57 protein-coding genes (2 of these 57 cut by a window edge) are annotated in these 57,023 nt (G+C 67.1%); 12 read left to right on the plus strand and 45 right to left on the minus strand.

The window, feature by feature from the left end; genetic code table 11:
• The 15 genes from secG to AAY78_RS16055 form a co-directional block, all read right to left on the minus strand.
• A protein-coding gene (gene secG, locus AAY78_RS15985) for a preprotein translocase subunit SecG (protein WP_017202783.1) crosses the window boundary here: on the minus strand, positions 1–44 show its 5' portion. It extends 205 nt beyond the left edge of the window; only the first 44 of its 249 coding nucleotides appear in the window; it begins with the start codon at positions 42–44; its stop codon lies beyond the left edge, outside the window.
• 81 nt (positions 45–125) lie between these two features.
• Complete coding sequence (tpiA, locus tag AAY78_RS15990) at positions 126–917, minus strand: triose-phosphate isomerase (protein WP_046749268.1); 792 nt, start codon at positions 915–917, stop codon at positions 126–128.
• On the minus strand, positions 908–2,122 hold the full coding sequence (locus AAY78_RS15995) for a phosphoglycerate kinase (RefSeq protein ID WP_046749269.1): 1,215 nt from the start codon (positions 2,120–2,122) through the stop codon (positions 908–910). The genes tpiA and AAY78_RS15995 overlap by 10 nt, the downstream gene beginning before the upstream one ends.
• A 10-nt stretch (positions 2,123–2,132) precedes the next feature.
• Complete coding sequence (gene gap / locus AAY78_RS16000; RefSeq protein WP_046749270.1) at positions 2,133–3,143, minus strand: type I glyceraldehyde-3-phosphate dehydrogenase; 1,011 nt, start codon at positions 3,141–3,143, stop codon at positions 2,133–2,135.
• A gap of 115 nt (positions 3,144–3,258) precedes the next feature.
• Complete coding sequence (locus tag AAY78_RS16005) at positions 3,259–3,885, minus strand: superoxide dismutase (protein WP_025105027.1); 627 nt, start codon at positions 3,883–3,885, stop codon at positions 3,259–3,261.
• Between the two features lie 185 nt (positions 3,886–4,070).
• Positions 4,071–5,048: a DNA-binding protein WhiA gene (gene whiA, locus AAY78_RS16010; protein ID WP_017830285.1), complete on the minus strand. Its 978-nt coding sequence runs from the start codon at positions 5,046–5,048 to the stop codon at positions 4,071–4,073.
• Positions 5,049–5,115: 67 nt separating this feature from the next.
• Positions 5,116–5,988, minus strand: a complete 873-nt coding sequence (gene rapZ / locus AAY78_RS16015) for an RNase adapter RapZ (protein ID WP_046749271.1) — start codon at positions 5,986–5,988, stop codon at positions 5,116–5,118.
• A 34-nt stretch (positions 5,989–6,022) separates the two neighbouring features.
• Entirely contained in the window at positions 6,023–7,927 is a 1,905-nt protein-coding gene (gene uvrC / locus AAY78_RS16020; RefSeq protein ID WP_046749272.1) for an excinuclease ABC subunit UvrC, read from the minus strand.
• A complete protein-coding gene (gene uvrA / locus AAY78_RS16025) occupies positions 7,927–10,815 on the minus strand; it encodes an excinuclease ABC subunit UvrA (protein ID WP_046749273.1) in 2,889 nt (962 codons plus the stop codon). The genes uvrC and uvrA overlap by 1 nt, the downstream gene beginning before the upstream one ends.
• Positions 10,816–10,824: 9 nt before the next feature.
• Positions 10,825–11,421: a hypothetical protein gene (locus AAY78_RS16030; protein WP_127012089.1), complete on the minus strand. Its 597-nt coding sequence runs from the start codon at positions 11,419–11,421 to the stop codon at positions 10,825–10,827.
• On the minus strand, positions 11,418–12,731 hold the full coding sequence (locus AAY78_RS16035; RefSeq protein WP_231589732.1) for a DUF58 domain-containing protein: 1,314 nt from the start codon (positions 12,729–12,731) through the stop codon (positions 11,418–11,420). The genes AAY78_RS16030 and AAY78_RS16035 overlap by 4 nt, the downstream gene beginning before the upstream one ends.
• Entirely contained in the window at positions 12,728–13,699 is a 972-nt protein-coding gene (locus tag AAY78_RS16040; RefSeq protein ID WP_046749276.1) for an AAA family ATPase, read from the minus strand. The genes AAY78_RS16035 and AAY78_RS16040 overlap by 4 nt, the downstream gene beginning before the upstream one ends.
• A complete protein-coding gene (locus tag AAY78_RS16045) occupies positions 13,696–14,169 on the minus strand; it encodes a hypothetical protein (RefSeq protein ID WP_231589733.1) in 474 nt (157 codons plus the stop codon). Before AAY78_RS16045 ends, AAY78_RS16040 begins: the two co-directional genes overlap by 4 nt.
• A complete protein-coding gene (locus AAY78_RS16050; protein WP_046749278.1) occupies positions 14,166–14,921 on the minus strand; it encodes a DUF4129 domain-containing protein in 756 nt (251 codons plus the stop codon). The genes AAY78_RS16045 and AAY78_RS16050 overlap by 4 nt, the downstream gene beginning before the upstream one ends.
• 71 nt (positions 14,922–14,992) lie before the next feature.
• Positions 14,993–15,436, minus strand: coding sequence for a MarR family winged helix-turn-helix transcriptional regulator (locus AAY78_RS16055; RefSeq protein ID WP_046749279.1), 444 nt, complete (start codon positions 15,434–15,436; stop codon positions 14,993–14,995).
• Between the two features lie 45 nt (positions 15,437–15,481).
• On the opposite strand from AAY78_RS16055, the gene AAY78_RS19590 reads away from it, so the two are divergent.
• Complete coding sequence (locus AAY78_RS19590) at positions 15,482–15,724, plus strand: hypothetical protein (protein ID WP_105724504.1); 243 nt, start codon at positions 15,482–15,484, stop codon at positions 15,722–15,724.
• A 55-nt stretch (positions 15,725–15,779) separates the two neighbouring features.
• Here the strand turns inward: AAY78_RS19590 and AAY78_RS16060 are convergent, their stop codons facing one another.
• The 12 genes from AAY78_RS16060 to rpsA form a co-directional block, all read right to left on the minus strand.
• Positions 15,780–16,130 carry a TfoX/Sxy family protein gene (locus tag AAY78_RS16060; protein ID WP_046749280.1) on the minus strand — a complete coding sequence of 117 codons (351 nt, stop codon included), beginning with the start codon at positions 16,128–16,130 and terminating at the stop codon, positions 15,780–15,782.
• 13 nt (positions 16,131–16,143) lie between these two features.
• On the minus strand, positions 16,144–18,216 hold the full coding sequence (gene uvrB / locus AAY78_RS16065; protein WP_046749425.1) for an excinuclease ABC subunit UvrB: 2,073 nt from the start codon (positions 18,214–18,216) through the stop codon (positions 16,144–16,146).
• 47 nt (positions 18,217–18,263) lie between these two features.
• Entirely contained in the window at positions 18,264–19,055 is a 792-nt protein-coding gene (locus AAY78_RS16070; protein ID WP_046749281.1) for a GNAT family N-acetyltransferase, read from the minus strand.
• Between the two features lie 12 nt (positions 19,056–19,067).
• Entirely contained in the window at positions 19,068–20,285 is a 1,218-nt protein-coding gene (locus AAY78_RS16075) for an MFS transporter (RefSeq protein ID WP_052748814.1), read from the minus strand.
• Positions 20,282–20,881 (minus strand): dephospho-CoA kinase, encoded by a 600-nt coding sequence (gene coaE / locus AAY78_RS16080; protein WP_046749283.1) that lies wholly within the window; start codon positions 20,879–20,881, stop codon positions 20,282–20,284. Before coaE ends, AAY78_RS16075 begins: the two co-directional genes overlap by 4 nt.
• A 31-nt stretch (positions 20,882–20,912) precedes the next feature.
• On the minus strand, positions 20,913–21,500 hold the full coding sequence (locus tag AAY78_RS16085) for a CoA-binding protein (RefSeq protein ID WP_082108725.1): 588 nt from the start codon (positions 21,498–21,500) through the stop codon (positions 20,913–20,915).
• On the minus strand, positions 21,497–22,801 hold the full coding sequence (locus AAY78_RS16090; RefSeq protein ID WP_046749284.1) for an O-acetylhomoserine aminocarboxypropyltransferase/cysteine synthase family protein: 1,305 nt from the start codon (positions 22,799–22,801) through the stop codon (positions 21,497–21,499). Before AAY78_RS16090 ends, AAY78_RS16085 begins: the two co-directional genes overlap by 4 nt.
• A 25-nt stretch (positions 22,802–22,826) precedes the next feature.
• Positions 22,827–24,833, minus strand: coding sequence for an acetate--CoA ligase (gene acs / locus AAY78_RS16095; protein WP_046749285.1), 2,007 nt, complete (start codon positions 24,831–24,833; stop codon positions 22,827–22,829).
• Positions 24,824–25,684 (minus strand): ABC transporter permease, encoded by an 861-nt coding sequence (locus AAY78_RS16100; protein WP_046749286.1) that lies wholly within the window; start codon positions 25,682–25,684, stop codon positions 24,824–24,826. The genes acs and AAY78_RS16100 overlap by 10 nt, the downstream gene beginning before the upstream one ends.
• Entirely contained in the window at positions 25,681–26,721 is a 1,041-nt protein-coding gene (locus AAY78_RS16105) for an aliphatic sulfonate ABC transporter substrate-binding protein (protein WP_046749287.1), read from the minus strand. The genes AAY78_RS16100 and AAY78_RS16105 overlap by 4 nt, the downstream gene beginning before the upstream one ends.
• The gene (locus AAY78_RS16110; RefSeq protein WP_046749288.1) at positions 26,718–27,566 is read right to left on the minus strand and encodes an ABC transporter ATP-binding protein; all 849 of its coding nucleotides are present in this window, start codon (positions 27,564–27,566) and stop codon (positions 26,718–26,720) included. Before AAY78_RS16110 ends, AAY78_RS16105 begins: the two co-directional genes overlap by 4 nt.
• Before the next feature lie 142 nt (positions 27,567–27,708).
• Entirely contained in the window at positions 27,709–29,163 is a 1,455-nt protein-coding gene (rpsA, locus tag AAY78_RS16115) for a 30S ribosomal protein S1 (protein ID WP_046749289.1), read from the minus strand.
• Between the two features lie 239 nt (positions 29,164–29,402).
• On the opposite strand from rpsA, the gene AAY78_RS19770 reads away from it, so the two are divergent.
• A complete protein-coding gene (locus AAY78_RS19770; RefSeq protein ID WP_156172667.1) occupies positions 29,403–29,954 on the plus strand; it encodes a hypothetical protein in 552 nt (183 codons plus the stop codon).
• Positions 29,951–30,757, plus strand: a complete 807-nt coding sequence (locus AAY78_RS16120; RefSeq protein WP_231589735.1) for a hypothetical protein — start codon at positions 29,951–29,953, stop codon at positions 30,755–30,757. Before AAY78_RS19770 ends, AAY78_RS16120 begins: the two co-directional genes overlap by 4 nt.
• A gap of 18 nt (positions 30,758–30,775) precedes the next feature.
• On the opposite strand, the gene AAY78_RS16125 is transcribed toward AAY78_RS16120, so the two are convergent.
• A complete protein-coding gene (locus tag AAY78_RS16125) occupies positions 30,776–31,501 on the minus strand; it encodes a hypothetical protein (protein ID WP_046749291.1) in 726 nt (241 codons plus the stop codon).
• Positions 31,502–31,608: 107 nt separating this feature from the next.
• On the opposite strand from AAY78_RS16125, the gene AAY78_RS16130 reads away from it, so the two are divergent.
• A complete protein-coding gene (locus AAY78_RS16130; protein ID WP_046749427.1) occupies positions 31,609–32,544 on the plus strand; it encodes a 5'-3' exonuclease in 936 nt (311 codons plus the stop codon).
• A gap of 21 nt (positions 32,545–32,565) precedes the next feature.
• Here the strand turns inward: AAY78_RS16130 and AAY78_RS16135 are convergent, their stop codons facing one another.
• Both AAY78_RS16135 and trpD read right to left on the minus strand, forming a co-directional pair.
• On the minus strand, positions 32,566–33,552 hold the full coding sequence (locus tag AAY78_RS16135) for a PHP domain-containing protein (RefSeq protein ID WP_197077713.1): 987 nt from the start codon (positions 33,550–33,552) through the stop codon (positions 32,566–32,568).
• A gap of 2 nt (positions 33,553–33,554) precedes the next feature.
• Positions 33,555–34,625: an anthranilate phosphoribosyltransferase gene (gene trpD / locus AAY78_RS16140; protein ID WP_046749293.1), complete on the minus strand. Its 1,071-nt coding sequence runs from the start codon at positions 34,623–34,625 to the stop codon at positions 33,555–33,557.
• A gap of 192 nt (positions 34,626–34,817) precedes the next feature.
• Between trpD and ctaE the strand changes: the two genes are divergently transcribed.
• From ctaE to AAY78_RS16175, 7 genes are all read left to right on the plus strand, one after another.
• On the plus strand, positions 34,818–35,471 hold the full coding sequence (ctaE, locus tag AAY78_RS16145; protein ID WP_031206006.1) for an aa3-type cytochrome oxidase subunit III: 654 nt from the start codon (positions 34,818–34,820) through the stop codon (positions 35,469–35,471).
• A 20-nt stretch (positions 35,472–35,491) separates the two neighbouring features.
• Positions 35,492–36,295, plus strand: a complete 804-nt coding sequence (gene qcrC / locus AAY78_RS16150) for a cytochrome bc1 complex diheme cytochrome c subunit (protein WP_046749294.1) — start codon at positions 35,492–35,494, stop codon at positions 36,293–36,295.
• A gap of 36 nt (positions 36,296–36,331) precedes the next feature.
• A complete protein-coding gene (qcrA, locus tag AAY78_RS16155) occupies positions 36,332–37,408 on the plus strand; it encodes a cytochrome bc1 complex Rieske iron-sulfur subunit (protein WP_046749295.1) in 1,077 nt (358 codons plus the stop codon).
• Positions 37,405–39,216 (plus strand): cytochrome bc1 complex cytochrome b subunit, encoded by a 1,812-nt coding sequence (gene qcrB / locus AAY78_RS16160; protein ID WP_046749296.1) that lies wholly within the window; start codon positions 37,405–37,407, stop codon positions 39,214–39,216. The genes qcrA and qcrB overlap by 4 nt, the downstream gene beginning before the upstream one ends.
• 79 nt (positions 39,217–39,295) lie before the next feature.
• Positions 39,296–39,700 (plus strand): RidA family protein, encoded by a 405-nt coding sequence (locus AAY78_RS16165; protein WP_046749297.1) that lies wholly within the window; start codon positions 39,296–39,298, stop codon positions 39,698–39,700.
• Positions 39,701–39,730: 30 nt separating this feature from the next.
• The gene (locus tag AAY78_RS16170) at positions 39,731–40,246 is read left to right on the plus strand and encodes a GNAT family N-acetyltransferase (protein ID WP_046749298.1); all 516 of its coding nucleotides are present in this window, start codon (positions 39,731–39,733) and stop codon (positions 40,244–40,246) included.
• Positions 40,247–40,361: 115 nt separating this feature from the next.
• The gene (locus tag AAY78_RS16175) at positions 40,362–40,781 is read left to right on the plus strand and encodes a rhodanese-like domain-containing protein (RefSeq protein ID WP_046749299.1); all 420 of its coding nucleotides are present in this window, start codon (positions 40,362–40,364) and stop codon (positions 40,779–40,781) included.
• 68 nt (positions 40,782–40,849) lie between these two features.
• Here the strand turns inward: AAY78_RS16175 and ctaF are convergent, their stop codons facing one another.
• The 5 genes from ctaF to AAY78_RS16200 form a co-directional block, all read right to left on the minus strand.
• Entirely contained in the window at positions 40,850–41,284 is a 435-nt protein-coding gene (ctaF, locus tag AAY78_RS16180) for an aa3-type cytochrome oxidase subunit IV (RefSeq protein WP_046749300.1), read from the minus strand.
• A 3-nt stretch (positions 41,285–41,287) separates the two neighbouring features.
• Positions 41,288–43,021, minus strand: a complete 1,734-nt coding sequence (gene ctaD / locus AAY78_RS16185; protein WP_171011008.1) for an aa3-type cytochrome oxidase subunit I — start codon at positions 43,019–43,021, stop codon at positions 41,288–41,290.
• 3 nt (positions 43,022–43,024) lie between these two features.
• Positions 43,025–43,927 carry an aa3-type cytochrome oxidase subunit II gene (gene ctaC, locus AAY78_RS16190; RefSeq protein ID WP_046749301.1) on the minus strand — a complete coding sequence of 301 codons (903 nt, stop codon included), beginning with the start codon at positions 43,925–43,927 and terminating at the stop codon, positions 43,025–43,027.
• A gap of 139 nt (positions 43,928–44,066) precedes the next feature.
• The gene (gene erpA, locus AAY78_RS16195; protein WP_017830247.1) at positions 44,067–44,429 is read right to left on the minus strand and encodes an iron-sulfur cluster insertion protein ErpA; all 363 of its coding nucleotides are present in this window, start codon (positions 44,427–44,429) and stop codon (positions 44,067–44,069) included.
• A 61-nt stretch (positions 44,430–44,490) separates the two neighbouring features.
• Positions 44,491–45,903, minus strand: coding sequence for a dipeptidase (locus AAY78_RS16200; protein ID WP_046749302.1), 1,413 nt, complete (start codon positions 45,901–45,903; stop codon positions 44,491–44,493).
• 46 nt (positions 45,904–45,949) lie between these two features.
• Here AAY78_RS16200 and AAY78_RS16205 point away from each other — a divergent pair, with 46 nt between their 5' ends.
• Complete coding sequence (locus AAY78_RS16205; protein ID WP_046749303.1) at positions 45,950–46,522, plus strand: DUF3043 domain-containing protein; 573 nt, start codon at positions 45,950–45,952, stop codon at positions 46,520–46,522.
• Here AAY78_RS16205 and AAY78_RS16210 read toward each other — a convergent pair.
• From AAY78_RS16210 to AAY78_RS16250, 10 genes are all read right to left on the minus strand, one after another.
• Entirely contained in the window at positions 46,497–47,534 is a 1,038-nt protein-coding gene (locus AAY78_RS16210; protein ID WP_046749304.1) for a quinone-dependent dihydroorotate dehydrogenase, read from the minus strand. The genes AAY78_RS16205 and AAY78_RS16210 overlap by 26 nt on opposite strands.
• A 10-nt stretch (positions 47,535–47,544) precedes the next feature.
• Positions 47,545–48,015 carry a transcriptional regulator NrdR gene (gene nrdR / locus AAY78_RS16215; protein WP_046749305.1) on the minus strand — a complete coding sequence of 157 codons (471 nt, stop codon included), beginning with the start codon at positions 48,013–48,015 and terminating at the stop codon, positions 47,545–47,547.
• A 10-nt stretch (positions 48,016–48,025) separates the two neighbouring features.
• Entirely contained in the window at positions 48,026–49,330 is a 1,305-nt protein-coding gene (gene hisD, locus AAY78_RS16220; RefSeq protein ID WP_046749306.1) for a histidinol dehydrogenase, read from the minus strand.
• Positions 49,331–49,332: 2 nt separating this feature from the next.
• Positions 49,333–50,562, minus strand: coding sequence for a hypothetical protein (locus tag AAY78_RS16225; RefSeq protein WP_046749307.1), 1,230 nt, complete (start codon positions 50,560–50,562; stop codon positions 49,333–49,335).
• Between the two features lie 72 nt (positions 50,563–50,634).
• The gene (dnaE, locus tag AAY78_RS16230) at positions 50,635–54,153 is read right to left on the minus strand and encodes a DNA polymerase III subunit alpha (protein WP_046749308.1); all 3,519 of its coding nucleotides are present in this window, start codon (positions 54,151–54,153) and stop codon (positions 50,635–50,637) included.
• Between the two features lie 72 nt (positions 54,154–54,225).
• Positions 54,226–54,393, minus strand: a complete 168-nt coding sequence (locus AAY78_RS19775; RefSeq protein WP_156172668.1) for a hypothetical protein — start codon at positions 54,391–54,393, stop codon at positions 54,226–54,228.
• 4 nt (positions 54,394–54,397) lie between these two features.
• Positions 54,398–55,261: a hypothetical protein gene (locus AAY78_RS16235; RefSeq protein ID WP_046749309.1), complete on the minus strand. Its 864-nt coding sequence runs from the start codon at positions 55,259–55,261 to the stop codon at positions 54,398–54,400.
• Complete coding sequence (locus AAY78_RS16240) at positions 55,236–55,649, minus strand: RNA polymerase sigma factor (protein WP_046749310.1); 414 nt, start codon at positions 55,647–55,649, stop codon at positions 55,236–55,238. Before AAY78_RS16240 ends, AAY78_RS16235 begins: the two co-directional genes overlap by 26 nt.
• Before the next feature lie 38 nt (positions 55,650–55,687).
• On the minus strand, positions 55,688–56,404 hold the full coding sequence (locus AAY78_RS19780; RefSeq protein ID WP_127012069.1) for a hypothetical protein: 717 nt from the start codon (positions 56,402–56,404) through the stop codon (positions 55,688–55,690).
• Between the two features lie 397 nt (positions 56,405–56,801).
• Positions 56,802–57,023, minus strand: the final stretch of a protein-coding gene (locus AAY78_RS16250) for an RNA polymerase sigma factor (protein WP_046749312.1). Its footprint extends 369 nt past the window's final position; 222 of the gene's 591 nt are visible here — the last part of the coding sequence; its start codon lies beyond the right edge, outside the window — the gene reads right to left on this strand; it ends in the stop codon at positions 56,802–56,804.

The following is a 57,023-nucleotide window of genomic DNA, read 5'->3' on the forward strand; positions in this document are numbered from 1 at the left end:
GTGATGCCCAGCACGACCTGCAGGACGAACTCGAGAATTGCCACGAGAAAGAGCCTTTCGCTGGGGCCGGAGCGCCCCCGTAACGGTCAAGTATACGGTGCAGCGGGGCCGAAGCCCCGCCGCACTCACACGCCGACGTGCTTCTCGAAGCGGATGATCGCGGCGAACTCGTCCACGACGAGGCTCGCCCCGCCGACGAGTGCGCCGTCGACATCGGGCTCGCGCATGAAGCTGGCGATGTTCCCCGACTTCACGGAACCTCCGTAGAGGATCCGCGTGCGCGCTGCCGCCTCGTCGCCGAGCACCTTCGCGATGACGGCGCGCAGAGCGGCGCAGACGTCTTGCGCCTGCTGAGGCGTCGCCGCCTGGCCGGAGCCGATCGCCCACACGGGCTCGTACGCCACGACGATGTCCGCCTTCGGCGAGACCCCCTCGAGCGCTGCCTCCAGCTGCGACACCGGAACCGCACTGGCACCGAACTTCTCGAGGTCGCCGGCCGTCTCGCCGACGCAGATGACCGGCACCAGGCCGTGCTTGAGCGCTGCCTTGACCTTGGCGGCCACGACATCGTCACCTTCGGAGTGGTACTCACGACGCTCGGAGTGGCCGATGATCACGTACTTCGCATCGAGCTTCGCCAGGAACGCTCCCGACACCTCGCCCGTGTATGCGCCCGAGTCGTGTGCCGACACATCCTGCGCTCCGAGCGCGAACGGGATCTTGTCCGCGTCGATGAGGGTCTGCACGCTGCGGATGTCGGTGAACGGCGGGAACACCGCGACCTCGACGGATCCGTCCTCGTGCTTCGCATCCTTCAACGTCCAGTGCAGCTTCTGCACGAACGCGACCGCCTGCAGGTGGTCCAGGTTCATCTTCCAGTTTCCCGCGATCAGCGGGGTACGAGAGTTCACACCCATCCGAGGACCTCCAGCCCAGGTAGTTTCTTGCCCTCGAGGAACTCGAGGCTCGCGCCGCCACCGGTCGAGATGTGACCGAACTGGTCGTCGCTGAAGCCGAGCTGGCGCACGGCTGCAGCGGAGTCTCCCCCGCCGACGACGCTGAGGCCGTCGACCTCGGTGAGCGCTTGCGCGACGGTCTTGGTGCCCGCTGCGAAGGCGGGGAACTCGAAAACGCCCATGGGGCCGTTCCAGAACACGGTCTTCGACCCGCGGATGACCTCGGCGAAGCGTGCCGCCGTCTCCGGACCGATGTCGAGCCCGATGCCGGAGGCACCGAACGGCGTCGACTCGATCGCGTCGGCCGCGGCGACTTCGTGCGCGGCATCGGCGCCGAAGGACGCGGCCACCACGACGTCGGTGGGGAGCACGAGCTCCACGCCGCGCTCAGCCGCTTCCGCGATGTACCCGCGCACCGTGTCGAGCTGATCCTCTTCCAGAAGGCTCGAGGCGACGGCGTGCCCCTGGGCCTTGAGGAAGGTGAAGAGCATTCCGCCACCCACCAGGATCTTGTTCACGCGCGGGAGCAGGTGCGAGATGACGCCGAGCTTGTCGCTGACCTTCGAGCCGCCGAGCACGACCGCATAGGGGCGTTCGGGGTTCTCGGTCAGGCGGTCCAGCACGTCGAGTTCCGCGGCGATCAGCAGACCGGCCGCCGACGGGAGCAGCTCGGCGAGCTCGTAGACGCTGGCCTGCTTGCGATGAACGACACCGAAACCGTCGGAGACGAGCACGTCGCCGAGTTCTGCGAGCTCGGCGGCGAAGGCACCACGCTCGGCGGCGTCCTTCGAGGTCTCCCCCGGGTTGAACCGCAGGTTCTCGATCACGACGACCCCGCCGTCCTCGAGCGATGCCACGGCCTCCTTGGCGGATTCGCCGACCGTGTCGCGCGCGAACGCGACCGGGGCGCCGAGCAGCTCGGAGAGCCGCTGAGCCACCGGCTCGAGGCTGTACTGCGGGTCGGGCGCACCGTCGGGTCGGCCGAGGTGCGAGCACACGACAACACGGGCGCCCGCGTTGATGAGTGCGTTGAGGGTCGGCAACGAGGCGCGGACACGGCCATCGTCCGTGATGATCCCATCCCGCAGGGGGACGTTGAGATCACAACGGACGATGACGCGCTTGCCCTCGAGCGACCCCAGGGTGTCCAGGGTGCGCAGAGTCATGTGTCTGAGCTTAGAGGCGCTCGGCCACGTACTCGGTCAGGTCGACGAGACGGTTGGAGTAGCCCCACTCGTTGTCGTACCAGCTGGACACCTTGATCAGGTTGCCGCTCACGTTGGTGAGCGTCGAGTCGAAGATCGAGGAGTGCGGGTTGTGCACGATGTCGCTCGACACGATCGGGTCCTCGTTGTACTGGAGGTAACCCGCGAGGCGACCGTCGGCGGCGGCCTTCTTGTAGGCCTCGTTGACCTCGTCGACCGTCAGGTTCTCACGGTCGGTGATGAGGGTGAGGTCGACGATCGAGCCGGTGGGAACCGGCACGCGGTACGACGAGCCGCTCAGCTTGCCCTGGAGCTCAGGGAGCACCTCGCCGATGGCCTTGGCCGCACCGGTCGATGCCGGGGTGATGTTGATCGCAGCGGCACGGGCACGACGGAGGTCGCTGTGCGGGCCGTCCTGCAGGTTCTGGTCGGCGGTGTACGCGTGCGCGGTCATCATGAAACCGCGGTCGATGCCGAACGCGTCGTTGAAGACCTGAGCCAGCGGCGCGAGGCAGTTCGTGGTGCAGGACGCGTTGGAGATGATGTGGTCGGTCTCCGGGTTGTACGTGTCCTCGTTCACGCCCATGACGAACGTGCCGTCGACGCCCGTACCGGGAGCCGAGATGAGGACCTTCTTCGCGCCGGCCTCGATGTGCTTCTTGGCGAGCTCGGCCTTGGTGAAGAAGCCGGTCGACTCGATCACGATGTCGACGCCCAGCTCGCCCCACGGGAGGCCTGCGGGGTCGCGCTCGGCGAACGCCTTGATGGTCTTGCCGTTGACGGTGATGCTCTCGTCGTCGTAGCTGATCTCGGCGTCGAGGACGCCGCCCACCGAGTCGTACTTCAGCAGGTGCGCCAGGGTCTTGTTGTCGGTGAGGTCGTTGACGGCGACGATCTCAAGGTCTGCTCCCTGCGCGAGAGCCGCGCGGAAGTAGTTGCGTCCGATGCGGCCGAAGCCGTTGATACCGATCTTGACAGACACTCAGGTCTCCCTGTTTCTCGTGCATCGCACGCGGCTTTCCAGCGAGCGTGAGGTGCGGGGTTTTTTGGCTGAGAGGGCGTCCCGACGAGCCGTGGCCCGTCGGGACGCGACCCGATTACGACAGTACCAGCAGGCCGTTCGTCTGCTGACGGGCGACCTCGAGGCGCTGGGCGACGTTCTCCCAGTTGGCGATGTTCCACGCGGCCTTGACGTAGTCGGCCTTCACGTTGAGGTAGTCGAGGTAGAAGGCGTGCTCCCACATGTCGAGCTGGAACAGCGGGATGGTGCCCTGCGCCGTGTTCGACTGCTGGTCGAAGAGCTGCTGGATGATGAGGCGCGAGCCGATCGAGTCCCAGCTGAGCACCGCCCAGCCGGAGCCCTGGATTCCGGTGGCCGCGGCGGTGAAGTGCGCCTGGAACTTCTCGAACGAGCCGAAGTACTCATCGATCGCGGCCTTCAGCTCGCCCTCGGGCTGACCTCCGCCGTTCGGCGACAGGTTGGTCCAGAAGATCGAGTGGTTGACGTGACCGCCGAGGTTGAAGGCGAGGTCCTTCTCGAGCTTGTTCACGTTCGCGAGGTTGCCGCTCTCGCGAGCCTCGGCGAGCTGCTCGAGAGCGGTGTTCGCGCCGGCGACGTAGGTCGCGTGGTGCTTGTCATGGTGCAGCTCCATGATCTTGCCGCTGATGTGCGGCTCGAGGGCTGCGAAGTCGTAGGGAAGGTCGGGGAGCGTGTAGGTCGCCATATCGCTTTCATCCAATCCGCGCCGCGCCGCGGCGCTTGCCGATCCTCCGCGCCGCCGATGTGCGGCGTAGAGCGGACGTGATTCATCCTACTGACGACAACGCGGCCACGGCCCCGATCCTTCCGCCGTATGACGAAGACCCGCCGTCCGGATGCCGGACGACGGGCCTTGGTCGCGGATGCGGATCAGACGTCGAGTCCGACGGGGACGGCGGCTTCCGTTCCGGGAATGCCCTCCTGCTGCGCGCGCTTGTCCGCCATCGCCAGCAGGCGACGGATGCGACCGGCGACGGCGTCCTTCGTCAGTGGCGGGTCGGCATGGTGTCCCAGCTCGTCGAGGCTGGCATCACGGTGCGCGAGACGGAGCTCGCCCGCCACCTTCAGATGATCGGGGACCTCGTCGGCCAGGATCTCGAGGGCACGCTCGACACGCGCGCACGCGGCAACGGCGGCCTGCGCGGAACGGCGCAGGTTCGCGTCGTCGAAGTTCACCAGACGGTTGACGCCGGCCCTGACCTCGCGGCGCTGGCGGAGCTCCTCCCAGGCGATCGCGGTCTTCTGCGCTCCCATCTCGTTCAGGATGGTGCGGATGGCCTCGCCTTCGCGCACGACCACGCGCGGCATACCGCGCACCTCACGGGCCTTCGCGGCCACCCCGAGTCGATGCGCGGCGCCGACGAGAGCCATGGCCGCCTCCGAGGACGGGCAGACGACCTCGAGCATGGCGGAGCGTCCTGGCTCGCTCAGGCTGCCGGCCGCGAGGAACGCGCCGCGCCACAAGCCGGCGACCTCGGCCCGGGAACCGGTGGTGAGCCGGTTGGGAAGCCCACGGACGGGCCGTCGACGCTGATCGAGCAGACCCGTCTGACGGGCCAGGGTCTCCCCCTGCGCGATCACGCGCACAGCCCAGCGTGCACCGTCGTTCGCGGTGCTCGACTGCACCTGGGCGATCTCCGGGCGCACGCCGTAGATCTCGGCGAGGTCGCGGGCGACGCGTCGTGCGAGAGTCTCGGCATCCACCTCGGCCTCCACGGCCACACGGCCGGCGATCGAATGCAGACCACCGGCGAACCGGAGGATGGCGGTCACTTCCGCGACTCGCACCGTCGGGGGTGCGTTGCGGATGCTGACCAGCTCGGCCTTGACGTCGGTGGTTAGTGCCACGACACTCCTTCACGTTCACGCGCCGGATCGCGACGCAAACGTCCAGCTTACTCGGCCGGACGGCCCGCTACTCTCGGCCCAGGTCCCGGTGACGGACGTTCACGGCCACTCCGGGGATCGCAGCGAGGCGGCGCGCCAGCTCTTCCGACATCGCCACGGAACGGTGCTTCCCGCCGGTGCAGCCGATAGCGATCGTCGAGTGGCTCTTGTTCTCGCGCTGGTATCCCTCGAGCACGGGCACCAGCGCCTTCGAATAGGAGTCCAGGAACTCCATCGCGCCTTCGCGGGAGAGGACGTACTCGCGCACGGGCTCGTCCTGTCCCGTCTGACCGCGCAGCTCCTCGTTCCAGAACGGGTTCGGCAGGAATCGCATGTCTGCCACGATGTCGACGTCGGTCGGAAGCCCGTACTTGAATCCGAAGCTCAGCAACGTGACCCGATGCCGCGCCTCGCCCTCCGCCGAGAAGATGTCGGAGACGTGCGTTGCGAGCTGGTGGATGTTGAGCATCGAGGTGTCGATCACCAGGTCCGCGCCTTCGCGGATCGGGGCGAGGCGCTCACGCTCGGTGCGGATGCCGTCGAGCAGAGTCCCCTCCCCCTGCAATGGATGCGGTCTGCGCACGGACTCGAATCGACGCACCAGCACGTCGTCCGACGCGTCGAGGAACAGCACGCGGACGGAGCCACGGGAACGCAGCGCACGCGCCACACCGGGGAAGTCGTCGAAGAGGTTGCGTCCACGGACGTCCACGACGGCGGCGACCTTGGGCAGCGCCGTGCCACCCATGTCGGTCAGATCGAGCAGAGGACGCAGGATCTGCGGGGGCAGATTGTCGACCACGTACCAGCCGAGGTCCTCGAGTGCGTTCGCCACCGTCGTCCGACCCGCGCCGGACATTCCCGTGACGATGAGGAACTCGCCCTTTTCCCCGTCAGACATCGCTCAGTGCTCCCTCTCCCCCTCGACCTCCAGCCTAGCGAGTGGAGAGGTGCGTGTGGATGTTCTGGGCGAGCACGGGACCGATCCCCTGGACCTCTTCGATCTGCCCCGGTTCTGCCGCGCGAAGAGCGGTGACCGAACCGAAGTGCTTGAGCAGCACCTTGATGCGCGCGGCACCCAGCCCGGGAACCTCGGCGAGGACGGAGCCGATGTCGTTCCGCCGCTTCTTGCGCTGATGCGTGATCGCGAACCGGTGTGCCTCGTCGCGAAGCCGCTGCAACAGATAGAGGGCTTCGCTCGTGCGCGGGAGGATCACCGGGAATTCCTCGCCGGGAAGCCAGACTTCTTCGAGTCGCTTCGCTATGCCGCACACCGCGATCTCGGTGTGTCCCGCATCACGGAGCGCCCTGGCTGCTGCTTCGACCTGAGGCTGTCCGCCGTCGACCAGAAGCAGCTGCGGTGGATACGCGAAGCGGGGCTTCCGACGTGCTGTCGCCTCGCCGACATCTTCCCCGACGACCTCGTCTGTCGTCGGGTCGATGGCCTCCGGCTCTTCGGGTCGGTCGAGGTAGGCCAAGCGACGACGAAGCACCTGATACATCGAGTCGGTGTCATCCGTGGTCTCGGCGATGTTGAACGAGCGGTACTGGTCCTTGCGGGGCAGGCCGTCCTCGAACACCACCATCGAGGCGACGACATTCGTACCGCCGAGGTGCGAGATGTCGAAGCACTCGATCCGCAGCGGCGCTTCGTCCATCCCGAGCGCCTCCTGCAGGTCGGTGAGAGCCTGCGTGCGGGCGACGTAGTCGGTCGTGCGCCGTGTTTTGTGACGGATCAACGCCTGCTGTGCGTTCAAGGTCGCCGTGCGCATGAGATCTGCGCGTTGGCCGCGTTGCGCCACCGCGATCTCGACCTTCTTGCCGCGGCGTTCACGCAGCCACAGCTCGAGCTCCGCGGCGTCGTCGGGCAGCGTGGGCACCAGGATACGCCGCGGCACGTCCTGCGCTTCGCCGTAGGCCTGCTGGAGAACCTGCTCGACGAGTTCGCCGCTGGAGATGTCGATCTCCTTCTCGATCGTCAGAGCACGCACACCACGGACCCTGCCGCCGCGGATGACGAAGTGCTGCACCGCCGCCGCCAACTCGTCCTCGGCGATGCCGAACAGGTCGGCGTCCTCATCACTGGGGAGCACGAGTGCACTCTTGCCCAGCACAGCTTCGATGGCCGAGAGCTTGTCCCGATACTTGGCTGCGGCCTCGTAGTCCATCGCCGCCGACGCGGCCAGCATCCGCTTCGTGAGCTCGCGCGTGAAGCGCTCATCACCACCGGCCATGAAGGCGACGAAATCGTCGACCATGGCACGGTGCTCCTCGATGCTCACCGTCATCGAGCACGGACCACCGCACTTGCCGATCTGGCCGGGGAAGCACGGCCTGCCCGTCTGCATGGCGCGACGGTAGCTGGAGTCACTGCAGGTGCGGATCGGGAACGCCTTGATCATCAGGTCGATCGTCTCGTGCACGGCCCACACCTTCGGGAAAGGGCCGAAGTAGCGAGCGCCGGGGATCTTCCGGTTGCGCGTGACGATCACACGCGGTGCTTCGTCTGCGAGCGTGACAGCCATGAAGGGATAGGACTTGTCGTCCTTGTACCGCACGTTGAAGGGCGGATCGAACTCCTTGATCCACATGTACTCGAGCTGGAGCGAGTCGACATCGGTCGGGACCACCGTCCACTCGACGGACGACGCCGTCGTGACCATGCGTCGGGTCCGCTCGTGCAGGGTCCGCAGCGGCGCGAAGTAGTTCGACAGCCGCTGCCGGAGGTTCTTCGCCTTCCCCACGTAGAGCACGCGACCGGCCGAGTCGCGGAACCGGTACACGCCGGGGTCGGTGGGTATCTCTCCGGCCCGCGGCTTGTACGGCAACACGTCGGCCATCAGCTGGCCTTCCGCGCGGAGCGCCCCTCACCCAGGATCTCGGCGAGGAAGAGACCGGTGTGGCTCTCCTCGACGCGCGCGATCTGCTCCGGGGTACCCGTGGCGACGATCTGTCCGCCGCCCGAACCGCCCTCAGGGCCGAGATCGATCACCCAGTCCGCGGACTTGATCACGTCGAGGTTGTGCTCGATCACGATGACCGTGTTGCCCTTGTCGACCAGTCCGTTGAGCACTTCGAGGAGCTTGCGGACGTCTTCGAAGTGCAGACCCGTCGTCGGCTCGTCGAGCACGTAGATGCTGCGTCCGTTGCTGCGTCGCTGGAGCTCGGTCGCGAGCTTGACGCGCTGCGCCTCACCACCGGACAGGGTCGTCGCCGACTGGCCGAGTCGCACGTACCCGAGCCCGACGTCGACGAGCGTCTTCATGTAGCGGTGGATCGCCTGGATCGGCTCGAAGAACTCGGCTGCCTCCTCGATCGGCATCTCGAGCACCTCGGCGATGTTCTTGCCCTTGTAGTGCACGGCGAGCGTGTCGCGGTTGTAGCGCTTGCCGTGGCAGACCTCGCAGTCGACGTACACATCGGGCAGGAAGTTCATCTCGATCTTGATCGTGCCGTCGCCCGAGCAGGCCTCGCACCGGCCGCCCTTGACGTTGAAGCTGAAGCGTCCGGGCTGGTAACCGCGGACCTTCGCTTCGGGCGTCTCGCTGAACAGGGTGCGGATGCGGTCGAACACTCCCGTGTACGTGGCCGGGTTCGACCGCGGGGTGCGACCGATCGGGGCCTGGTCGACGTGCACGACCTTGTCGAGGTTGTCGAGTCCGGTGACCCGCGTGTGCTTGCCGGGAACGGTTCTCGCACCGTTCAGCCGCGACGCCAGCACCTGGTACAGGATGTCGTTGACGAGAGACGACTTCCCGGAGCCGCTGACCCCGGTGACTGCGGTGAGGACGCCGAGCGGGAAGTCTGCGGTGACATTGCGGAGGTTGTTCGCCCGAGCGCCCACGACGCTCAGCATCCGCTTCTTGTCGATCTTCCTGCGCTTCTTCGGCATGGGGATCTCACGACGGCCGGACAGGTACTCCCCGGTCATGGAGTCCGTGTCGGCGAGCAGGGCGGAGTACGGTCCGGAGTGGACCACCGCACCGCCGTTGACGCCCGCGCCGGGGCCGATGTCGACGACCCAGTCCGCTGCTTCGATCGTCTCTTCGTCGTGCTCCACGACGATCAGCGTGTTGCCGAGGTCGCGCAGCGTGAGCAGCGTCTCGATCAGACGGCGGTTGTCGCGCTGATGCAGACCGATCGACGGCTCGTCCAGGACATAGAGGACTCCGGTCAGTCCGGAGCCGATCTGCGTCGCGAGACGGATGCGCTGCGCCTCACCACCGGACAGCGACCCCGCCGAGCGGCTGAGGTTGAGGTAGGACAGACCCACCTGCAGCAGGAAATCGAGACGAAGGCGGATCTCACGCAGCACCTGAGCCGCGATCTTGGCTTCGCGCTCGGTGAGTGTGAGCGTCTCCATGAAGGCACGCGCGTCGGCCAGGCTCAGGTGCGAGACCTCGGCGATCGAGTGCCCGTGCACCTGCACCGCGAGGACCTCGGGCTTGAGCCTGTCGCCGTCGCACACGGGGCACGGCACCTCGCGGAGGTACTCGCCCCAGCGGTTGCGCTGGTTGTCCGATTCGGCCTGGAGGTACTGGCGCTCGATGTAGGGCACCACACCCTCGAAGCCCGAGGTGTAGCGCATCTCGCGACCGTAGCGGTTCTTCCATTTCACGGAGACCTTGTAGTTCTCGCCACGCAGCACAGCGTTCTGCACATCGGAATGCAGTTCACGCCACGGAGTATCCAACGAGAAGTCGAGGTCGTTCGACAGTCCCTCGAGCAGCCGCTCGTAGTACTGGAACAGCCCCTTGCCCTGCGTGGTCCACGGGATGATGACGCCCTCGCGGATCGACAGGTCTTCGTCACCGAGCATCAGGTCGACGTCGACGGACATGCGCGTGCCGAGGCCGGAGCATGCGGGGCAGGCTCCGAACGGCGCGTTGAACGAGAACGTGCGCGGTTCGATCTCGGTGAGCGTGAGAGCGTGGCCGTTCGGACAGGCGAGCTTCTCGGAGAAGGTCTGCCAGGCGTCGTCGCCCTCGCCGTCGACGTAGTTGATCTGCACCACACCGCCGGCGAGTCCCAGCGCCGTCTCGACCGAGTCGGTCACGCGTCCCAGGATGTCGTCGGATGCGACCAGGCGGTCGACCACCACGGCGATGTCGTGCTTGTAGCTCTTCTTGAGCGTGGGAGGCTCGGCCAGCTGGATGAGGTCGCCGTCGACGATCGCGCGTGAGTACCCCTTCGCGCCCAGTTCCCGGAACAGGTCGACGAACTCGCCCTTCTTCTGCGAGACGATCGGCGCGACCACCTGATACCGCGTGCGCTCGGGGAGCTCCATGAGCTGATCCGCGATCTGCTGCACCGTCTGACGCTGGATCCGCTCGCCGCACTCAGGGCAGTGCGGGATGCCGATGCGCGCCCAGAGCAGTCGCATGTAGTCGTAGATCTCGGTGATCGTGCCGACCGTGGACCGCGGGTTGCGGTTGGTCGACTTCTGGTCGATCGAGACGGCGGGGCTCAGCCCTTCGATGAAATCGACGTCGGGCCGATCCACCTGACCGAGGAACTGGCGCGCGTACGCGCTCAGCGATTCGACATAGCGGCGCTGCCCCTCGGCGAAGATCGTGTCGAACGCGAGGCTGGACTTTCCCGATCCGGACAGGCCGGTGAACACGACGAGCGAGTCGCGGGGAATGTCGATGTCGACGTTCTTGAGATTGTGGACGCGGGCACCGCGGACACTGAGTTTTCCGGGGGAGGCAACGGGGACGATGGGCACCGGACAAGTCTACGAGGGGCCACGGACATTGGCTCCGTCGTGCCGCACCGCGATGCTCTCCCCCTCCACCCGTTCGGACTCTCGGGGGTGAGCGTCCGCTCTCCGGGCGGCGTGCAGGGCCAGCAGAACTCCGACGGCGAGCGCCGCGGCGGCGAGCGGTGCGAGCGGGGTGAGGCCGTGCACGACATCCGAAGGCGCGAGCAGCCACACGCCGAACACGACGGGCTGCGCCAGCAGCTGGATGACGAGGAGACGCGCGAGACTCGACCCCAGAACGGGAAGCGCGACACGCGAGGAGATCGGGATCACCAGGCTCAACGATCCGAGCACGTGGATCGCATGCACGAGCAGCACTGCCAGAGCGGTGCGCCCCGGATCCGGGTCCGTCAGGAGAATGCCGAACACGAGGCATGCGGCTGCCAGCCAGGCGGCCAGGGAACGTGGGAGCACGACGGCGAGCGCTGCGGCGATCACGGCGACGCCCTGCCACAACGGGAAGGGGACCAGCACGAGCGCCCCTCCCCACGCGATACCCACCACCAGCAGTCGGACGACGACCCCCGGAACGGCCGCCCGCACCCGGAACGATCGGAGTCGGCGCCTCACCTCCGTACCATCCGCATCCGTTGCTGGCGAAGAGCCGCGAGCCTCATCGCGACGTCGGCATCGGAATCCGTCCATCTGACGACCTCGACGCCGGCGTGCTCGAGCTCGACGAGGATGTCGGAGCGCTCCGCCAGCAGGGTGCGCAACGCGATGCGCTGTTCACGCGTGAGTCGGCTCTCCTCCGGTGCAGGGAGGACGTCGACGGCCACCACGGCGTGGCCTGACGCCCGCCAGCGAGTGACCAGCTGAGCGGCGGCGCCGTCGAAGAACGTCGAGAGTACGAAGATGATGGAACCCGGCGGCACGACCGGCGACCGGCGATACCGGGGGTCGCCCTCACTCTGACCCGTCGCCGCGATCACGTCGCGAAGGCGGGCGAGGTGACGCGGGCCGCCGCCGGCGGGAAGGCTCCGGCCGCCGGGCGACAGTGCGTGGTACGACACGCGATCCCCGACGCCGATCGCAGCGGTCGCGATCGACAGCGCGGCTTCGCGGGCGTGGTCCAGGGAGGTGACACCCGATCGGTCGGCGTCGTCCGTTCCCCAGGATGCGACGACCGTTCCCAGGTCCTCTGCGGTGTCGATCGCGATCACCACCGATGAGTCGCTGAGGGCGACGGTGCGTCGCACGAGCAGGTCGCCGGGTCGACGGGCGGCGCGCGCGGTCGCCCGCCAGTCGACACGACGCAGCTCGTCACCGGGGGCGAACGGATGGATGTCTCGGAAATCGCCGCCCTGTCCGGGCCGAGACCCCTCGTGGGCACCGTGCAGGCCCGTGAGCCGTGGCGCGACCGGCAGCTGCCCGATGCGCTCCTGCCTCGGTGGCGCGTGCCACTCCAGCGCGACGCGGGGTGCCGGCTCCGACACCCAGGCGCCGTCGAGAGCCACTCCTCGGGCCGTCACGCCGAGGAGCTCGACAGGACCAGAGTGCTGCAGCCGGTTGCGCGATGTCAGGATGGAGCGCCCCGGCAACACGTCGGCGACCCCGGACCGCCGTTCCTCCTGGTCGACCGCGACCTGGAGCCAGCCGGTATCGAGGTCGGCGCCCACCGCCCCCACCACATCCGACGAAGGGGCGAAACCCTCCGGCCGTGCCCGCAGCTCGATCGACAGCACGCCGTCGCAGGGACGGCGCAGCAGTACCCACACCGTCGCCAGTGCGAGCGGGAGACCGATACCGACCACATCGGGCCGAGAGAACACGAGGCCGGCGGCTGCGACGATCGCCGAACCCGCGAGTCCTATCGCGATCACAGGCGTCCGACTCCAGCGCACATGCGAGCGCGCCGTGACGCGGACCGACTCTGTCACCGTACCGCAGCCACTGTCGGAGGAACCGGAGTCACGGCGACCACCGTCGCGACGACCGAACGAGGATCCACTCCCTGGGCCCAGGCCTGCGGCGTCAGCGTGAGTCGGTGAGCGAGGACGGACCCCGCGATGCGCTTGATGTCGTCCGGTCGGACGTAGTCGCGATCATCCAGGGCGGCGAGTGCTCGGCCGAGCAGGACGAGAGCCTGTGATCCCCGAGGAGAGGCGCCGACGGCGACGTGCGCCGCGTCCCGGGTGGCCCTCGTCAGCTCGACGCAGTACCTCGCGACATCGGCATCGACGTGGATCCGTTCGACCGCCGCCTGGATCGCGAGGAGCCCTGCTCCGTCGACGACGGACTCGACGGAGGCATCCGGGCTCTGCCGTCTCACGCGGTCGAGGATGATGCGGGTCTCGTCCTCCGGCACGGGGTAGCCGACCGCGAGCCGCACCATGAAGCGGTCGAGCTGCGCCTCGGGAAGCGCGTACGTTCCCTCGTACTCGATGGGATTCGACGTGGCGATCACATGGAAGGGACGCGGTAGGGCGAAGCTGTTGCCCTCGACCGTCACCTGACGCTCCGCCATCGCCTCCAGCATCGCCGACTGCGTCTTCGGCGTGGTGCGGTTCACCTCGTCGGCAAGGAGCAATCCGGTGAAGATCGGCCCCGGCCGGAACACGAACTCGCCGGTGGCCGGTGCGTAGACGTAGGAGCCCGTGACATCCCCGGGAAGCATGTCAGGGGTGCACTGCAGACGTCGGAAGTCGAGGCCGAGCGCCGAAGCCAGGCTCCGCGCGGCGAGTGTCTTGCCGAGGCCCGGGACGTCTTCGAACAGCACATGGCCGCCAGCGAGGATCGCGGCGAGGGCGATCGTGAGAGGCTCGTCCATCCCGACCACGGCTCCACGGACGCTGTCGAGCACCCGACGCCCGGTCTCGGCGATCTGCGTGGTCTCCTGGTTGGTCATCCGGGCTCCTCCATGTCGTTGGGGATTCTGTCGATCGCATCGAGCACCATCTCGATGTCGGTGCGCTGCACCTCGCGACGGTGCAGGGCGTCCCGCACCCCCTCGCCGAGGAGTGCGTCGATGCGTGCGTGCTGTGCGGGGTCGTCGAGGTCGAGACCGCGCAGGGCGAGGCGTCTTCGCAGCACCGCCTGCACGCGACGCACGACGACGTGTCCGGCGACCCCCGTGCGGGTGTTGATCGCCCATGCCATGCGGGAGACCTCAGAGCCGTGCGAACTGCGGCTCGGCGCTTCCGGAGGCCACTCGGGTCCGACCTCGATGAACTCCTGACGACAGGCGAAGACCACCGCGAGGGCGAGGATCATCCAGGCGAGCACGAACGGCTCGGGGAACCCCAGCTGTCCGAGCAGGAGGAGGACGCCCGCGGCGCCGATGACACCGACGCTCACGACGAGGACCCGTTTCTTCATCGCCACCCCTCCTGGATGCCGCGAAGACACTCGGCAGCTCGGGCACGATCGTCTTCGTCGGCATCGTGACCGCCGAAGCGGACGCGTTCGTAGAGGCCCAGCAGGGTGACGACGTCGTCGGTGATCCCGGCGCGTCTGCCGATGATGCGCACGGTGAACTCTGAGGGCGTCTCGTTGACACCGCGCCCCGCACCGGCATCCGCCGCGGATTCCTCCAGCCCCACCCACGCCGCGATGATGCTGTCGCCGGGTCGGGACCGGTCATCGACTGTCCGCAGCGCCTCCGCGATGCCGCGCCGGATCGTCGCCTCGTCCGGGTCGCCCCCGGCTGCAGGCACTGCGACGACGTGTGCATCCAAGGCCGACGCCGTTCGGCGCGCGAGAGGACGGTCGCGCCAGAGGCCGACGAGGTAGCGGATCAGGAGGCGGGCGCCGAAGAACACCATCGCGAGCACGGCGGCGAGGACGAGCGCGGCGAGGACGTATCCGATGATCGCGAGCAGCGGAGAGTCCTCCGGTGGATCCATCGGAGGGGGTGCGGTCTCCGCCGGCGCCGTCGGCCCCGTGCCCTCGCCGACCCGTGGTTCGGCATCGGCGAGCCATCCCCCGAACTGCGGAAGCCCCTGCGCCGCTGCAGCGAACATGATCGTCGTGAAGAAGCCGGCGATCGCGACGAGCGGAAGCAGCAGCATCCGTGGGCGATTCGACCTGGCAGTCTCATGCACCGGGACCGAGGGCTCGGAGCGGGACATGCCCCCACCCTAGGGGCTGCGTCTCCCCCGGACCGCCATCACCTCCGGCAGAGCCGGACGCCGACGACAGGTCAGCCGAGGTCGGGACGGCGCCCGGCGAACGGGCCCAGACCGTCGCGGAGCGCCGCGATCTCGTCGATTCCCATACCGACCGCGGCCATCACCTGGTGCGGAACCTCCACCGCGCGCTCGCGCAGCGCAGCGCCCGCCGACGTCAGAGTGATCTCGAGTCGCCGCTCGTCCTCGGTGCTTCGCTGACGCGCGACCAGCCCGTCCGCCTCGAGCCTCTTCACCAGCGGGGATGCGGTCGCGGGCTCCATGGCCAGGTCGCCAGCCAGGTCGTTCAGCGTGCGAGGAGCTCGTTCCCAGAGCGCCAGCATGACGAGGTACTGCGGGTGCGTCAGGCCGAGTGGCTCGAGGATCGGTCGATACAGGGCGACGACGTTGCGTGCCGCTGTCACCAGGGCGAAGCAGAGCTGGTTCTCGAGCCGGAGCAGGTCGTCGGTGGGGGTCACAAGGGAGACTATACATCTGCACTAATAGTTAGTACACTAATCAACATGGCACAGGACTCCGACCGCCCGCCCCTCCGCACTCGCATCCGCGAAGCAGGAGGACTGTACTCCTGGGTGAACACGAACCTCATCCGGTTCGCAGGACCCGCCTCCGTCGGCCCGTACGAGAAGACGCCCCCACCCAGCGCGGCCGAGCGGGCCGAACGCGCCTGCCCTCTCTGCGGGGCTCCGATGACGCAGCACGAGATCGACCGCTCCGGGCCCAAAACGCTGGTGCACTGCCCCTAGGGCGAGCGGCCGACCGCGCCCTGGCACGCGGCCGTTGAGAGCGCGGGGATCCGTATCAGCCCTGCCCCGAGCTCTCCGCCCTCGAAACGGCGGACTCTCGAGCGACATCCAGCCAGAACATGAGCGCTGTGTCGTCTTCGATCGCCGTCTGCGAAACGTCGAGCCACCCCGAACTCATGGTGCGCGCCCCCATCACCGCGCGTGCCGCGCCTGGCTCGGTGAGCAGCGCGGCGCCGTCCTCATCCGCCACACGGACCAGCAGCACCCCCCCGGGACGCGCGCCCACCAGGATGTGCCCGTCGTCGAGGAACGCTCTCGTGCCGAACATGCGCCGCTCTTCGATCTCCGTGTCTGCTCCGAGCAACGCGCGCACACGATCCGCCAGCTCGTTCCCCGCAGCGTCCATCGTTCGTCCCCGCTTACGCGTGTCCGGCGCGCTCCATGGCGCGGAGTTCCTTCTTGAGATCCTGCACCTCGTCGCGCAGACGCCCGGCGAGCTCGAACTTGAGCTCCGCCGCAGCCGCGAGCATCTGGTCGGACAGATCCTGGATGGTGGCCTCGAGCTGCTGCGCGCCCTCGGCGGCGATCCCGGTACGACGCAGGTTGGGCGTCGGCGATTTGCCCTTGCCCGTCGCGCGGCCACGACCCGACAGCATCTCCGCCGTGTCGGCACCTTCACGGGCCAGCACCTCGGTGATGTCAGCGATGCGCTTGCGGAGCGGCTGCGGATCGATGCCGTTCTCCTTGTTGTACGCGACCTGCTTCTCCCGACGTCGGTCGGTCTCCTCGATCGCCTTCGTCATGGAGTCGGTCATCTTGTCGGCATACATGTGCACTTCACCGGACACGTTTCGTGCCGCACGGCCGATGGTCTGAATCAGAGACGTACCCGAGCGCAGGAACCCCTCCTTGTCGGCGTCGAGAATCGCCACGAGGGAGACCTCTGGAAGGTCGAGGCCCTCGCGCAGGAGGTTGATACCCACGAGAACGTCGTACACGCCAGCGCGCAGCTCACTGAGCAGCTCGACGCGGCGCAGCGTGTCGACATCGGAATGCAGGTAGCGGACACGCACACCGTGCTCGCCGAGGAAGTCGGTGAGCTCCTCGGCCATCTTCTTGGTGAGAGTCGTGACAAGCACACGCTCGTCACGCTCGACCCGCACGCGGATCTCCTCGAGCAGGTCGTCGATCTGCCCCTTCGACGGCTTCACCACGATCTCCGGGTCGACGAGGCCGGTCGGGCGGATGATCTGCTCGACGACGCCGTCGGCGATCCCCATCTCGTACTTCCCGGGAGTGGCCGAGAGGTACACCGTCTGTCCGATGCGGTTCTTGAACTCGTCCCAGCGCAGCGGACGGTTGTCCATCGCGCTCGGAAGACGGAACCCGTGGTCGACCAGCGTGCGCTTGCGGGATGCGTCGCCCTCGTACATCGCGCCGATCTGCGGCACCGTCACGTGCGACTCGTCGATCACGAGCAGGAAGTCGTCGGGGAAGAAGTCGAGCAGCGTGTGCGGAGGCTCGCCGGGCATGCGACCGTCCATGTGACGCGAGTAGTTCTCGATGCCGGAGCAGAAGCCCAGCTGCTGGAGCATCTCCAGGTCGAAGGTCGTGCGCATGCGCAGACGCTGCGCCTCGAGGAGCTTGCCCTGACGTTCGAACTCGGCGAGGCGCTCTTCCAACTCGTGCTCGATCGTGCCGATGGAGCGCTGGATGACGTCGGTACCGGCCACATAGTGCGATGCCGGGAAGATCGGCACGGCGTCGAGCTTCTCGATGACCTCGCCGGTCAGCGGATGCAGCGAGTACAGCGCCTCGATCTCGTCACCGAACAGCTCGATGCGGATGGCGTGCTCTTCGTAGACGGGGATGATCTCGATGGTGTCTCCGCGCACACGGAAGTTGCCCCGCGAGAAGTCGACATCGTTGCGGTTGTACTGCATGGCGATGAACTGACGGATGAGCGCATCGCGGTCATAGCGCTCCCCCACCTGGAGGGCGACCATGGCCCGCAGATACTCTTCCGGCGCCCCGAGTCCGTAGATGCAGGACACTGTGGAGACCACGATGACATCGCGTCGGCTCAACAGCGAGTTGGTCGTCGAATGCCGCAGTCGCTCGACTTCGGAGTTGATCGAGGAGTCCTTCTCGATGAAGGTGTCGGTCTGCGGTACGTACGCCTCCGGCTGGTAGTAGTCGTAGTACGAGACGAAGTACTCGACCGCGTTGTTGGGCATGAGCTCGCGGAACTCGTTCGCGAGCTGGGCGGCGAGGGTCTTGTTGTGCGCGAGCACGAGCGTGGGACGCTGGACCTGTTCGACCAACCAGGCCGTCGTGGCGGACTTGCCGGTACCCGTCGCGCCGAGAAGCACCACGTCTGTCTCACCGGCATTGATGCGCGCCGCCAGATCGGCGATGGCCTTCGGCTGGTCTCCGGCCGGCTCATACTCGCTGATGACCTCGAAGGGGCGGACACTGCGCGTGGGTTGCATACCTCCAGCGTATGCCGCCCCTCCGACATCGAGGCCGTCGCGCAGGATCAGCCTCGCACGGGAGTCCACACGTACGGCGTTGTCGTCGACACCTTCACCAGTCCCGACCGCTCCAGGATCGGGCGCGAGAACTCAGTGGAATCGGAGTGGAGGTAGCGGACCCCACGCGCGAGAGCCGAGCGCGCCCGCTCCGCCGTGAGAGCGCGGTAGATGCCGCGGCCTCGCCACTCCGGGAGCGTCGCACCGCCCCAGAGACCGGCGAACTCGGTGCCGGCCACCGGCTCGAGCCTCCCGGCGCTGATCACCTCGTCGTCCACGACAGCGATCCACAGCTCCGCCGAAGGGTCTTCGCGCAGGTGCACGACGAGCTCCTCCGACCTCGAACGCCAGTCGGGGTCATCGAAGACGCGGCCCTGCATCTCACCCGCCGCGAACACGTCGGCATCACTACGGCTCCGCCTGATCGTGACGTGCTCAGGAACGTCGACGTGCCGCGCGAGCGGGCGGGCCTCACCGATCATGATGGACTCCGGCTCCTCCGGCACGAAGTCGCGAGCGACAAGAGCGTCGTGCAGGCCGGGGGCACGATCGTGACCGCGGGTCTTCCACTCGACCGACCTCACCTCCCGACCCCCCGCGAAGTGGTCGGCCGCCGCGTCGACCAACAGCGCGACGTCGTCCGCATCCGCGTCGCCGAGCTCGGCATACGTGACGAAGCCGCGTCCGCCGGGGAACGTCGCCATCAGGAGCGGTCCGTGCCCCACCACGTTCGATGCCCCCGCGATCTCAGGATGTGTGCGGAGCTGACGGTCGTACGCTTCCAGGAACTGCAGCTGCATGATGGGATCCTCTCAGACGGCGGGGCGGCCGCTCTCGGCACCACGGAGAGCGGCGACCGCCGCGAGCGCGGCAGCACCGCACATCGCGACGATGACGGCGACGAACCAGCCCCAGGTCGTCACACCGAACACGAGACCGAGCAGCCACCCGAACACGCTCGACCCGGCGTAGTAGGCGAAGTAGTACAGCGAGGATGCCTGTGCCCTGCTGGCGGGGTCGGCCGCGACGGGCGTCCACCCCGAGGCGATGGCGTGCGCGCCGAAGAACCCGGCGGTGAACAGCACGAGCCCGGCCAGGACGACGCCGGCCACCGGAAGCAGCAGCAGTGCGGCACCCACGGCCATCACTCCGATCGAGGAGAGCAGGACCGGGAATCGCCCGGCCCGCGAGGCGAGCGCCCCGGCCCACGGCGACGACACCGTGCCGGCCAGGTATGCCAGGAACAGCAGAGTGACCAGCCAGGCGGGAAGGAGGAACGGTGCGGCCGAGAGATGGAACCCGAGGTAGTTGTACACCGCGACGAAGGCACCCATCAGCAGGAATCCCTGCGCGTACAGGGCCCACTGCAGAGGTGAACGCAGAGGCGCCAGGAGCTTCGCCAGGATGCCGGGCCCTCGATCGGTGCGCAGACGACCGGGGACGAATCCCCTGGCGCGGGGTGTGAGCCAGAGGAACAGAACGGCGGCGAGCGCACACATGACCGCGACCGAGAGGATGCCGGTCCGCCAGCCTCCCACTTCCCCGATGATCCCCGAGACGATGCGCCCGAGCAGTCCACCGACCGTGGTCCCGGCGATGTAGCTCCCCGCGGCAGCGGCGGTATGACGTACTTCGACCTCTTCGCTGAGATAGGCCAGTGCCACTGCGGGTACGGCCCCCAGCGCCATCCCCTCCGCGAATCGCAGGACCAGCAGCGCGGCGATCTCCCCGCTCAGCGGAGCGACGAGGCCGAGTCCCGTGGCGGTGAGCACCCCGGTGGCCATGGCGGGCACGCGGCCGATGCGATCGGCCACCATCGACCAGGGGATGACGGCCAGCGCCAGGCCGAGCGTCGCGGCCGACACACTCAGCGCAGCTGTCGCCGGTGTGACCGAGAGCTCGGCCGAGATCTGCGGCAGCACGGCCTGGGCCGAGTACAGCTGGGCGAATGTCGCGACTCCGGCGAAGAACAGACCGACGAGGAGCCGGCGGTACTCGCGTGATCCCGGGGCGTGACCCGCGAACGTCACCGCGAACTGATCCGCTGCCAGAGCGCGTCGGCCTGCTCGATCGTGCTCTCCACGGTGCCGGACGTATCGATCACGACGTCGGCGATCGCGAGACGACGATCGTCGGACACCTGGGCGTCGATACGCTCCTGAGCTGCGCGCTCACCCATGTCGCGGAGCTCGACGAGCCGCTGGCGACGCACATCAGCCGGCGCGTGCGCGACGACGATGAGATCCCACGGATCGTCCACCCTCGCCTCGACCAGGAGCGGCACGTCGTAGACGACCACGGCATCCGGGTCGCCGCGGAGGGCCGCATCGAAGCGCCGCTGGGATTCCTCACGGACCGCGGGGTGGACGATCGCGTTGAGCTGCGCGAGGAGAGCGGGGTCGCCGAACACTTTCGCTCCGAGCGCCGCCCTGTCGAGGGAGCCGTCCGAGGAGATGACGTCGTCGCCGAAGGTCTCGGCGATCCTGACGAGCACCGGCGAACCGGGAGACTGCACATCGCGAACGATCTGATCGGCGTCGACGATGACGGCACCGTGCTCGGCCAGGCGGCGGGCGATGGTCGACTTCCCGGAAGCGATACCGCCGGTGAGTGCGATGAGAGGCATGCGGTCAGTCTAGGCTTCGCCCCGGCGCGACTCATCTCGCGCGCAGCTGGCGACGGGAGCTGATCACACCGGTATCGAAGCCGGCCAGGTGGAGTCCGCCATGGAACCGCGCGTGCTCGATCTTGATGCAACGGTCCATCACCACGGACAGCCCCGCGCCCTCGGCGATCGCCGCGGCATCCTCGTTCCACGAGCCCAGCTGCAGCCACAGCGTCTGCGCGCCCGCCTCGATGGCCTCCTGTGCCACGCCGGGCAGGTCGTCGTGGCGTCGGAACACATCGACGATGTCGGGGACGACGGGCAGATCGCTCAGGGTCGCGTAGACGGGCTGCCCGAGGATCTCGGTCTCCCGCGGGTTCACCAGGTAGACGTCGTAGTTCGTGCTGGAGAGCAGGTAGGTCGCGACGAAGTAGGACGCGCGGGCGGGGTTGTTCGACGCCCCGACGATCGCGATCGACCTCGCGCGTCGCAGCAGGCCGAAGCGCTCCTGCTGGGTCGGTCCGCTCCAGGTGCGCCCCGGCGCCGCGACCGCGACGGGAGTCCCACCGGGCAGTGCACACGTCGCCGCATCGGTCACAGCCGGCAGCGCGCAGGCATCGCCCGGACTCGTCGTGCTCATCGGTTCGCTCCCGTCGCCGTGGTGAGGGCCTGGTCGAGGTCCCAGATGATGTCGTCGGCGTCTTCCAGACCGACTGAGATGCGGATGAGGTCGGGACGCACGCCCGCGGCGACCAGCTGATCCTCTGTGAGCTGCCGGTGCGTCGTCGAGGCCGGATGGATCACAAGCGTGCGCGCGTCGCCGATGTTCGCGAGGTGCGAGGCCAGCTGCAGATTCTCGATCAGGGTCTCCCCCGCCGCGCGACCGTCCGGCGCCGCGACCCCGAACGCGAAGACCGAGCCGGGACCGAGAGGCAGGTACTTGGCTGCGCGTGCGTGGTGCGGGTGTCCTTCGAGCCCGGCCCAGGTGACGTAGGCCACACGAGGGTCCGAGGCGAGCCAGTCCGCGACGACGCGGGCGTTCGCGAGGTGGGCGTCCATGCGCTGTGGAAGGGTCTCGATCCCCTGGAGGAGGTTGAACGCCGACTGCGGGCTGAGCGCGGGGCCGATGTCCCGCAGTTGCTCGGAACGGAGCTTGGTGAGGAAACCGTACTCGCCGAAGTTGTCCCACCACTTGATGCCGCCGTACGACTCGACGGGTTCGGTCATCTGCGGGAACTTGCCGTTGCCCCAGTCGAAAGCGCCCTTCTCGATGACGACGCCGCCGAGGGTGGTGCCGTGTCCTCCGAGGAACTTCGTCACGGAGTGGATGACGATGTCGGCGCCGTGCTCGAGCGGACGGGCGAGGTAGGGCGTGGCGAGCGTCGCGTCGACCACGAGCGGGACACCGGCCGCGTGGGCGATCTCGGCGAGCCCTTCGATGTCGGCGATCTCCCCGGAGGGGTTGCCGATCATCTCGACGTAGACCACCTTCGTCTCCGGACGGATCGCGGCGGCGAAGTCCTCGGGATCGGTCGAGGCGACGAACGTGGTCTCGACCCCGAAGCGACGCAGCGTGACGTCGAGCTGCGTGACCGTGCCACCGTAGAGCTGGGCGGCGGCGACGACATGATCGCCTGCTCCGACCAGGGCCGCGAACGTGATGAACTCCGCGCTCATCCCGGAAGCCGTCGCGACGGCGCCGATTCCACCCTCCAGCGATGCGAGGCGCTCTTCGAGAGCCGCGACCGTCGGGTTTCCGATACGCGAGTAGATGTTGCCGTACTTCTGCAGGGCGAACAGGTTGCCGGCATCCGCGGCGTCGTCGAAGACGAACGAGGTGGTCTGGTAGATCGGCACCGCCCTGGCCCCGGTGGCGGCATCCGGCGTTCCCCCCGCATGGAGGGCTCTGGTGCGGAATCCGAAGCGGTGTTCTTCGGTCATGATGTCCTCGATTCAGAAGCGGAGTTCAAGAGCGCAGTTCCGCTGTGGAGAGCACGTCGGCGATGTCCGCGACGGCCCAGGGATTCTGCAACGACGTCGTGTCACCGAGCTGCAGGGCCTCGCGACCCTGCCTTCGTGCCTGCTCGGCCTCCCAGAGCTGCGCCAGGAGCCGGCGCATGATCTTGCCCGACCGGGTCTTGGGCAGGTCGGGGACCACGACGATGTGCTTCGGCTTGGCGACGGGGCCGATCGACCGCGCGACCTGAGCGCGGAGGTCGGCCGGCGTCACCTCGGCCCGGCCCGAAGCCGTCACGAACGCGACGACGGCCTGGCCGGTGACGGGATCGGAGACCCCGGCTGAACCCGCTTCGCCGACGGTGTCGTGAGCGACGAGGGCCGACTCGATCTCGATGGTGGAGAGTCGGTGACCCGAGACGTTGACGACGTCATCGAGTCGCCCGAGGATCCAGATGTACCCGTCGATGTCGACGGTCGCCCCGTCGCCGGCGACGTAGAAGCCGCCGAACTCTCCCCGACCGGCGTAGGCCGACCAGTACGAGTCGCGATAGCGCTCCGGATCACCCCAGACGGTGCGGGCCATGCCCGGCCAGGGTCGGCGCACGACGAGCGTCCCCGAACGTCCCGGTTCGACCGGATGCCCCTCGGCATCGACCACCGCGGCATCGATCCCCGGGAGCGGCACCGAGGCCGAGCCCGGCTTGAGGCGCGTGACGCCCGGCAGCGGGGCGATCATCGCGGCACCGGTCTCGGACTGCCACCAGGTGTCGATCACCGGCAGCGCATCCCGGCCGAAGTTCTTCCGGAACCATACCCACGCCTCGGGGTTGATCGCCTCGCCCACCGTACCGAGCAGACGGAGCGTCGAGAGGCCGTGGACCCCAGGGAGATCGGCGCCGAACCAGGTCATGAAGGTACGGATCAGCGTGGGCGCCGTGTAGTAGACGGTCACGCCGTAGCGCTCGATGATCTCGAGGTGTCGCTCCCGGTGCGGCGAGTCCGGCGTGCCTTCGTAGATGACCTGGGTCAGCCCGTTCGACAGCGGACCGTAGATCTCGTAGGTGTGCGCGGTCACCCAGGCCAGATCGGCCGTGCACCAGTGCACGTCGTCGGGCTTCGCGTCGAAATGCGCCCAGTGCGCCCAGCTCGCCTGCGTGAGGTACCCGCCCGACGTGTGGACGAGTCCCTTCGGCTTCCCGGTGGTGCCGGACGTGTAGATGATGAAGAGAGGATGCTCGGCATCGAACGCCGGGGCGTCGTGCGCCGGCGATGCCGTGTCGACCACCTCGTGCCACCAGACGTCCCGACCTTCGGTCCACGGCACCTGCTGGCCCGTGCGTCGGAGCACGAGCACATGCTCGAGGTCGGGGAGGTCCGCGGCCGCCGCATCGGCCGTCGACTTCACCTCGGTGGCGGTGCCGCGTCGGAACTGTCCGTCGCTCGTCACCAGCAGCTTCGCTCCGGTGTCCTCGAGGCGGAAGCGCACGGCCTCCGCGGAGAATCCCCCGAACACCAGGGAGTGCACGGCTCCTATCCGGGCACAGGCGAGCGTGATGACGATCGTCTCCACGAGCACGGGCAGGTAGATCACCACACGATCACCCGGCTCGATGCCGAGCGCCACGAGAGCATTCGCGGCGCGTGCGACCCGCTGCTGCAGATCGGAGTACGTCACCGCGATGCGGTCGCCCGGCTCCCCTTCGAAGTACAGCGCCACCTTGGCTCCCCGACCGGCATCGACGTGCCGGTCCACGCAGTTGACGGCCACGTTGATCCGCCCTCCGACGAACCAGCGCGCGGCGGGAACCGCATCTCCGATCGGAGGCTCCCACTCGTGCGCGGTGTCCCACGGCTTCGCCCAGTCGAGGCGTCGAGCGGCGTCCTCCCAGAACGCGACGGGATCCGCTGCCGCGCGCGCATAGGCCTCACCGGAGACGTTCGCCTCCGGGAAGTCGTTCGACGGCGCGTAGACGCGTGTCTCCTGCAGCCGGGCCTCGGTCACGCTCACACCCACCGTCGCAGCAGGTACTTCTCTGCCAGGGCGAGGACTCCGTTGGTCACCGTACCGAGCAGTGCCAGCAGCACGATCGAGAGCAGGATCCGATCGACACGGCCACTGTTCTGGGAGTCGGTCAGCAGGAAGCCGAGGCCCATCGAGGAAGCGATGAGCTCTGCGGCCACCAGGAACAGCCACGCCTGTGCGAGCGCGAGGCGGAGCCCGGACACGACGGACGGTACGACCGCGGGCAGCTGCACGATGCGGAACAGTGACCATCCGCGCAGGCTGAACGAGCGCCCGGCCTCGACGAGCTGCGGATCCACGTGTCGGAGCGCCGAGGCGACGGTCGTGTAGACGGGGAAGAACGCTCCGATCGCGATCAGCGTGACCTTCGACTCCTCACCGATCTGCATCCAGAGGATGAGCAGCGGCACCCAGGCCAACGAGGGCACAGCCCTCACGGCGGCGAGCGTCGGGCTCAGCAGCACGTCCCCGAGCCGTGACAGGCCCACCACACCGGCCGCGGCGAGTCCGATCACCGAGCCGATCGCGAATCCGAGCAGTACGCGTTGCACCGAGATGGCGATGTGCGTCCAGAGCTGCCCGGTCTCGGCCAGCTCGATGCCTGCCTGGAGGACCGAGACGGGTGTGGGCAGACGGTAGGGCGGGACGAGTCCGTTCGTCGTCACCACCTGCCAGACGATCAGGATGATCGCCGGGAGCAGCAGCCCTGCCACGATCCGCACGACGGGGCGGTCCCAGGATCGTCGTGCGCCGCGGTTCGGACGTCGGAGCTCGCCCTTGGCGAAGTCGAGCGCGTCCCGCGAGTCCGCGGGCACGAGCACGCGCTGGTCGAGTTCGCTCACTCGCCGCCGACCGCCTTCTCGGCGAACGTCGCGTTCACGATCGAGGACAGCGCCTTGTCGACCGAGTCCTTGCCGCCCTGCACGTCGCCGGACTCGACGAGCACGGGCGCGATCTTCTCCAGGACGCCGATCTGATCGTCACCCGGGATGCCGCTCACGTCGAGGTTCGAACGCTCCTGGATCACGGTGGTGGCGACGCCGATGTCGATGCCTGCCACCTCGGCGAGGAGCGCTGCCGTCTCGTCGGGGTTCGCCAGCGCCCACTCTCGTGCCTTCTCGTACGCATCCACGACCGCTTGCGCGAGGTCGGGGTGGTTCGTGATGAAGTCCTCGGTCGCGTTCAGGAACCCGTACGTGTTGAAGTCGACGTTGCGGTAGACGAGCTTGTCGCCCGACTCCGCCTCGGCGGCTGCCATGATCGGGTCGAGGCCGGACCACGCATCCACCGAACCGCCGTCGAGGGCGGCACGACCGTCCGCGTGCTGAAGGTTCTGCACTTCGACGTCCGACAGCGACAGGCCCCCTTCTTCGAGCGCCTGGAGCAGGAAGAAGTACGGGTCGGTCCCCTTGGTCGCGGCGACGGACTTGCCCGTGAGGTCTTCGATCGACGTGATGTCGCTGTCCGGTCCGACGACGATCGCCGCCCACTCGGGCTGCGAGAAGATGTCGATGACCTGGATGGGCGAGCCGTTCGCTCGGGCCAGGAGCGCTGCGGAGCCGGCCGTCGAGCCGACGTCGACCGAACCGGACCGCAGCAGTTCGTTCGCCTTGTTCGAGCCGGCGGACTGCACCCACTCCACGGTGACGTCATCTCCGAGGATGTCCTCCAGGATGCCCTGGTCGCGGATCACCAGGCTCAGCGGGTTGTATGTCGCGAAATCGATCGACAGCGTGTCGGACGACCATTCGGTCGTGCCGGATGTGGGCTTCGCGTCGGTGGCAGCAGCGTTCTCTCCGGCGACGCAGCCGGTGGCGACGAGCATCATCGTCCCCGCGATGGCGATCGCAGGGATGATTCGGCGGGTGGTGATGCTCATCGGGTCTCCTCGGCGGTGCGGTGGTGGGTGTCTACGCCGAGGCCCTCGAGGAGCTCGGCGCGCAGGTCGGCGAGACCACGATCGGCGCGGTCACGGGGACGGGCGCCTGGCACGGTGATCGTGCGGGCGATGGATGACTCGTCAGGTCGGGTCGCGCTCAGCGTGCGCAGGAGCAGGACGCGATCGGCGAGATAGAGCGCTTCCTCGACATCGTGCGTCACGAGGAGCACGGTGGTCGGCTCTGCGGCGTGGATCTTCAGCAGCAGATCGTGCATCCGCAGGCGCGTGAGCGCGTCGAGCGCCCCGAAAGGCTCATCGAGCAGCAGGACACCGGGGTTCCTGGCAAGGGCTCTGGCGAGGGATGCACGCTGCGCCATCCCGCCGGATACCTCTCGCGGTCGCTGATCGGCGGCATCGTCGAGGCCGACCAGGTGCAGAAGTTCTCGTACACGATCGCGTCCCGCGCGGCGCGCGGTGCCGCGCGGCAGGCCCAGTTCGACGTTCTGGGCGATCGTGCGCCACGGGAGCAGTCGTGGCTCCTGGAAGGCGACGGCGGTGCGGTCGTCGACCGCCGCTACGGGTGTGTCCTCGAGGCGGATGGCACCCCGTGTCGGGGAGTCCAGACCGCCGACCAGACGGAGGAGCGTCGACTTTCCGCAGCCGGAAGGCCCGACGACGGCGACGATCTCTCCGGCGGAGACCTCGAGGTCCACGCCGCGCAGGACGTCGCGGCGTCCCCGCGCGAGAGGGAAGGACCGTTCTACACCTTCGAGCCGCACTTCCTGCGCTGCACCGGCCGCCGCAGAGGCATCGGTCGTATGCGGCGCCGGCAGCAGGGTGGTCATATGCCCATGCTGGCCGAGCGCGTGTTCTGTTACGAATGCGGTCGTAATGTTGCGTCACGGGCGGGCAGCCGCGGTCCGCACATGCGAAACGGGCCGCCACACCCGCCCGGAGGCGAGGTGACGACCCGTTTCAGAATGCTGCTTAAGCGTTACCGCCCGAGAGCTTCTCGCGCAGAGCGGCGAGAGCCTCGTCGTCGGCGAGGGTGCCGGCGCCGGCAGCCTCGCTCGTGAAGGACTGGCCGCCGAAGTCTTCGCCGGCCGCAGCCTCGGCCTCGGCCGCCTTGACGACCTGAGCCTTGTGCGCCTCCCAGCGAGCCTGGGCTGCAGCGTACTCCTGCTCCCATGCCTCGCGCTGGGCGTCGAAGCCTTCCTTCCATGCACCGGTCTCGGCGTCGAAGCCCTCCGGGTACTTGTACTCGCCGTTCTCGTCGTACTCGGCGAGCATGCCGTACAGGGCCGGGTCGAACTCGGTGCCGTTGGGGTCGACCGACTCGTTGGCCTGCTTCAGCGACAGCGAGATGCGACGACGCTCGAGGTCGATGTCGATGACCTTGACGAAGACCTCTTCGCCGACGGAGACGACCTGCTCAGCCAGCTCGACGTGCTTGCTGGAGAGCTCGGAGATGTGGACGAGGCCCTCGATGCCGTCTGCGACGCGGACGAACGCACCGAACGGAACGAGCTTGGTGACCTTACCCGGCGTGACCTGACCGATCGCGTGGGTACGGGCGAAGACCTGCCACGGGTCCTCCTGCGTCGCCTTCAGCGACAGGGAGACGCGCTCGCGGTCGAGGTCGACCTCGAGGATCTCGACGGTGACCTCCTGGCCCACCTCGACGACCTCGGAGGCGTGCTCGATGTGCTTCCAGGACAGCTCGGAGACGTGCACGAGGCCGTCCACGCCACCCAGGTCGACGAACGCACCGAAGTTGACGATCGACGAGACGACACCCTTGCGGACCTGACCCTTGTGCAGGTTGTTCAGGAACGTGGTGCGCGACTCCGACTGCGTCTGCTCGAGCAGCGCGCGGCGGCTCAGGACGACGTTGTTGCGGTTCTTGTCGAGCTCGAGGATCTTGGCCTCGATCTCCTGGCCGAGGTACGGCGTGAGGTCGCGGACGCGGCGCAGCTCGATGAGCGAGGCCGGCAGGAAGCCGCGGAGTCCGATGTCGACGATGAGTCCACCCTTGACGACCTCGATGACCGTACCGGTGACGACGCCGTCGTTCTCCTTGATCTTCTCGACGTCTCCCCAGGCACGCTCGTACTGTGCGCGCTTCTTGGAGAGGATCAGACGGCCTTCCTTGTCCTCCTTCTGGAGAACGAGGGCCTCGACCAGATCGCCGACAGCGACGACCTCGTTGGGGTCGACGTCGTGCTTGATCGAGAGCTCACGCGAGGGGATGACACCCTCGGTCTTGTAGCCGACATCGAGGAGGACCTCATCGCGGTCGATCTTGACGATCGTGCCTTCGATGATGTCGCCGTCGTTGAAGAACTTCAGGGTCTTCTCGACCGCGGCCAGGAAGTCCTCAGCAGATCCGATGTCGTTGATGGCGACCTGCTTGGTGGCCGGGGCGGTCGTTGCGGTAGTCATGTAGTGGGTTGTCCTTGTTGAATGGAGACTCGGGCTGAGAGGCAAAGACCGCGCACGGCCGACAGCATGCTTCACAGCAGTTGGATTTTGGTTTTCTCGCCACGAGGGCATGCGCATGCACGCCACGAGTGACGGTTAAGGCTATCAGAAGTTCTGATACAGCAGGAGTCGGATTCGGCGGACCGACCGACTGTGGATAACTCCCGCGGGCTCGTGGCGCTTCCGACTACCGTGACGGGGTGATCTCGCCGACTCCCGCTCCCGCCACATCCCGCCGCTTCGGCGCCTTCGCGATGGTTCTCGGCGTCATGGTCCTCGCCGGATGCACGCCGTCGCCAGCCCCGAAGCCCACTCCGACCGCAGCGTTCGCCTCGGAAGAGGAAGCCTTCGCCGCCGCCGAGGAGACCTACCGGGCCTACACGGACGCTCTGAATAGCGTCGATCTCGGTGATCCAGGGACGTTCGGGCCCGTGTTTGATCTAACGAGCGGTGACTTCGAAGCGGCAGATCGGAAGACACTATCGGAACTCCACGCAAAGAACTACGCCTTCACCGGAACCATGACAGTAGCTGGCTTTGACGGAATCCGAACGGTTCCCCCGTTTGAACGTGTAGAAGCAGCGGTCTGCGTGGATGTGAGCCACTCCGACGTGGTGGATCAATCGGGCAACCCGGTAACGTCACCCGATCGCCCTGATCTCAACCCGCTGCGAGTCACATTCGTCTTTTCTGGTGGGCACATGAATATCGACCGCGCTGACCGCGATACCGACCTAGCATGCGCCGGATGAGTGGGCTCCTGACGTCAGCCGTAGTCATCGCATTAGCTTCGGGCGGAGATGGTGGCGGGGTCGGAGGAGCAGATGTCGCTGTCGGAAATGACCAGCAGACGGTGGTGATCTCGGGCACCCAGACGCAACCCTCCTCCGGCACACCCCACAGCGGCTCGCCCCGAGGAGACGCTCCGCCCTCCCCCTCCGGTCCCGGACTCCCCGTGCACGAGTTCGACTTCGATTCCTGCCTCGACGACTGGAACAGCTCCCGCGGGTGCTTCCGCGCGGTGTCCGATGAGGAGCCGCCGACCGATCCCGCGCAGGACGCGACTGCCGCCCCGACCATCACCATCGACGACCTCGCACAGTTCGCGCCCGATCCCGTGGCGAATGTGGGAGAGCCCGACAACCTCGGCGTCGCCGGCATGCCGACGAACTTCGTCGCTGCAGCAGCGGTGCACACCCGCTCAGGATCGCTGTTCGGCACGGTTCTCACCGTGCGGTTCACGCCTGTCGGGTATGAGTTCGTGCACGGCGACGGCACCTCCGCGACCTCGAGCACAGGCGGACAGACCTGGTCAGCGCTCGGCCAGGCACCGTTCACGCCCACCACGACGAGTCACACCTATGACGAGCGCGGCACCTACCGGGCCCACGTCACCGTGCGCTACACCGCAGAGGTCGATCTCGGCGGGGGCTGGTTCCCGGTGACCGGGCAGCTCACGATTCCTGGTCCGGATCGGGAGATACGCATCTTCGAAGCGCATACCGCCCTCGTGGCCCACACCTGCGAGCAGAGACCGACAGCACCGGGGTGCTGAGTCGGACCGACAGGCGCGCTATCGCACGGCAGTCACGACCGCCGCAGCGCCGTCGGCATCGACGAAGCCCTCGAGGGTCAAGACGGCGTCGTCCTCGATGCCTTCCGCAGGCACGAAGGTGATCTGCGGGACCAGGTCCATCGTGCACACCTCGTTCGCACTCGGCTCCAGTCGGATGATCCCTTCCTTCGCATTCACGGTTTCCAGCGCTCCCGAGGCCGGCACACAGGTGGACGAGCCCCATGTGAGGATCGCGAGCTCATGCGCGTCTATCCACGCCGCCGCGGGGGTCTGCGGCGGCATCCGATCGGCCGGGATGATCTCCCCGGTTGCGAGTGCCGGCAGGGTGAGCTCGGCCTTCTCTCCCCCGACCTCGGTCACCGTCAGCTCGACAGGGCGGGAGGAGTCGAACCCGGCGGGGAGGCCGAGGTAGAGGCCGTGCGCCGTCTGCACAGCGGCACACGCCTGGTCCGGCCCGGCGACGAGCACGATCTCCAGCGACTGCTCCCCCGCCACGAGGTCACCGATCTGCGGTGCGCATGCGTCGCCCCACGTCTTCAGCACGAACGACGTCGCATCGAGCCACGCCGCCCGCGGCGCGTACGAGGCATCGGATGCGTCGGGGTCGGATGTCGACTCCGGGGCCGGGGAGGTGCCCGCAGATGCCGCACAGCCGGCCAGGACTCCGGCGAGCACCACCCCGCCCAGGATCACAGCGGACAGCGTTCGAGGGAGAGCATTCATACTCCTGTGTGTCACGACACCCAGGATCGTCTCATCCACGGCTGGTGGGCCACGCCGCCGACGCAGGGGGCCGGTGCCGGGTCGGAGACCCGTGTCAGACTGTGCTCGTGACCGATCGCCTCATGCTGCTCGACACCGCCAGCCTCTACTTCCGTGCGTTCTACGGCGTCCCCGACAAGGTGACCGCGCCGGACGGCTCTCCGATCAACGCGGCGCGGGGTCTGCTCGACATCGTCGCCAAGCTCGTCACGCTCTACGAGCCCACGCACGTCATCGCCTGCTGGGACGACGACTGGCGGCCGCAGTGGCGCGTGGATCTCATCCCGAGCTACAAGACGCACCGCGTCGTCGAGGTCATCGCGAATGGGCCCGATGTCGAAGAGGTACCCGACCCGCTCGAAGCGCAGATCCCCCTCATACGCGAGACGCTCGCTGCGATCGGCATCCCCATCATCGGTGTCGCCGACCATGAGGCCGACGACGTCATCGGAACCCTGGCCACCGACGCCACGATGCCGGTAGACATCGTCACGGGCGACCGCGACCTCTTCCAGCTCGTCGACGATGCCCGCGATGTGCGTGTGATCTACACCGCGCGCGGCATGAGCAATCTCGAAGTCGTGACCGACGCGACGGTCGTCGCGAAGTACGGGGTACTCCCCTCCCAGTACGCCGACTTCGCCACGATGCGCGGCGATTCCTCCGACGGCCTCCCCGGCGTCCCCGGTGTCGGAGACAAGACCGCCGCGACGCTCCTGCAGGCGCACTCCGACCTCAAGGGCATCCGCGCCGCTGCCGAGACGGGAGAAGGCATGAGCGCCGGGGTACGCGCGAAGATCCTCGCAGCGACCGCCTACCTCGACGTGGCTCCGACGGTGGTCGCGGTGGCCAGGTCCCTCCCCATCACTGCGCCGGACGTTCCACTCCACGTGCTCGACCCCTCAGAGGTCGACGCGGCGAACACCCTGGCCGAGAAGTGGAATCTCGGCGGCTCCATGACGCGCGCGGTCGCCGCTGTGTCGAAGGCCGCCCCCGCGTCCTGATCGTTCTCGGGGCCGCTACGTCTACTCCGCCCAGGCGAGCAGTCGGGAAAGCCCCCACGTCGTGACGATCCGCGAGGCGGGAACGCCTGCACGCTCTGCGCGCTCGGCGCCGTGATCGAGCAGAGAGAGCTGTCCTGGTGCGTGCGCATCCGAGTCGATGGAGAACAGGCATCCCGCCTCGAGGGCGATCGCGATCAGTTCGTCCGGTGGATCCTGCCGCTCGGGGCGGGAGTTGATCTCGACGGCGACGCCGTTCTCGGCGCACGCGGCGAAGACCGCAGCCGCATCGAACACCGACTGCGGGCGGGTCCCCCGCTCTCCTTGCACCAATCGCCCGGTGCAGTGGCCGAGCACGTTCACCCGCGGATGCGACACCGCGGCGATCATCCGCGCGGTCATCGGTCGTGCGTCCATGCGCAGCTTGGAATGCACGGACGCCACGACGATGTCGAGCTCGCCGAGCAAAGAGTCCTCCTGGTCCAGAGTGCCGTCTTCGAGGATGTCGACCTCGATACCGGCCAGAAGCGTGAAGCCCTCACCGGACTCCTTGCGCACCAAGGGAATCTGCTCCCGCAGCCGTTCGGCGGAAAGCCCGCGTGCCACGCGAAGTCGCGGCGAGTGATCGGTGATCGCCTGATACTCGTGCCCGAGCGCACGCGCTGCCGCGGCCATCACCGGGATGGGCGTGGTGCCGTCGGACCAGTCAGTGTGCGCATGGAGATCACCGCGCAGCTTCGATCGGAGCACGGATACCCGCTCCGGCTCGACATCGCCGCGCAGTTCGACCAGGTACTCCGGCACCTCCCCGGCCTGAGCCTGCCGGATCACCGCGAACGTCGACTCCCCGATCCCCTTCGCCGCGCGCAGCCGCGTGGGGTCGGCGCGGACGTCCTCGGGAAGGTCCTGCAGCGTCGCCGCCGCCTGCCGGAACGCCTTCGCCCGATACCGGGAGGCCCGCTCGCGCTCGAGCAGAGATGCGATCTCCAGCAGCGCGTCGACGGGATCCACGGTCACTCCTTCGGTGCAGCCAGCTCGCGACTCACCGAGATCCACTGGTCGAGCTTGGCCAGCGCGCGGCCGTCGTCCACCGCAGCCGCCGCCTTGTCGTATCCCTCACGAAGGCGTTCGAGGATCGGTCGCTGCACCTGTGTGGCGTCCTGGGAGAGCTCGAAGGCGACGATGCCCGCGGCGGCGTTGAGGAGCACGATGTCCCGCACCGCGCCCGTCTCGCCCGCGAGGGTTCGCCTGAGCACCTCTGCATTGTGCTGCGGTGACCCTCCGATCAGGTCCGCGAGGTCGGCGATCGGGATGCCTAGATCACGCGGGTCGAGATCGTGCTCATGGATGTCTCCGCGCGTGACCTCCCAGATACGACTGTGCCCCGTGGTGGTCAGCTCGTCGAGCCCGTCATCCCCTCGGAAGACGAGCGCCGTCGCGCCACGCGTTCGGAACACACCGGTGATGAGGGGAACGCGCTCGATCTGTGCGACGCCCACCGCATTGGCCTCCGCGCGGGCCGGGTTGCAGAGCGGTCCGAGCATGTTGAAGACCGTGGGAACGCCGAGCTCGGCGCGGACGGAACCGGCGTGCCTGAACCCGGGATGGAAGGCCCCCGCCCAGGCGAACGTGATCCCGGTGCGATCGAGGATAGAGGAGACCGACGACGGATCGAGCGACAGCTCGAGACCGAGAGCTCCGAGCACGTCAGAGGAGCCGGACGCCGAGCTCGCGGCACGGTTGCCGTGCTTGACCACCGGCACTCCGGTGGCGCCGATGATGATCGCCGCGGTGGTCGAGACGTTCACCGTACCGACGCGATCGCCGCCGGTACCGACGATGTCCAGCACGTCAGGAGAGACAGGAAGAGGCACCGCGGCCTCGAGGATCGCGTCACGGAATCCGACGATCTCGTCGATCGTCTCCCCCTTCGCCCGAAGTGCGACCAGGAAGCCGGCGAGCTGAGCCTCGGTGACACTCCCTTGCATGATCTGGCGCATCGCCCACGTCGACTCCCACACACTGAGATCGCGGCGCTCCAACAGAGAGGTGAGCACGTCGGACCAGGTCAGGGAATCAGCCATGTGTGCGATCCTATCGGCGCGGAGAAAACATGCAGATGCTTCCGGGCGGACGTGCGATCAGCGCCCATCCCTTGTTTCCCGCGGATTCACCGGCTATTCGCAGTGTTTTCTTAGGGTCCCCTAAGTCGAACTCAGGCAATCCTGGGCCCGCAGGTGCAAGAATCACGCCCGCGGATCGGCCATAATGGAGGGGTGACGACCTCAGCGACGTATGCCCCGGCGGCGAGAACGATTAAGCGGCCCAACCCGGTAGCTGTCGGCACCATTGTGTGGCTCGGCAGCGAGGTGATGTTCTTCGCGGGACTCTTCGCGATCTACTTCACCCTCCGCAGCACCTCTCCGGAGCTGTGGGCGGACCGGACCGAGCTGCTGAACGTCCCGTTCGCCGCAGTGAACACTGCGATCCTGGTGCTCTCCTCGTTCACGTGCCAGATGGGCGTGTTCGCGGCAGAAGACCTGCAGCCCTACAAGATCGGCAAGGGACAGAAGAACGGCGCCGGCCGCCGTCGTCTGTTCGGCTGGGGAATGGTCGAGTGGTTCTTCCTCACCTTCGCCCTCGGCGCGATCTTCGTCTCCGGCCAGGTCTGGGAGTACGCGCAGCTGGTGGCTGAAGGCATGCCGATCAGCGCAGACTCGTACGCCTCCGCGTTCTACCTGACCACGGGCTTCCACGCCCTGCACGTCACGGGTGGCCTGGTCGCGTTCCTGCTCGTCATCGGCCGCGCCTACGCGGTCAAGAACTTCCGGCACAAGGAGGCGACCTCCTCGATCGTGGTGTCCTACTACTGGCACTTCGTCGACGTCGTCTGGATCGTGCTGTTCCTCGTTATCTACTTCCTGAAATAAGAGCGGAGCTGATCCCCGAGATGGCACGAGAGAAGAAGCGCCGTTCCAGCGGTCGTCGCAGCCCTTTGGCGGCGGCCGCGCTCATCGGAGCAGGCCTCATGATCACCGGCGCTGTGTACGCCGGAGCGACCGCCGCGTTCGCCGCGACCGACACCCAGTCGGCTGCGACCTCGCAGCTGACGGTGGAAGACGGCAAGAAGCTGTTCACCGCCAACTGCGCCACCTGCCACGGTCTCGACCTGCAGGGAACCGCCAACGGCCCCAGCCTGTACGGCGTGGGTGAGCTGGCCACCGAATTCCAGCTGTCGACCGGCCGCATGCCGCTGCAGATGCAGGGCCCGCAGGCTCCGCAGAAGGCACCGCAGTTCACCGAGGACCAGATCCTCGCCATGGCCGCCTTCGTCCAGTCCGAGGCTCCTGGCCCGACATTCCCGTCGGACCAGATCCTCGACGGCAAGGGCGATGTCTCCAACGGTGCGGAGCTCTTCCGCGTCAACTGCGCGATGTGCCACAACGTGGCCGCAGCCGGTGGAGCGCTCACCGAGGGCAAGTACGCTCCCGGTCTCGGCGAGACCAGTGCACTGCACATGTACGCGGCCATGGTCACCGGCCCGCAGAACATGCCGGTCTTCGGCGACATGAACCTGTCCGACGAGGACAAGCGCGACATCATCTCGGCACTGCTCTTCCAGCAGCAGTCCGTGCAGATCGGTGGATTCTCGCTCGGCTCGCTCGGACCGGTCTCCGAGGGCCTGTTCGTGTGGATCTTCGGTATCGGCGCGCTCGTCGCCGTCACCGTGTGGATCACGGCGAAGTCCAACTGACGCTTAATCATCGAAGAGGAACGTACGAGGAGCACCATGGCACACGACGACGACTCGCAGGCTCTTGACAGGGCCTACCAGCCCTCTCCAGGGCTGGGTGTCGCAGTCAGCGATCCCGTGCAGAACCCCGGGCTTCCGCCGCACCGCGAGCGGATGACCGACAAGGACCCGCGCGCAGAGAAGGCCGCTGTCCGCACTGTCTACACGCTGTTCTACCTCTCGCTCGCCGGGAGCATCTGGGCGGTCGCCGCCTACATGCTGTTCCCGATCGAGAGCGGCGCGCTCATCGACATCCGTCAGAACAACCTCTTCATCGGTCTCGGCATCGCTCTCGCGCTGCTGGCCCTCGGCATCGGTGCGATCCACTGGTCCAAGGCGCTCATGTCCGACAAGGAGTTCATCGAGCACCGCCACCCGACCCGCGGCAAGGACTCCACGCGTGAGGCGGCCATCAAGGCCTTCTCGGACGCGAACGAGGAGTCCGGTTTCGGCCGTCGCACCATGATCCGCAACTCGCTGTTCGCCGCGATCGTCGCCTCGATCATCCCTGGTGTGACGCTCTTCCGCGGACTGGCTCCGCACTCCACACCGGATGACCCCACTGCGGGAGATCCGGTCGTGCTTCTCAAGCACACCATGTGGGAAGAGGGAGCACGCCTGGTGCGCGACCCCGACGGCACACCGATCCGCGCGGCCGACGTCACGCTCGGCTCCGCTTTCCACGTGATCCCGGAAGAGCTCGCCACCCTCAGCCACAGCGACGGTTACCTCGAGGAGAAGGCCAAGGCCATCGTGCTGATGATGCGCCTGCGTCCCGAGCAGCTGATCGAGGCCGAGGACCGCAAGGACTGGTCGTACGACGGCATCGTCGCCTACTCCAAGGTCTGCACGCACGTCGGCTGCCCTGTGGCACTGTACGAGCAGCAGACACATCACCTGCTGTGCCCGTGCCACCAGTCGCAGTTCGACGTCACGGACCACGCAAAGGTCATCTTCGGCCCGGCGGCACGTCCGCTGCCGCAGCTGCCCATCACCGTCGATGACGAGGGCTACCTGGTCGCACGCAGCGACTTCACGGAACCCGTCGGCCCGAGCTTCTGGGAGCGCCATTGAGCACCGCAACGCTGTCCAAAGAGGACAAGGACACCAAGGCGCCCCTCGGCGGTCGCTTCGTCGGTGCCGCGTCGAACTACATCGATGAGCGCACCAGCCTCTCCGGCTTCGTCAAGGAGCTGGGACGCAAGATCTTCCCCGACCACTGGTCGTTCATGCTCGGCGAGATCGCCCTGTGGAGCTTCGTGGTCGTGTTCCTCTCCGGAACCTTCCTGACGTTCTTCTTCCAGGCGTCGATGGTCGAGACCCACTACACCGGCGCCTACGCGCCGATGCGTGGAATCGAGATGTCCGCGGCTCTCGAGTCGTCCCTGCACATCTCGTTCGACCTGCGCGGTGGCCTTCTGGTCCGCCAGATCCACCACTGGGCGGCTCTGGTGTTCATCGCCGGCATCGGCGTGCACATGCTCCGCGTGTTCTTCACCGGTGCGTTCCGCAAGCCGCGCGAGCTGAACTGGGTGATCGGTTTCATCCTCTTCATCCTCGCGATGGCCGAGGGCTTCACCGGCTACTCGCTGCCCGACGACCTGCTCTCGGGTAACGGTCTCCGCATCATCGACGGAATGATCAAGGGCCTCCCCCTGATCGGCACGTGGACCTCCTTCCTCCTGTTCGGCGGAGAGTTCCCGGGCACCGACATCGTCGGCCGCCTCTACACGCTGCACATCCTGCTGCTGCCGATGCTGGTGATCGCGCTGATCGTCGTGCACCTCATGCTGATGATCATCAACAAGCACACGCAGTTCGCCGGCCCCGGCCGCACGAACGACAACGTCGTGGGCTACCCGATGATGCCGGTCTACATGTCCAAGATGGGCGGCTACCTGTTCATCGTCTTCGGCACCATCGTGTTGATCGCGACCTTCTTCCAGATCAACCCGATCTGGAACTACGGCCCGTACGACCCCTCCCCCGTCTCCGCCGGCACCCAGCCGGACTGGTACATCGGCTTCGCGGATGGCGCCCTGCGTCTCGCTCCGTCGAACTGGGACATCGTCTTCCTGAACCACACCTGGTCCTTCGGAATCATCGCGCCTGTTCTGGTCCTCGGTCTGTTCATCGTGGCCGTGGCGATCTACCCCTTCATCGAGGCGTGGGTCACCGGCGACAAGCGCGAGCACCACATCGCACAGCGCCCCCGCAACGCGGCCACCCGCACCGCGATCGGCGTCGCAGGCGTCATCTTCTACGCCGTGCTGTGGGCTGCCGCATCCTCCGACCTCATCGCGACGCACTTCATGCTCACGATGGAAGGCGTCATCCACACCCTGCAGGCGCTGCTCTTCCTCGGACCTATCCTCGGCTACTTCATCACCAAGCGCATCTGCATCGCGCTGCAGAAGAAGGACCGCGAGATCGTCCTGCACGGTTACGAGTCGGGCCGCATCGTCCGCCTCCCCGGCGGCGAGTTCATCGAGGTGCACCAGCCCGTCGACAAGTACGACCGCTGGAAGCTCATCGACGTCGACACCTACGAGCCGCTCGTGGTGCGTCCGAACGCGAAGGGTCGCATCCCGTGGACGGAGAACCTCCGTTCTTCGATCTCGCGCTGGTTCTTTGAGGACCGTCTGGCGCCGCTCACCCAGGCGGAGGTCGAGGCCGCGGATGCTCACCAGCACCACGTCACGGCTCAGAACGACGAGACCGAGGCTGCGGAGATCCAGGGCGCGCACGAGCGTGCAGGATTCCCCGACGCCCCGCTCACGGTCGACGAGACGCACGTCGACGAGACGCCCAACACCCCCAGCACGGTCATCGCGACCGAGCCGGTGAAGAAACCCCGCAAGAAGTCGGAGGACGGCGAGTAGTCGCCGCTCCCCCACTGTTGAAGGCCTCGTCCACGCGGACGGGGCCTTCATCGTTGTTGCCGAATGAGAGGATCGAACCATGTCTTCCGCCGTCCAACTGATCCGGGCCACTTCCCTCGCCGATGCTCCCTATGCCTACGCCGCGACAGCCCCGTCCGGATCACGCCTCATCTTCCTTGCGGGCGCGTGTCCGCTCAACGACGACGGCTCGACCGCCGCGCCCGGCGATTACGCGGCACAAGCAGCCAGGTGTGTGGAGACCCTCGAGGAGGCGCTCGACGTCGCCGGCGCGTCCCTCACCGATGTCATCAGCACACGAGTACTGGTAGCCTCCTCGTCCCAGGCCGACCTCGTCACCGCCTGGGATGTGGTCCACGCCGCCTTCGGCGCGCACGACGTCCCCAGCACCCTCCTCGGCGTCACGGTGCTCGGATACGACCACCAGCTCGTGGAGATCGAGGCCATCGCCGCCGTGGCCGACTGACCTCGGCCAACTGATCCTGGCTGCCAGATCATGGAGATCGTCATCCGTCCGGCCACCCCTGACGACGACGCCGCCACCGAACGCATCGAGATCGCCGCGGATGCGCTGCTGGTCGACCGTTTCGGCGCGGTCGACTGGCCTCCCCCTACGCCCGCGGTCGAACGCACGTCGTCGCCGGGGTTCGTGTTGGTCGCCGAGCACACCGACGACGCAGCAGTCGAGCCCCCTGTCGTCGGGTTCGCCCACGTGCTCGAGATCGATGGCCATGCGCACCTCGAACAGCTTTCCGTGCTTCCGTCATACGGGCGCCGGGGAATCGGTCGTGAGCTCGTCGAGGCTGCTCTCACGGAGGCACGGGACCGCGGGTACGCAGAGATCACGCTCCGCACGTATGTGGATGTGCCCTGGAATGCCCCCTTCTACAGCTCCTGTGGTTTCGTCGCGAGCGATCCGGACACTCCGCTGCTCCGGAAGCTCGTCGAGGTCGAATCCGCGCTCGGTCTCTTCGAGTATGGTCCGCGCGTGCAGATGACTGCATCACTCTGAATTGCGGGAGCGGAACAGGCCTCCTGCGATTCGTGGGCAGGATGTGACCGCATTCGCGCGTCACGAGACGGGATTCCGCTGTCGACGTCTCGCATCGGCTCCTTAGGCTGAGGGAATGATCGATCGCACCGACTTCTATGAGGCCAAACTGACCTACGAGACCGACTCCAGCGACGTCCATGCCGCAATCAAGGCCGGTGTGAACCTGGTGGTGATCGACGTCCGTTCGGACGAGGCATGGGCTCAGGGGCGCGTCGCCGGCGCCGTGCACATGCATTACAGCGAGATCGCCTCCCGTGCCCCGAGGGAGATCCCTGCGGACACCGATGTCGTGGTCTACTGCTGGAGCCCTGGGTGCAATGCGGGTGCGAAGGGTGCGCTCGAGTTCGCACGCCTCGGCTATCGGGTGCGCGAGATGATCGGCGGCTTCGAGTACTGGGTCAGGGAAGGGTACGCGGTGGAGGACGCCGATGGCGTGCATCATCGCCCGGTGGATCCGCTCACCGGGATCGCTCGGATCCGCACCCGCGCCTGAGCACGGCTGTCGCTACACAGGAAGAAGGCCCCCGGACGGATCCGAGGGCCTTCTTTCGATACGCGGTATCAGCGGGCGAAGTTGCCGCGGTAGTACTCGTATACCCAACCGACGATCGCGACGACGAAGATCGCCAGCCCGATCGGGAGAAGGAAGTGGCCGACTGCCAGGCCCACCACGAAGACACCGGCTGATGCGGCCAGGACGATGGGCCACCACGACCACGGGCTGAACTCGCCGAGCTCCGGGTCACCGTCGTCGATGTCCGACGTCAGGATGTCCTCCGGCAGCTCGCCACGCTGGGCCTTGTGGGTGCGGTCGAGGTAGAACGCGATCATCGCGGCCATGAAAGCGGCGAAGAACAGGGCGACCGTGCCGACCCACTCGACCCGCATGGCGAAGTCGTCGTTAGGCGTGGCGAGGATGTGCCAGCCGGTGTAGACGACTCCGACGAGGGCGAAGAACGCCGTCAGGATCCACCAGAGAATGACGTTGTCGCGCATGACTTAGTGGGCCTCTCGCTCGCCGGGAGCCGTCGTGGCGAACTCCGCAGCTTCCGGGTGATTCAGGTCGAACGCAGGACGCTCGCTGCGAATGCGCGGGATCGACGTGAAGTTGTGTCGCGGCGGCGGGCAGGACGTCGCCCACTCGAGCGATCCGCCGTAGCCCCACGGGTCGTTGACCGTGACCTTCGGAGCCTTGCGTGCCGTGATCCAGACGTTCAGGAAGAACGGCAGCATCGAGGCGCCGAGGATGATGGCACCGATCGTGGAAACCTGGTTCTGCCAGGTCCAGCCGTCGGCTTCCGAGTAGTCGGCGTAACGACGCACCATGCCGTCGACACCCAGCCAGTGCTGGATGAGGAACGTCATGTGGAAGCCGATGAACAGCAGCCAGAAGTGCACGTAGCCGAGACGCTCGTTCAGCATGCGTCCTGTCCACTTGGGCCACCAGAAGTAGAAGCCGGCGAACATGGCGAACACCACGGTTCCGAACACCACGTAGTGGAAGTGGGCGACGACGAAGTACGAGTCGGAAAGGGCGAAGTCCAGCGGCGGAGCCGCCAGGATGACACCCGTCAGACCACCGAAGACGAACGAGACAAGGAAGCCGAGTGCGAAGACCATCGGCGTCTCGAAGGTCACCGAACCTCGCCAGAGCGTACCGATCCAGTTGAAGATCTTCACACCCGTCGGCACAGCGATGAGCATGGTCATCAGAGCGAAGAACGGCAGCAGGACCGAGCCCGTCACGTACATGTGGTGAGCCCACACGGCGACGGACAGCGCCGCGATGGCGATCGTCGCGTAGACGAGGGTCTTGTATCCGAAGATCGGCTTGCGGCTGAAGACCGGGAAGATCTCGGAGACGATGCCGAAGAACGGCAGCGCGATGATGTAGACCTCAGGGTGTCCGAAGAACCAGAACAGGTGCTGCCAGAGCAGGACTCCGCCGTTGGCCGGGTCGTAGATGTGCGCACCGAGGATACGGTCTGCAGCAGCAGCGAAGATGGCCGCGGCCAGCACCGGGAATGCCATCAGAATGAGCAGGCTCGTGATGAGCGTGTTCCACGAGAAGATCGGCATGCGCCACATGGTCATACCGGGCGCACGCATCGTGATGATCGTGGTGATGAAGTTGACCGCACCGAGGATGGTACCGAAACCGGAGATGCCGAGACCGACCATCCAGAGGTTTCCACCTGCGCCAGGCGAGAACGACGCTCCCGCCAGTGGCTGGTACGCGAACCATCCGAAGGAGGCCGCGCCCTGCGGGGTCAGGAAGCCGGCGACGGCGATCGTGGAGCCGAAGAGGAAGAGCCAGAAGGCGAAGGCGTTCAGACGCGGGAAGGCGACGTCAGGGGCGCCGATCTGCAGCGGCAGGATGGCGTTGGCGAACCCGGCGAACAGCGGCGTCGCGAACATCAGCAGCATGATCGTGCCGTGCATCGTGAAGAGCTGGTTGTACTGCTCCTTCGTCGGGATGATCTGCATTCCCGGCGCGAACAGCTCTGCGCGGATGACGAGAGCCATCACACCGCCGAGGAGGAAGAACATCACCGACGCGATCAGGTACATGTACCCGATCGTCTTGTGGTCGGTGGAGGTGATCCACTTGACGACGATGTTGCCCTTCTGCTCGACGCGCGAGGAGCTCATGAGAGCGGCCTGGCGTGCGGGCAGAGTGCTGGGACGCGAGCGGGGGGACTCGTCGGTACGGGGAGCTTCTGTGGTCGACATGGCTTACTCCCCTCCTTCCTCGGTGTCGGTCTTCGGGGTGGTCCCCGGCAGGTTCGCGAGACGGTCGTACGCACCGGTGATGTCGCCGGTGTTGCCCTTCTCCTCGAGCGATGCCACGTAGGCGTCGTAGTCGCTCTGGGAGACCACCTTCACGTTGAAGAGCATCATGGAGTGGTACTCACCGCAGAGCTCGGCGCACTTGCCGGCGTACTCTCCCTCTCGAGTCGGGATGAACGACCAGGAGTTGTCCTTCCCGATGAACATGTCCTTCTTGTACAGGAAGTCGATGATCCAGAAGGAGTGGATGACGTCGCGCGACTGAAGGTTGATCGTGACCTTCTTGTCGACGGGCAGCACCAGGGTCGGCAGCTGTGCCTGGTCGATGTTGCCGTCCTTGTCGGGCTGCGCCTGGACGCCCATCGTCCAGACGGCGTCGGAGTTGTCCTCCTCCTCGCCGTCGTACTGGAAGTCCCAGGCCCACTGCTTCGCGATCGCGGTGATCTCGACGTCGGGGTCGTCCCACTTCGCCTCGATCTCGGACTGGTCGCGAGCCGTGAAGAAGAACATGCCCAGCACGAGGATGAGCGGCACGATCGTGTAGAAGATCTCGATCGGCATGTTGTAGCGCATCTGCACCGGGAGGCCGGTCTGGCCCTTGCGGCGGCGGTAGGCGATCGCAGCCCAGGCCATCAGGCCCCAGGTGATGATGCCGACGGCGAGGAGCACGATCCAGGAGTTGACCCAGAGCGACGAGACGCGCTCGGTCTGGTTGGTGGCTGCGGGACCACCCTCCACGAAGCCCGGAAGAAAGCCGTTCAGCTCGGTGGGAGAGCATCCCGCCAGGGCCAAGGCTGCCGCAACTCCCACAGGGAGGGCGGCCCAACGAAGGCTGCGTTTCGAGGGCACGATGCACCTTTCAGATCGCGAACAGAGCACACCCAAGTCTAGGGCAACCTCACACCTGATTCATGCCATCCACGCAGGTTATGAAACCAGAACGGCCGCCGTCACCAGCGGTGACGGCGGCCGTGTGCACGGCGCGGGATCAGTGGAAGCTGTCGCCGCAGGCGCAGCTTCCCGCCGCGTTGGGGTTGTCGATCGTGAAGCCCTGCTCGGAGATCGTGTCCTTGAAGTCGATCGCCGCACCGTCGAGGTACGGGACGCTCATGTTGTCGATGATGACCTCCACGCCGTCGAAGTCGACGGTCTCGTCACCCTCGAGGTAGCGCTCGTCGAAGTACAGCTGGTAGATCAGGCCCGAGCATCCGCCCGGCTGCACGGCAACGCGCAGCCGCAGATCGTCGCGGCCCTCCTGCTCCAGGAGGTTCTTCACCTTGGTGGCAGCAGCGTCGGTCAGGGTGACGCCGTGTGCGCGGGTGGTCTCTGGGGAGAGTGTGGTGTCGCTCATGTCGCTCCTTGTGACGGGCCGCGGGTGCACGGCTTCTCGGACGATTCTACCGCCGCTGATCTCAGACGGCTCCGCGTTCTTCGTCATTCATGCGGGCGAGCAGCAACGCCTCGGTCGCGATCGCATGGCGGAAGGTGTCGAGATGCAGCGACTCGTTGGGGCTGTGTGCGCGCGAGTGCGGGTCCTCGACACCGGTGACCAGGATCTGCGCGTCGGGGAACTCCCGCACGAGGTCCGCGATGAACGGGATCGAGCCGCCCACTCCGAGGTCCACGGGAGGCACCCCGTAGCCGTCGCGCATGGCGTCGCGGGTGAGGGCGACAGCCCAGCCGCTGGTGTCGACGAGGAAGCCGTCACCGAGGTCGATGTCGGAGAAGGTGAGGTCTGCTCCGAACGGCGCGTGCGCGCGGAGATGACTCTCGAGAGCGTCGTAGGCCTCCCTGCCGGTCTGGCCCGGTGCCACCCGCGCGCTGATGACCACCGTCACCTCGGGGAGCAGGGTGTTGGAGGCCGCCGCCACACTGGTGGCATCGATCCCGATGACCGTCACCGAGGGCTTGTTCCAGATCCGGCTGAGGATGGTGCCGCCGCCGATCGGCGTGGTGCCGGGCAGCAGACCCGCCTCGTCTCGCAACGTCGCCTCGGTGTATTCAGGAGTGGGAGCGTCCCGCTCGGTCATGCCCTCGACCGCGACCGAACCGTCGGCGTTCCACAGTGTGGAGAGCAGTGTGACAGTCGCCATCATCGCATCGGGCACGGCGCCGCCGAACATGCCGGAGTGCGAAGCGTGGTCGAGGGTGCGCACACGCATCGTGAAGCGCGCATTGCCACGGAGCGAGACTGTGAGCCCCGGGGTCACGGAGTCCCAGTTACCGGAGTCCGCCACGACGATCGCGTCCGCGCGGAGAGCGTCCTTGTTGTCGGAGAGGAACTGCGCGAACGAGCGGGAGCCGTACTCCTCCTCCCCCTCGATGAACATCGCGATGCCGAGGTCGAGATCGTCGCCCAGCACCTCGCTGACCGCACGGATCGAGGCGATGTGCGACATGATGCCGGCCTTGTCGTCCGCCGCACCACGGCCGTAGAGACGCCCGTCACGCACCGTCGGCTCGAACGGCGGAGTCTCCCACAGGGCATCATCCCCCGGAGGCTGCACGTCGTGGTGGGCGTAGAGCAGGATCGTCGGCTTGCCGTTGCGTGCGGCACGCGTGGCGAGCACAGCCGGCTGTCCCTGCTCGTCTGTCCCGGGGATCGCGGCGCGGAGCACGCGCACCTCGTCGAACACACCGGTGCCGGATGCCAGCGCGGCGACAGCCTCTGCGCTGCGTTCCAGCTGCGTCTGATCGAACGCCGGCCAGGCCATGCCGGGGATGCGCACCAGGTGGCCGAGATCCGACAGCGCAGAGGGGATCCCGGTCGCCACCGCCTCGAGGACGGCGGCGTCGGACTCACGGGGAGGAACAGGAGAGGTCATGCGAGTAATCTTAAGGTGATCCCCCACCGGCGAACCGAGGAACTCCGTGTCCACTACCCCTACCTCCCCTTCCACGAACGACGACGCACCCGAGACGACCTCCGTCGGCAAGGGGCGCGCGACGCCGAGCCGTGCGGAGCAGGAGGCAGCTCGTCGCCGGCCCCTCGTCGCCAACACCAAAGAGGCGAAGGCGGCGGCCAAGGCGGAGCTCAATGAGCGCCGTGCCCGCGCGCAGGCAGGCATGGCCGCCGGTGAGGAGAAGTACCTCCCGGTTCGCGACAAGGGCCCGCAGCGCCGCTGGGTCCGCGACTACGTGGACGCGGGGTGGCACCCGGCCGAGTTCGTGATGGGTGTGATGGTGCTGGTCATCCTCGCCTCGCTGGTGCCGGCGAACACGGCCATCTCCTTCTACGCCTACATCGTGATGATGGGCTACCTCGTGATCGCGATCGGCGGCATGATCCTGCTCGGCATGCGGGTCAAGCGCAAGGCGGCGGCGAAGTTCGGCAAGGACCGGCTCGAGCGCGGCCTCGGCTGGTACGCCGCGATGCGCGCGCTGCAGATGCGCTTCATGCGTCTGCCGAAGCCGCAGGTCAAGCGCGGCCAGTACCCCGCCTGAGCAGTCCCCTGTTGATCTCGCGACCCCAGAACGGGCCGCGGTAGAGGAACGCCGTATAGCCCTGCACGAGCGTCGCACCTGCGTCGATGCGCCCCTGCACGTCCGAAGCGGTCTCCACTCCCCCGACCGCGATGACGCAGAAATCTGCGGGAACGGCGTCGCGCACGACGCGCAGCACTTCGAGGGACCGCTTCTTCAGCGGCGCCCCGGAGAGCCCACCCGCTCCCGCGGCCTCGACGGTCGCCGCATCCGTACGCAGCCCGTCTCGACTGATCGTCGTGTTGTGGGCGATGATCCCCGCCAGCCCCTCGGCGACGGCCAACTGAGCGATCGCCGTGATCTCATCATCCGGGAGGTCAGGCGCGATCTTCACGAGAAGTGGCGTGCTGCCGGAGGCTTCCCTGACCGCGCGAAGAAGCGGCGCGAGCGTCTCGACAGCCTGCAGGCCGCGCAGCCCCGGCGTGTTCGGTGACGACACGTTGACGGCCAGATAGTCGGCGAGCGGAGCGAGGCGCGTCGCCGAAGCCACATAGTCGGCGGTCGCGTCTTCGACGTCGACGACACGGCTCTTGCCGATGTTGACGCCGATGATCGTGTCGGGCGCGCCACGCCGCAGGCGCGCGAGTCGACGAGCGGCGGCATCCGCTCCCGCGTTGTTGAAGCCCATCCGATTGATCACGGCCCGGTCTTCGACGAGACGGAACAGCCGCGGCTTGGGGTTTCCCTCCTGAGGGATCGCCGTCACGGTGCCCACTTCCACGTGCCCGAACCCCAGCGCGGCGAGTCCCCGCACGCCCACCGCGTTCTTGTCGAACCCCGCAGCGACACCGAACGGCGAGGGGAACGTGAGACCGAGGGCTTCGACCTGAAGCGACGGATCCGGTCGAGTGAGAGCCCGCGTGGCCCAGGAGAACGGAGGCGCCCCGAGCACACGGATCACCGCCATGCCGGCGTGGTGGGCGAACTCGGGGTCGAAGCGCGACAGGACAGCGCGAAAGAGCAGCGGATACATCCCTGCCAGATTACCGCTCCGCGGACTCCCGCTTCGTGTGGTCGGCGCGCAGGTCGGTGATAGCGGACTCGAAGTCCTCGAGCGAATCGAACGCCTGATAGACGCTGGCGAACCGCAGGAACGCGACCTCGTCAAGCTCGCGCAACGGTCCCAGGATGGCCAGACCGATCTCGTTCGTGTCGAGCTGCGAGACGCCGGTCTGCCGCACGGCCTCTTCCACGCGTTGAGCGAGCACCGCGAGGTCCCCCTCGGTGACCGGACGTCCCTGGCACGCCTTGCGCACGCCCGTGATGACCTTCTCCCGACTGAACGGCTCCATCACCCCGGAACGCTTGATGACGTTGAGGCTCGCCGTCTCCGTCGTGGTGAACCTGCCACCGCACTCCGGGCACTGTCGACGACGCCTGATCGAGAGTCCGTCGTCGCTGGTGCGTGAATCGATGACGCGGGAATCGGGGTGTCGACAGAAGGGGCAGTGCATCTGACCGATCCTACGCGGTGAAACGCGCCTCGATCGCTTCGCCGTGGGCAGGAAGCACCTCGGTTTCGGCCAGGGCGACGACTCCAGCCCGCACAGCCGCCAGGGCAGCTCTGTCGTAGGAGATCACCTGCTGCGGGCGAAGGAAGGTGTACGAGCCGAGACCCGGGGCATAGCGCGCCTGCCCTCCAGTCGGCAGGACGTGATTGCTGCCTGCCATGTAGTCCCCGAGGCTGACGGGGGTCTGGTCGCCGACGAACACGGCCCCGGCGCTGGTGAAGGCTGCAGCAGCCTGCTCGGCGTCGACCAGGTGGAGTTCGAGGTGCTCCGGCGCGTAGGCGTTGCTGAAGGCGGTGGCCATGTCGCGATCCTCGACGAGGACGATCGCGGACTGCGGCCCCAACAGCGCGGCCGCGACACGTTCGCTGTGGCGTGTGCCGGCGGCGATGCGCTCCACTTCGGCGGCTACCTTCTCGGCCAGATCCGCCGCATCAGTCACCAGCACCGCCGATGCCTGCTCGTCGTGCTCCGCCTGGCTGACGAGGTCTGCGGCGATGAGCCGAGGATCCGCGTGGGCGTCGGCGACGACGAGGATCTCCGTGGCCCCGGCTTCCGAGTCCGTTCCGACGACGCCGGCGACGGCGCGCTTGGCGGAAGCGACGTAGTTGTTCCCTGGACCCGAGACGACGTCGACAGGGTCGAGGTCGAGCGACGGCACTCCGTGGGCCAGCGCGCCGATCGCGCCGGCGCCACCCATCGCGTACACCTCGGTCACACCCAGCAACGCGGCCGCCGCGAGGATCGTCGGGTGGATTCGTCCGCCCTGGTCCGACTGCGGCGGCGATGCCAGGGCGATCTCCTGGACACCGGCGACCTGTGCCGGCACGACGTTCATGATCACGCTCGACGGATACACGGCTTTGCCGCCGGGGATGTAGACCCCCACGCGGTGCACCGGCTGCCAGCGCTGCGTGATGACGGCCCCTTCCCCGATGCGCGTCACCTGCGTCGCGGGAACCTGGGCTGCCGACGCGAGGCGCACGCGACGGATCGCCTCCTCAAGCGCACTCCGCACCTCCGGCGCGAGCTCTTCCAACGCCGTGATGAGGTGATCGGCGGGCACGCGCACTGCGTGTTCCGTGACTCCGTCGAATCGTTCGGCCTGCTCCCGAAGAGCCGCCTCACCGCGCTCGCGCACGTCGTCGACGATGCGCGCTGCGGTGTCCAGCGCTTCGGCTCTGGCCTGCGTTGCCCTGGGGACGGCGGCGAGCATGCCCGCGGGCGAGAGCTCGCGCCCTCGCAGATCGATCGTGCGCATTGTCAACCCTTCGTGATGTCGGAGATGTCGTGGAGGTAGCCGATCCGTCCGTCGTCATGTCGGACGACGAACGCACCCCCACGGTCCTCGATCACGAGAGCCCACGCGCTCGGGCCGATGCGGAAGAGCGGCTCTCCACGCTCGTCGTGGACGTCGCGCTCGGACGGCGCGAGGATCCAGAACGGCTGGGCTGCGGGCGCCGTCGCTCGGGGATTCGTCGCCTCGAGGTCGGCGTCCGTGACGCCCTCCAGGATCAGCGGCTCCGGCTCTTCCTCGGGCGTGCTCGTCTTATACGTCGCCGCTGTCTCGAGCAGCGACTCGATGCTCCCGGTATCCGAGACGATCTCCGGCTCCTGGTTGCGGGAGCGACGTGAGTACGAGGGAACGTAGTCCTCGGCGGACTCCCCCGGCGTGGTGCCGATCCCTCCACCGGACGCGTGTGCCGTGAGCGGCACCTGCTCGGCGAGGTCGAAGCGAGCGATCTCGTCCGTGGCCTGGTGGCCCGACAGCTCGACATCGCGGTCGATGACGAGAGGAAGAGCCGAGCTGTCGACGATGACGTCGGTCTGCGTCTCGGACTCCTCAGACACCTCGAGCTCGTCGGAGGTCGCAGGTACGCGCGACGGCTCTTCGACCGTGTCGGTGATCGCGGGCTCGGGACGCGGTCGCGCGATCACGGGACGAACGGGGTTCGCATTGCGGTGTGCGAGCGTCACGAGACGCCCGTGGAAGTCTTCCTTGAGACCCGGGATGATCGGGGCGAACACCGTGAGGATGACGAGCGCCACAGAGGTGATGGCCAGGGCGACTCCGTTCCACGGAAGGGTCCAGACGCCACCGGAGACGAGCGCGGAGATCGCGAGCCACAGGCTGCCGATCCAGACCACGGCGGACACGGAGAACGCGACAGAGGCGAACTGATCGATGCCGAGTGAGCCGACCCGGCGGATGCCGTCGGGCGAGAATCGGCGGAGCACCAGAAGGAACACGGCGACGGTGGGCAGCGCGATCGGAAGCACCCACTGGATTCCGACGCCCCAGAGCGAGAGGTCGCCGATGAGCGGGAAGAACGAGAACACGAACGAAAGCAGCCACACGCCCACGATCAGCAGCTCGCGCAGCGTGAACCCGAGGATTCCGAACTCCGGCGTGACCTCTTCGTCGTAGAGGACACCGTCGTCGTCGCTGAAGACCTCGTCCTCAGGATCCGTTTCGGGGAGATCCGTGCTCATGCGTGGTCCTTTCGTCACGGGGCTCGACGGGTGGTTTCGTCGTGCTGCCGACGGCTCACGATCCTACCCCGCTCACCCCAGACAGGTGGGCCCGAGCAGCGACTTGAGGTCACCGAACAGATCCGCGGACACCTTGACGGGCATCGGCACCTCGAAGACCTTCGCCGTGCCGCCCCGGTGCACGCGGAGCACCACCTCGGTGTCTCCGTTGTGGCGCCGGAGCACCTCCGCGAGTTCCATCATCACCCGCTCGGTCGCCCGCTGCTCGGCGAGGACGAGTGCCAGCGGACCGGCGGCGTCGAAAGAGCCTACGTCGGGAGCGAACGCCGACTGCGCGTGCAGGTTGAGCCCGTCGTCGCGCCTGGACACGCGCCCGCGCACGGCGAGGATCGCGTCCTGCTGCAGCGTGTGCTGGAACTCGGTGTAGGTCTTTCCCATGAACATCACGGTGACCTCACCGTTGAAGTCCTCTACGGTGATCATGCCGTACGGGTTTCCGCTCGCCTTGGCCACGCGGTGCTGCACGCTGGTCACGAGTCCGGCCACCGTCACCTGGTCGCCGTCCTGCAGGTCTTCGGAGTTGTTCAGATCGTTGATCGAGATCGACGCATGCTTCGCGAGCGGTACCTCGAGTCCGGCGAGAGGGTGGTCCGACACGTAGAGCCCGAGCATCTCCCGCTCGAACGCGAGCTTGTCCTTCTTGACCCACTCGGGTCTGGCCGGGACCTTCGCCGGCGCGACCTCTTCGGTCCCGTCGTACAGGCTGTCGAAGTCGAAGCCGATCGCCCCCTGGGCCTCGTTGCGCTTGCGGTCGACCGCCGCCTCGACCGCGTCTTCGTGCACCTCGTACAGCGCGCGACGGGTGTCTCCCATGGAGTCGAACGCGCCCGCCTTGATCAGGGACTCGACGGTGCGCTTGTTCGAGACGTGCAGAGGAACCTTCTCGAGGAAGTGATGGAACGAAGTGAAGCGCTCGTCCTTGCGGGCCTTGACGATGCCCTCGACGACGTTGCTGCCGACGTTGCGCACGGCTCCGAGGCCGAAGCGGATGTCGTCGCCCACGGCGGCGAAGAAGTTGATCGATTCGGAGACGTCGGGCGGGAGCACCTTGATACCCATCCGACGACACTCGTTCAGGTACAGCGCCATCTTGTCCTTGGAGTCGCCGACGCTGGTGAGCAGCGCCGCCATGTACTCGGCGGGATAGTGCGCCTTGAGGTATGCGGTCCAGTACGACACCAGGCCGTACGCGGCGGAGTGCGCTTTGTTGAAGGCATAGTCCGAGAAGGGCAGCAAGATGTCCCACAGGGCCTTGATCGCCGCCTCGCCGAAGCCGCGTTCCTTCATACCGCCGGCGAAACCCTCGTACTGCTTGTCCAGCTCGGACTTCTTCTTCTTGCCCATGGCACGACGGAGGATGTCTGCCTGTCCGAGGCTGAAGCCGGCGACCGCCTGAGCGATGGCCATGACCTGCTCCTGGTAGATGATGAGCCCGTAGGACTCCTGCAGGATCTCGGCGAGAGGCGCTTCCAGTTCGGGATGGATCGGAGTGATCTCCTGCAGGCCGTTCTTGCGCAGGGCGTAGTTCGTGTGCGAGTTGGCGCCCATGGGCCCCGGACGATACAGGGCGATGAGTGCCGAGATGTCGCCGAAGTTGTCGGGCTTCATCAGCCGCATCAAGGAACGCAGGGGCGGACTGTCGAGCTGGAACACACCGAGGGTGTCTCCGCGGGCGAGCAGCTGGTACACGCCGGGGTCGTCGAGGCCGAGGTGCTCGAGGTCGAGTTCCTCACCTCGGTTGGTGCGGATGTTGTCGAGCGCGTCGGAGATGATCGTGAGGTTGCGGAGCCCCAGGAAGTCCATCTTGATCAGACCGAGCGACTCGCACGACGGGTAGTCGAACTGCGTGACGATCTGGCCGTCCTGCTCACGGCGCATGATCGGGATGATGTCGAGCAACGGGTCGGACGACATGATCACACCGGCGGCGTGCACGCCCCACTGACGCTTCAGGCCCTCGAGACCCAGCGCACGGTCGAAGACGGTCTTCGCCTCCGGATCGGTCTCGATCAGGGTGCGGAACTCGCTCGCCTCCTTGTACCGCGGGTGCGCCGAGTCGAACATGCCGTCGAGGGGCATGTCCTTGCCCATCACGGGCGGCGGCATCGCCTTGGTGAGACGCTCCCCCATGCTGAACGGGAACCCGAGCACGCGCCCGGCGTCCTTCAGCGCCTGCTTGGACTTGATGGTGCCGTACGTGACGATCTGCGCGACGCGCTCGCAGCCGTACTTCTCGGTCACGTAGTCGATGACCTCGCCACGGCGCCGGTCATCGAAGTCGACGTCGAAGTCGGGCATCGATACACGGTCGGGGTTGAGGAATCGCTCGAAGATCAGTCCGTGCTCGAGCGGATCGAGGTCGGTGATCCTCATCGCGTACGCGACCATCGATCCGGCACCGGAGCCACGGCCGGGACCGACCCGGATGCCGTTGTCCTTCGCCCAGTTGATGAAGTCGGCGACGACCAGGAAGTACCCGGGGAACCCCATCTGCAGGATGATGCCGGTCTCGTACTCAGCCTGCTTGCGCACCTTGTCGGGGATGCCACCCGGGTAGCGGTAGTGGAGCCCCGCCTCGACCTCTTTGATGAGCCAGCTGTCCTCGGTCTCGCCGTCCGGCACCGGGAATCGCGGCATGTAGTTCGCGGAGGTGTTGAACTCCACCTCGCACCGCTCGGCGATCAGCAGCGTGTTGTCGCATGCTTCCGGGTGGTCTCGGAAGAGCTGCCGCATCTCGGCCGCTGTCTTGATGTAGTAGCCGTCGCCGTCGAACTTGAACCGGTTGGGGTCGTCCATCGTCGACCCCGACTGCACGCAGAGGAGAGCCTCGTGTGCGTCGGCCTCGTGCTGGTGCGTGTAGTGCGAGTCGTTGGTGGCGACCAGGGGGATGTTCAGGTCCTTCGACAGCCGGAGCAGGTCGGTCATGACGCGCCGCTCGATCGACAGGCCGTGGTCCATGATCTCGGCGAAGTAGTTCTCCTTGCCGAAGATGTCCTGGAACTCGGCCGCCGCCGCGCGCGCCGCGTCGTACTGTCCCAGTCGCAGACGTGTCTGGATCTCCCCCGAAGGGCAGCCTGTCGTGGCGATGAGTCCCTTGCCGTAGGTCTGGAGCAGCTCGCGGTCCATACGCGGCTTGAAGTAGTACCCCTCCATGCTCGATCTCGAGCTGATGCGGAAGAGGTTGTGCATGCCCTCGGTGCTCTGGCTCCACATCGTCATGTGGGTGTACGCGCCGGAACCCGAGACGTCATCGCTCTTCTGGTCGGGCGAGCCCCACTGCACGCGAGTCTTGTCGCTGCGGTGGGTACCGGGGGTCATGTACGCCTCGAGCCCGATGATGGGCTTGATGCCGGCGTTTCGTGCGGCGTTGTAGAACTCGAAGGCCGCGAAGGTGTTGCCGTGATCGGTGACGGCGATCGCGGGCATGCCGTATTCGGCAGCCGCCTGGGTCATCGCATTGATCTTCGCCGCACCGTCGAGCATCGAGTATTCGCTGTGCACGTGCAGGTGGACGAAAGAGTCGGATGCCATGCCTTCGAGTCTACGGCGGAGCCCCGACACCGGAGGTCGGTGGCGGGGCCCGGAAGGTGGCACGCCGAGCGGCTACGGGGCAGAGTCGACGATCGACACGGAATACGTCATCCGGATGTCGGGCACGGTCGGGGGGACCATGTCCCCCTGACCTGTGTCAATTCGATCCGACCGCAGCGTGTACTCGGTGGCCCACCCCGTCGCCGTGTTGATCGAGACCGTGTCGGTCCGGTGATCCATGTGCTCATACCTGATCCGGTACGTCTCCACGCCGTTCGCCGACGAGGAATCCACGCCGGTGAGCTGAAGCGCCTGGAGTAGGGATTGCCGCTTGTTCAGGCGTCTGCTCGTACTCGCGCATGTATGTGCGAGCGAAATAGAGAAGCGCCTGCGGATCGCGCGGGAATGCGGCAGCCCACTCCGCGGACCCTCTGCGCGGGTACCCGTCACCCTCGAATCCGCCGCGGCTGTCCCATTCACGCGCCCCCTGTCCGGGAGGCATGAGTGTGTCCCATGCGGCGACACCGTCAGAACTCGGATTCGCCGGGAAGTACGCGACGCGTTCGTCTACACCGAATCGGCCGGACCACTCGGACGCACGGTCAGCTGGCATGTATACCTCGCTCTCCTCACGGAGCATGAGTGCCGCGACCGGCTGGACCCCGCTCAGGCCCGACTCCGCCCAGGCCGAGTAGATCGACTGGTCGTCGCGGTAGACGATCGATTCCGTGGTGTTCACGATCCTGAGGTACTGCCCCGCCTGCAGTGCGGTACCGGGGAACGGCTCTGTGACCGTCGTACCCGAGGTGGTGCTGGGCTGCGGAACAGGCGTTGATTGCGGCGTCGGTCGCAGGGTTTCCCTGGGCACCGCCTCGACCTGCGGGCTCGGCGCCGTCAACTGGCTGACGGCCACGACACCCGCCGTCGCCGCGGCCAACCCTGTTACGGCTCCGGCGATCACGAACACCGGGCGGCGGGTGATCCGCTTCCTTTCCGCGCTCACGCCGGCATCGATGCCGTCGAGAAGTCGCGCTCTTGCAGCGGTGATCCGCTCCTCGCTCAGACCAGTGCCCCGGTTGACCTCACGCACTCGCTCGAAAACGTCCATCGACCTCTCCTTCCTGCTCATTCACGACACGGCGACGGCCACTCGGCCGCGCGGGGTCCAGCCGTGTGCGGATCCGATTCATACGTGAACGGACCGTCCCCACCGGGACGCCGAGGGCTATCGCGATCTCCTCATAGGTGAGATCCCCCCATGCATACAGGAGCAACGTCTCGCGATCCTTCGCGGAGAGCGACGCGATCATCGGCGCGAGCTCACGCGTGGAGATCTCCGCGACGAGGAAGGTCTCACTGAGGATGTCTTCGCCTGCATCGGGTCCAAGACGGCGGGCGGCGTAGCCTCCCACCGTCTCGGCATGCCGATCGAACAGTTCGGCGAACGCCCGGGGCTGCCCGAGCGACCGCTGAATGATCTCGCTGTCTGTGCTCACACTATGTATTGCCCTAGAAGGCGAAGACGGTTCGAAACTCACCAGGGCAGCGCGTCCACGATGCTCATCTCGTACCTGACCCGGGTGTCGGGGACATCGCTCGGCATGATCCCCAGCCCGACATCACTGGTCTCCGTGGTCTCGGTGACGAGCCCTGTCCCCACCTCGATCGTCACCGTGTACCTCGTCAGGGAGGTCCCATCGCCCTCGGGCGTTGCAAGCTGTGAGTCGAAGGTGATCGTTCGCTGACCTTCCTGCTCCGGCCCGACGGTCGACCCGGGCAGAAGGCTGAGTGCACGGTACATGGCCGCCCGCATCTCGGGGTCGCCCACGTTGAAGGACAGCAGCCCGATGAGCATCCAGCCGACCTTGCCGTCTTCCCAGCCCTCGCGGTCAGGTCCCTGATAGTCACGGATCCACGCGAGCATCGCGTGCGGGTCGCGCGGCATGGTGTCGAAGTACCAGAGCATGTTCTCGGCAGCGCTCTCAGGGAGCCACGGCACCTCGGGGGACAACCGCTGACCTTGTCCGGAGTACTGCAGGAACCTATCCGAGTACGTCCGCGCCAGCTCCTCGTCGCCGAAGATCCTCGTCACCTGGTACGGACCGGTCTCCCGATACCACTGAGAGCGAAGATCTGCAGGGCTGTAATCGGCCCCGCTTCGTTCGATAACCCAGCCGCTCGTCGCCGTTGCTCGCGTTCCGAGGTCCCCCGGTGAGAATCCCTGATCGGCAAGCGTCCGGTCGAAAGTCACCAGGTGCTCCTCCGTCCAACCATGCCGCAGGTACTGTCCGGGTCCCAGAGCAGGCGGAGCAAACTCGGCTGCCGCGTTCGCAGCGCCCTGAAGGATTTCCGGCGCCGTAGCCGGTGTCAGCGTCGGGGCCGGACTCGGCACGTCCGTCACACGTGGTTCAGCTGTAGGCACCGCCTCCACGATCCGAGAGGGTGCGGTGCCGCTGTTCACGACGAGCACGCCCACCGTAATCGCCGCCGCAGCCCCGAGAGCCCCTGCGGCGATGAACCAGGGTCGCCGAGCTGAGCGCGGCCCCGCGGGGCGCCGTTCCTCTCGGATCTCCGTCAGAAGGACGGCCCGCGCCGCGGCGAGATTCTCCTCCTCGCCCTCGATCTCGGGCCTGGTCTGCTCGACCTTCTCAAAGACGTCCAAGGGACTCTCCCTTCTGCTGCAGTTGCTCGAATGCCTGGATCCTCCGGGTGGAGTCCAGCCGTCCGCGAACCCGGTTCAAACGCGACCGCACGGTTCCGACGGGAACGCCGAGTGCCGCCGCGACCTCGTCGTAGCTCATCCCCTGCCAGGCGTACAGCAGCAGGGTCTCGCGGTCCTTCGGCGCGAGGGCCGCTATACGCGCTCTCAA

Source organism: Microbacterium sp. Ag1 (assembly GCF_001005635.1).
GTDB classification, from domain to species: domain Bacteria; phylum Actinomycetota; class Actinomycetes; order Actinomycetales; family Microbacteriaceae; genus Microbacterium; species Microbacterium oxydans.

Excerpts from the sequence above, each read along its gene's own strand:
- ctaF (WP_046749300.1), bottom strand. The coding sequence starts at position 41,284 with ATGCGCGACAACGTCATTCTCTGGTGGATCCTGACGGCGTTCTTCGCC.
- erpA (WP_017830247.1), bottom strand. The coding sequence starts at position 44,429 with ATGAGCGACACCACACTCTCCCCAGAGACCACCCGCGCACACGGCGTC.
- AAY78_RS16060 (WP_046749280.1), bottom strand. The coding sequence starts at position 16,130 with ATGGACGCTGCGGGGAACGAGCTGGCGGATCGTGTGCGCGCGTTGCTC.
- AAY78_RS16090 (WP_046749284.1), bottom strand. The coding sequence starts at position 22,801 with ATGACCGAAGAACACCGCTTCGGATTCCGCACCAGAGCCCTCCATGCG.
- AAY78_RS16165 (WP_046749297.1), top strand. The coding sequence starts at position 39,296 with ATGTCTTCCGCCGTCCAACTGATCCGGGCCACTTCCCTCGCCGATGCT.
- qcrC (WP_046749294.1), top strand. The coding sequence starts at position 35,492 with ATGGCACGAGAGAAGAAGCGCCGTTCCAGCGGTCGTCGCAGCCCTTTG.
- rapZ (WP_046749271.1), bottom strand. The coding sequence starts at position 5,988 with ATGTCTGACGGGGAAAAGGGCGAGTTCCTCATCGTCACGGGAATGTCC.
- AAY78_RS16005 (WP_025105027.1), bottom strand. The coding sequence starts at position 3,885 with ATGGCGACCTACACGCTCCCCGACCTTCCCTACGACTTCGCAGCCCTC.
- tpiA (WP_046749268.1), bottom strand. The coding sequence starts at position 917 with ATGGGTGTGAACTCTCGTACCCCGCTGATCGCGGGAAACTGGAAGATG.
- AAY78_RS16210 (WP_046749304.1), bottom strand. The coding sequence starts at position 47,534 with ATGTATCCGCTGCTCTTTCGCGCTGTCCTGTCGCGCTTCGACCCCGAG.
- AAY78_RS16105 (WP_046749287.1), bottom strand. The coding sequence starts at position 26,721 with ATGAGCATCACCACCCGCCGAATCATCCCTGCGATCGCCATCGCGGGG.
- qcrA (WP_046749295.1), top strand. The coding sequence starts at position 36,332 with ATGGCACACGACGACGACTCGCAGGCTCTTGACAGGGCCTACCAGCCC.
- uvrB (WP_046749425.1), bottom strand. The coding sequence starts at position 18,216 with ATGCAACCCACGCGCAGTGTCCGCCCCTTCGAGGTCATCAGCGAGTAT.
- AAY78_RS16050 (WP_046749278.1), bottom strand. The coding sequence starts at position 14,921 with ATGTCCCGCTCCGAGCCCTCGGTCCCGGTGCATGAGACTGCCAGGTCG.
- AAY78_RS19590 (WP_105724504.1), top strand. The coding sequence starts at position 15,482 with ATGGCACAGGACTCCGACCGCCCGCCCCTCCGCACTCGCATCCGCGAA.
- AAY78_RS19775 (WP_156172668.1), bottom strand. The coding sequence starts at position 54,393 with ATGGATCACCGGACCGACACGGTCTCGATCAACACGGCGACGGGGTGG.
- AAY78_RS16085 (WP_082108725.1), bottom strand. The coding sequence starts at position 21,500 with ATGAGCACGACGAGTCCGGGCGATGCCTGCGCGCTGCCGGCTGTGACC.
- AAY78_RS16225 (WP_046749307.1), bottom strand. The coding sequence starts at position 50,562 with ATGAGCACGGATCTCCCCGAAACGGATCCTGAGGACGAGGTCTTCAGC.
- AAY78_RS16110 (WP_046749288.1), bottom strand. The coding sequence starts at position 27,566 with ATGACCACCCTGCTGCCGGCGCCGCATACGACCGATGCCTCTGCGGCG.
- AAY78_RS16200 (WP_046749302.1), bottom strand. The coding sequence starts at position 45,903 with ATGACCTCTCCTGTTCCTCCCCGTGAGTCCGACGCCGCCGTCCTCGAG.
- hisD (WP_046749306.1), bottom strand. The coding sequence starts at position 49,330 with ATGCGCACGATCGATCTGCGAGGGCGCGAGCTCTCGCCCGCGGGCATG.
- AAY78_RS16040 (WP_046749276.1), bottom strand. The coding sequence starts at position 13,699 with ATGACCAACCAGGAGACCACGCAGATCGCCGAGACCGGGCGTCGGGTG.
- ctaD (WP_171011008.1), bottom strand. The coding sequence starts at position 43,021 with ATGTCGACCACAGAAGCTCCCCGTACCGACGAGTCCCCCCGCTCGCGT.
- uvrC (WP_046749272.1), bottom strand. The coding sequence starts at position 7,927 with ATGGCCGACGTGTTGCCGTACAAGCCGCGGGCCGGAGAGATACCCACC.
- trpD (WP_046749293.1), bottom strand. The coding sequence starts at position 34,625 with ATGGCTGATTCCCTGACCTGGTCCGACGTGCTCACCTCTCTGTTGGAG.
- AAY78_RS16070 (WP_046749281.1), bottom strand. The coding sequence starts at position 19,055 with ATGCAGCTGCAGTTCCTGGAAGCGTACGACCGTCAGCTCCGCACACAT.
- dnaE (WP_046749308.1), bottom strand. The coding sequence starts at position 54,153 with ATGGCATCCGACTCTTTCGTCCACCTGCACGTGCACAGCGAATACTCG.
- AAY78_RS16235 (WP_046749309.1), bottom strand. The coding sequence starts at position 55,261 with ATGGACGTTTTCGAGCGAGTGCGTGAGGTCAACCGGGGCACTGGTCTG.
- AAY78_RS16175 (WP_046749299.1), top strand. The coding sequence starts at position 40,362 with ATGATCGATCGCACCGACTTCTATGAGGCCAAACTGACCTACGAGACC.
- nrdR (WP_046749305.1), bottom strand. The coding sequence starts at position 48,015 with ATGCACTGCCCCTTCTGTCGACACCCCGATTCCCGCGTCATCGATTCA.
- coaE (WP_046749283.1), bottom strand. The coding sequence starts at position 20,881 with ATGCCTCTCATCGCACTCACCGGCGGTATCGCTTCCGGGAAGTCGACC.
- AAY78_RS16045 (WP_231589733.1), bottom strand. The coding sequence starts at position 14,169 with ATGAAGAAACGGGTCCTCGTCGTGAGCGTCGGTGTCATCGGCGCCGCG.
- AAY78_RS15995 (WP_046749269.1), bottom strand. The coding sequence starts at position 2,122 with ATGACTCTGCGCACCCTGGACACCCTGGGGTCGCTCGAGGGCAAGCGC.
- rpsA (WP_046749289.1), bottom strand. The coding sequence starts at position 29,163 with ATGACTACCGCAACGACCGCCCCGGCCACCAAGCAGGTCGCCATCAAC.
- AAY78_RS16170 (WP_046749298.1), top strand. The coding sequence starts at position 39,731 with ATGGAGATCGTCATCCGTCCGGCCACCCCTGACGACGACGCCGCCACC.
- AAY78_RS16125 (WP_046749291.1), bottom strand. The coding sequence starts at position 31,501 with ATGAATGCTCTCCCTCGAACGCTGTCCGCTGTGATCCTGGGCGGGGTG.
- AAY78_RS16120 (WP_231589735.1), top strand. The coding sequence starts at position 29,951 with ATGAGTGGGCTCCTGACGTCAGCCGTAGTCATCGCATTAGCTTCGGGC.